Annotated in this window: 54 protein-coding genes and 1 tRNA gene; 25 read left to right on the top strand and 30 right to left on the bottom strand. The window is 66.7% G+C overall.

Going from position 1 to position 55,769, the window contains the following annotated elements; all coding sequences use genetic code 11:
* Positions 1 to 565 precede the first annotated feature (565 nt).
* Positions 566 to 850, bottom strand: coding sequence for a hypothetical protein (locus J7024_RS19255; protein ID WP_124828023.1), 285 nt, complete (start codon positions 848 to 850; stop codon positions 566 to 568).
* A 510-nt stretch (positions 851 to 1,360) separates the two neighbouring features.
* On the opposite strand from J7024_RS19255, the gene J7024_RS19250 reads away from it, so the two are divergent.
* Positions 1,361 to 2,521, top strand: coding sequence for an enolase C-terminal domain-like protein (locus J7024_RS19250; RefSeq protein WP_124828022.1), 1,161 nt, complete (start codon positions 1,361 to 1,363; stop codon positions 2,519 to 2,521).
* A 108-nt stretch (positions 2,522 to 2,629) separates the two neighbouring features.
* Here the strand turns inward: J7024_RS19250 and J7024_RS19245 are convergent, their stop codons facing one another.
* The 3 genes from J7024_RS19245 to J7024_RS19235 all read right to left on the bottom strand — a co-directional run bounded on the left by J7024_RS19245 (position 2,630) and on the right by J7024_RS19235 (position 4,434).
* Complete coding sequence (locus J7024_RS19245; RefSeq protein WP_233409952.1) at positions 2,630 to 2,863, bottom strand: hypothetical protein; 234 nt, start codon at positions 2,861 to 2,863, stop codon at positions 2,630 to 2,632.
* Between the two features lie 162 nt (positions 2,864 to 3,025).
* Positions 3,026 to 3,367, bottom strand: coding sequence for a DMT family transporter (locus J7024_RS19240; RefSeq protein WP_124828021.1), 342 nt, complete (start codon positions 3,365 to 3,367; stop codon positions 3,026 to 3,028).
* 137 nt (positions 3,368 to 3,504) lie between these two features.
* Entirely contained in the window at positions 3,505 to 4,434 is a 930-nt protein-coding gene (locus tag J7024_RS19235; protein WP_124828020.1) for a LysR substrate-binding domain-containing protein, read from the bottom strand.
* A 170-nt stretch (positions 4,435 to 4,604) separates the two neighbouring features.
* On the opposite strand from J7024_RS19235, the gene J7024_RS19230 reads away from it, so the two are divergent.
* From J7024_RS19230 to scpB, 3 genes are all read left to right on the top strand, one after another.
* A complete protein-coding gene (locus J7024_RS19230) occupies positions 4,605 to 5,927 on the top strand; it encodes an MFS transporter (protein WP_124828019.1) in 1,323 nt (440 codons plus the stop codon).
* Positions 5,928 to 5,988: 61 nt separating this feature from the next.
* Positions 5,989 to 7,212: a CaiB/BaiF CoA transferase family protein gene (locus J7024_RS19225; RefSeq protein WP_124828018.1), complete on the top strand. Its 1,224-nt coding sequence runs from the start codon at positions 5,989 to 5,991 to the stop codon at positions 7,210 to 7,212.
* Positions 7,209 to 8,018, top strand: a complete 810-nt coding sequence (scpB, locus tag J7024_RS19220; RefSeq protein ID WP_175761230.1) for a methylmalonyl-CoA decarboxylase — start codon at positions 7,209 to 7,211, stop codon at positions 8,016 to 8,018. Before J7024_RS19225 ends, scpB begins: the two co-directional genes overlap by 4 nt.
* 61 nt (positions 8,019 to 8,079) lie before the next feature.
* Here the strand turns inward: scpB and J7024_RS19215 are convergent, their stop codons facing one another.
* The 3 genes from J7024_RS19215 to J7024_RS19205 form a co-directional block, all read right to left on the bottom strand.
* On the bottom strand, positions 8,080 to 8,616 hold the full coding sequence (locus J7024_RS19215; protein ID WP_124828016.1) for a chromate transporter: 537 nt from the start codon (positions 8,614 to 8,616) through the stop codon (positions 8,080 to 8,082).
* Positions 8,613 to 9,224: a chromate transporter gene (locus tag J7024_RS19210; protein WP_124828015.1), complete on the bottom strand. Its 612-nt coding sequence runs from the start codon at positions 9,222 to 9,224 to the stop codon at positions 8,613 to 8,615. Before J7024_RS19210 ends, J7024_RS19215 begins: the two co-directional genes overlap by 4 nt.
* A gap of 167 nt (positions 9,225 to 9,391) precedes the next feature.
* Positions 9,392 to 10,147, bottom strand: coding sequence for a DeoR/GlpR family DNA-binding transcription regulator (locus J7024_RS19205; protein ID WP_124828014.1), 756 nt, complete (start codon positions 10,145 to 10,147; stop codon positions 9,392 to 9,394).
* An 81-nt stretch (positions 10,148 to 10,228) separates the two neighbouring features.
* On the opposite strand from J7024_RS19205, the gene J7024_RS19200 reads away from it, so the two are divergent.
* The 4 genes from J7024_RS19200 (at position 10,229) to J7024_RS19185 (ending at position 12,744) form a co-directional block, all read left to right on the top strand.
* Positions 10,229 to 10,834, top strand: a complete 606-nt coding sequence (locus J7024_RS19200) for an NUDIX domain-containing protein (protein ID WP_124828013.1) — start codon at positions 10,229 to 10,231, stop codon at positions 10,832 to 10,834.
* A gap of 83 nt (positions 10,835 to 10,917) precedes the next feature.
* Positions 10,918 to 11,799 carry an SIR2 family NAD-dependent protein deacylase gene (locus J7024_RS19195; protein ID WP_124828012.1) on the top strand — a complete coding sequence of 294 codons (882 nt, stop codon included), beginning with the start codon at positions 10,918 to 10,920 and terminating at the stop codon, positions 11,797 to 11,799.
* 184 nt (positions 11,800 to 11,983) lie between these two features.
* A complete protein-coding gene (crcB, locus tag J7024_RS19190; RefSeq protein ID WP_096503549.1) occupies positions 11,984 to 12,370 on the top strand; it encodes a fluoride efflux transporter CrcB in 387 nt (128 codons plus the stop codon).
* Between the two features lie 23 nt (positions 12,371 to 12,393).
* On the top strand, positions 12,394 to 12,744 hold the full coding sequence (locus tag J7024_RS19185; RefSeq protein WP_124828011.1) for a DUF190 domain-containing protein: 351 nt from the start codon (positions 12,394 to 12,396) through the stop codon (positions 12,742 to 12,744).
* 6 nt (positions 12,745 to 12,750) lie between these two features.
* On the opposite strand, the gene J7024_RS19180 is transcribed toward J7024_RS19185, so the two are convergent.
* Together J7024_RS19180 and J7024_RS19175 are read right to left on the bottom strand one after the other, a co-directional pair.
* On the bottom strand, positions 12,751 to 13,314 hold the full coding sequence (locus J7024_RS19180; RefSeq protein ID WP_124828010.1) for a YggT family protein: 564 nt from the start codon (positions 13,312 to 13,314) through the stop codon (positions 12,751 to 12,753).
* Positions 13,315 to 13,390: 76 nt separating this feature from the next.
* The gene (locus tag J7024_RS19175; RefSeq protein ID WP_124828009.1) at positions 13,391 to 14,320 is read right to left on the bottom strand and encodes a Rossmann-like and DUF2520 domain-containing protein; all 930 of its coding nucleotides are present in this window, start codon (positions 14,318 to 14,320) and stop codon (positions 13,391 to 13,393) included.
* Between the two features lie 516 nt (positions 14,321 to 14,836).
* Between J7024_RS19175 and J7024_RS19170 the strand changes: the two genes are divergently transcribed.
* On the top strand, positions 14,837 to 15,121 hold the full coding sequence (locus tag J7024_RS19170) for a hypothetical protein (RefSeq protein WP_124828008.1): 285 nt from the start codon (positions 14,837 to 14,839) through the stop codon (positions 15,119 to 15,121).
* 119 nt (positions 15,122 to 15,240) lie between these two features.
* Here the strand turns inward: J7024_RS19170 and J7024_RS19165 are convergent, their stop codons facing one another.
* The gene (locus J7024_RS19165) at positions 15,241 to 15,912 is read right to left on the bottom strand and encodes a LysE family translocator (protein ID WP_124828007.1); all 672 of its coding nucleotides are present in this window, start codon (positions 15,910 to 15,912) and stop codon (positions 15,241 to 15,243) included.
* Positions 15,913 to 15,967: 55 nt separating this feature from the next.
* Positions 15,968 to 17,524, bottom strand: coding sequence for a UbiD family decarboxylase (locus tag J7024_RS19160; RefSeq protein WP_098549496.1), 1,557 nt, complete (start codon positions 17,522 to 17,524; stop codon positions 15,968 to 15,970).
* 596 nt (positions 17,525 to 18,120) lie between these two features.
* Here J7024_RS19160 and J7024_RS19155 point away from each other — a divergent pair.
* Complete coding sequence (locus J7024_RS19155; RefSeq protein WP_124828006.1) at positions 18,121 to 19,248, top strand: lytic transglycosylase domain-containing protein; 1,128 nt, start codon at positions 18,121 to 18,123, stop codon at positions 19,246 to 19,248.
* 119 nt (positions 19,249 to 19,367) lie between these two features.
* Here the strand turns inward: J7024_RS19155 and J7024_RS19150 are convergent, their stop codons facing one another.
* From J7024_RS19150 to J7024_RS19110, 9 genes are all read right to left on the bottom strand, one after another.
* Positions 19,368 to 20,564 (bottom strand): pyridoxal phosphate-dependent aminotransferase, encoded by a 1,197-nt coding sequence (locus J7024_RS19150; protein ID WP_124828005.1) that lies wholly within the window; start codon positions 20,562 to 20,564, stop codon positions 19,368 to 19,370.
* Positions 20,565 to 20,633: 69 nt separating this feature from the next.
* Positions 20,634 to 21,071, bottom strand: coding sequence for a transcription antitermination factor NusB (gene nusB / locus J7024_RS19145; RefSeq protein WP_014897817.1), 438 nt, complete (start codon positions 21,069 to 21,071; stop codon positions 20,634 to 20,636).
* Positions 21,068 to 21,583 (bottom strand): 6,7-dimethyl-8-ribityllumazine synthase, encoded by a 516-nt coding sequence (gene ribH, locus J7024_RS19140; protein ID WP_040143614.1) that lies wholly within the window; start codon positions 21,581 to 21,583, stop codon positions 21,068 to 21,070. Before ribH ends, nusB begins: the two co-directional genes overlap by 4 nt.
* Positions 21,584 to 21,636: 53 nt before the next feature.
* The gene (ribBA, locus tag J7024_RS19135) at positions 21,637 to 22,779 is read right to left on the bottom strand and encodes a bifunctional 3,4-dihydroxy-2-butanone-4-phosphate synthase/GTP cyclohydrolase II (RefSeq protein ID WP_014897815.1); all 1,143 of its coding nucleotides are present in this window, start codon (positions 22,777 to 22,779) and stop codon (positions 21,637 to 21,639) included.
* A gap of 184 nt (positions 22,780 to 22,963) precedes the next feature.
* Positions 22,964 to 23,482, bottom strand: a complete 519-nt coding sequence (locus J7024_RS19130; RefSeq protein WP_124828004.1) for a DUF1993 domain-containing protein — start codon at positions 23,480 to 23,482, stop codon at positions 22,964 to 22,966.
* Positions 23,483 to 23,823: 341 nt separating this feature from the next.
* Positions 23,824 to 24,453 carry a riboflavin synthase gene (locus J7024_RS19125; RefSeq protein WP_124828003.1) on the bottom strand — a complete coding sequence of 210 codons (630 nt, stop codon included), beginning with the start codon at positions 24,451 to 24,453 and terminating at the stop codon, positions 23,824 to 23,826.
* 14 nt (positions 24,454 to 24,467) lie between these two features.
* The gene (gene ribD / locus J7024_RS19120; protein WP_124828002.1) at positions 24,468 to 25,589 is read right to left on the bottom strand and encodes a bifunctional diaminohydroxyphosphoribosylaminopyrimidine deaminase/5-amino-6-(5-phosphoribosylamino)uracil reductase RibD; all 1,122 of its coding nucleotides are present in this window, start codon (positions 25,587 to 25,589) and stop codon (positions 24,468 to 24,470) included.
* A gap of 15 nt (positions 25,590 to 25,604) precedes the next feature.
* Positions 25,605 to 26,888 (bottom strand): glutamate-1-semialdehyde 2,1-aminomutase, encoded by a 1,284-nt coding sequence (gene hemL / locus J7024_RS19115; RefSeq protein WP_124828001.1) that lies wholly within the window; start codon positions 26,886 to 26,888, stop codon positions 25,605 to 25,607.
* Positions 26,889 to 27,051: 163 nt separating this feature from the next.
* A complete protein-coding gene (locus J7024_RS19110; RefSeq protein WP_124828000.1) occupies positions 27,052 to 27,504 on the bottom strand; it encodes a hypothetical protein in 453 nt (150 codons plus the stop codon).
* A 247-nt stretch (positions 27,505 to 27,751) separates the two neighbouring features.
* Here J7024_RS19110 and J7024_RS19105 point away from each other — a divergent pair, with 247 nt between their 5' ends.
* Positions 27,752 to 28,969 carry a Bcr/CflA family multidrug efflux MFS transporter gene (locus J7024_RS19105; protein ID WP_175751443.1) on the top strand — a complete coding sequence of 406 codons (1,218 nt, stop codon included), beginning with the start codon at positions 27,752 to 27,754 and terminating at the stop codon, positions 28,967 to 28,969.
* Between the two features lie 296 nt (positions 28,970 to 29,265).
* Here the strand turns inward: J7024_RS19105 and J7024_RS19100 are convergent, their stop codons facing one another.
* The 3 genes from J7024_RS19100 to zwf form a co-directional block, all read right to left on the bottom strand.
* On the bottom strand, positions 29,266 to 31,194 hold the full coding sequence (locus tag J7024_RS19100; protein WP_124827998.1) for a bifunctional transcriptional regulator/glucokinase: 1,929 nt from the start codon (positions 31,192 to 31,194) through the stop codon (positions 29,266 to 29,268).
* The gene (gene pgl, locus J7024_RS19095; RefSeq protein WP_124827997.1) at positions 31,172 to 31,852 is read right to left on the bottom strand and encodes a 6-phosphogluconolactonase; all 681 of its coding nucleotides are present in this window, start codon (positions 31,850 to 31,852) and stop codon (positions 31,172 to 31,174) included. Before pgl ends, J7024_RS19100 begins: the two co-directional genes overlap by 23 nt.
* 88 nt (positions 31,853 to 31,940) lie before the next feature.
* Positions 31,941 to 33,410 (bottom strand): glucose-6-phosphate dehydrogenase, encoded by a 1,470-nt coding sequence (gene zwf, locus J7024_RS19090; protein ID WP_124827996.1) that lies wholly within the window; start codon positions 33,408 to 33,410, stop codon positions 31,941 to 31,943.
* Between the two features lie 430 nt (positions 33,411 to 33,840).
* On the opposite strand from zwf, the gene J7024_RS19085 reads away from it, so the two are divergent.
* The 4 genes from J7024_RS19085 to J7024_RS19070 all read left to right on the top strand — a co-directional run bounded on the left by J7024_RS19085 (position 33,841) and on the right by J7024_RS19070 (position 38,241).
* A complete protein-coding gene (locus tag J7024_RS19085; protein ID WP_124827995.1) occupies positions 33,841 to 35,088 on the top strand; it encodes an ABC transporter substrate-binding protein in 1,248 nt (415 codons plus the stop codon).
* A gap of 136 nt (positions 35,089 to 35,224) precedes the next feature.
* The gene (locus J7024_RS19080) at positions 35,225 to 36,163 is read left to right on the top strand and encodes a carbohydrate ABC transporter permease (RefSeq protein WP_124827994.1); all 939 of its coding nucleotides are present in this window, start codon (positions 35,225 to 35,227) and stop codon (positions 36,161 to 36,163) included.
* Positions 36,153 to 37,010: a carbohydrate ABC transporter permease gene (locus J7024_RS19075; protein WP_096503601.1), complete on the top strand. Its 858-nt coding sequence runs from the start codon at positions 36,153 to 36,155 to the stop codon at positions 37,008 to 37,010. The genes J7024_RS19080 and J7024_RS19075 overlap by 11 nt, the downstream gene beginning before the upstream one ends.
* Before the next feature lie 112 nt (positions 37,011 to 37,122).
* Positions 37,123 to 38,241, top strand: coding sequence for an ABC transporter ATP-binding protein (locus J7024_RS19070; RefSeq protein WP_124827993.1), 1,119 nt, complete (start codon positions 37,123 to 37,125; stop codon positions 38,239 to 38,241).
* 414 nt (positions 38,242 to 38,655) lie between these two features.
* Here the strand turns inward: J7024_RS19070 and J7024_RS19065 are convergent, their stop codons facing one another.
* The 4 genes from J7024_RS19065 to trxB all read right to left on the bottom strand — a co-directional run bounded on the left by J7024_RS19065 (position 38,656) and on the right by trxB (position 42,267).
* Positions 38,656 to 39,252, bottom strand: a complete 597-nt coding sequence (locus J7024_RS19065) for a hypothetical protein (protein ID WP_175796313.1) — start codon at positions 39,250 to 39,252, stop codon at positions 38,656 to 38,658.
* 526 nt (positions 39,253 to 39,778) lie between these two features.
* Positions 39,779 to 40,402, bottom strand: coding sequence for a trimeric intracellular cation channel family protein (locus J7024_RS19060; RefSeq protein ID WP_124827990.1), 624 nt, complete (start codon positions 40,400 to 40,402; stop codon positions 39,779 to 39,781).
* Complete coding sequence (locus J7024_RS19055) at positions 40,389 to 41,168, bottom strand: Smr/MutS family protein (RefSeq protein WP_124827989.1); 780 nt, start codon at positions 41,166 to 41,168, stop codon at positions 40,389 to 40,391. Before J7024_RS19055 ends, J7024_RS19060 begins: the two co-directional genes overlap by 14 nt.
* A 136-nt stretch (positions 41,169 to 41,304) precedes the next feature.
* Positions 41,305 to 42,267 (bottom strand): thioredoxin-disulfide reductase, encoded by a 963-nt coding sequence (trxB, locus tag J7024_RS19050; protein WP_096503613.1) that lies wholly within the window; start codon positions 42,265 to 42,267, stop codon positions 41,305 to 41,307.
* Positions 42,268 to 42,612: 345 nt separating this feature from the next.
* Here trxB and J7024_RS19045 point away from each other — a divergent pair, with 345 nt between their 5' ends.
* The 3 genes from J7024_RS19045 to J7024_RS19035 all read left to right on the top strand — a co-directional run bounded on the left by J7024_RS19045 (position 42,613) and on the right by J7024_RS19035 (position 47,126).
* Positions 42,613 to 44,922, top strand: coding sequence for a DNA translocase FtsK (locus J7024_RS19045; protein WP_124827988.1), 2,310 nt, complete (start codon positions 42,613 to 42,615; stop codon positions 44,920 to 44,922).
* Positions 44,923 to 44,968: 46 nt separating this feature from the next.
* Positions 44,969 to 45,667: an outer membrane lipoprotein chaperone LolA gene (gene lolA / locus J7024_RS19040; protein ID WP_124827987.1), complete on the top strand. Its 699-nt coding sequence runs from the start codon at positions 44,969 to 44,971 to the stop codon at positions 45,665 to 45,667.
* 148 nt (positions 45,668 to 45,815) lie between these two features.
* Entirely contained in the window at positions 45,816 to 47,126 is a 1,311-nt protein-coding gene (locus J7024_RS19035; RefSeq protein ID WP_124827986.1) for a replication-associated recombination protein A, read from the top strand.
* A 41-nt stretch (positions 47,127 to 47,167) separates the two neighbouring features.
* Here the strand turns inward: J7024_RS19035 and J7024_RS19030 are convergent, their stop codons facing one another.
* Complete coding sequence (locus J7024_RS19030) at positions 47,168 to 47,434, bottom strand: DUF2164 domain-containing protein (protein ID WP_124827985.1); 267 nt, start codon at positions 47,432 to 47,434, stop codon at positions 47,168 to 47,170.
* Between the two features lie 250 nt (positions 47,435 to 47,684).
* On the opposite strand from J7024_RS19030, the gene serS reads away from it, so the two are divergent.
* Positions 47,685 to 48,986, top strand: coding sequence for a serine--tRNA ligase (serS, locus tag J7024_RS19025; protein WP_124827984.1), 1,302 nt, complete (start codon positions 47,685 to 47,687; stop codon positions 48,984 to 48,986).
* 131 nt (positions 48,987 to 49,117) lie between these two features.
* Positions 49,118 to 49,208, top strand: a tRNA-Ser gene (locus tag J7024_RS19020).
* Positions 49,209 to 49,292: 84 nt separating this feature from the next.
* Here the strand turns inward: J7024_RS19020 and J7024_RS19015 are convergent.
* A complete protein-coding gene (locus J7024_RS19015) occupies positions 49,293 to 50,453 on the bottom strand; it encodes an alkane 1-monooxygenase (RefSeq protein WP_124827983.1) in 1,161 nt (386 codons plus the stop codon).
* Positions 50,454 to 50,980: 527 nt separating this feature from the next.
* Here J7024_RS19015 and J7024_RS19010 point away from each other — a divergent pair.
* From J7024_RS19010 to J7024_RS18990, 5 genes are all read left to right on the top strand, one after another.
* Positions 50,981 to 51,643, top strand: coding sequence for a GNAT family N-acetyltransferase (locus J7024_RS19010; protein ID WP_390678992.1), 663 nt, complete (start codon positions 50,981 to 50,983; stop codon positions 51,641 to 51,643).
* A gap of 153 nt (positions 51,644 to 51,796) precedes the next feature.
* Complete coding sequence (minC, locus tag J7024_RS19005; RefSeq protein ID WP_124827982.1) at positions 51,797 to 52,567, top strand: septum site-determining protein MinC; 771 nt, start codon at positions 51,797 to 51,799, stop codon at positions 52,565 to 52,567.
* Between the two features lie 59 nt (positions 52,568 to 52,626).
* A complete protein-coding gene (minD, locus tag J7024_RS19000) occupies positions 52,627 to 53,442 on the top strand; it encodes a septum site-determining protein MinD (protein ID WP_124827981.1) in 816 nt (271 codons plus the stop codon).
* Between the two features lie 12 nt (positions 53,443 to 53,454).
* A complete protein-coding gene (minE, locus tag J7024_RS18995; protein WP_006486661.1) occupies positions 53,455 to 53,709 on the top strand; it encodes a cell division topological specificity factor MinE in 255 nt (84 codons plus the stop codon).
* A 162-nt stretch (positions 53,710 to 53,871) separates the two neighbouring features.
* Entirely contained in the window at positions 53,872 to 54,273 is a 402-nt protein-coding gene (locus tag J7024_RS18990; protein ID WP_124827980.1) for a YXWGXW repeat-containing protein, read from the top strand.
* A gap of 116 nt (positions 54,274 to 54,389) precedes the next feature.
* Here J7024_RS18990 and J7024_RS18985 read toward each other — a convergent pair.
* Positions 54,390 to 55,769, bottom strand: a 1,380-nt coding sequence (locus J7024_RS18985; RefSeq protein ID WP_234745361.1) for a chloride channel protein, incomplete at its 5' end; no start/stop codon positions are given.

Below are 55,769 nucleotides of genomic sequence, written 5' to 3'. Positions count from 1 at the left end.
CCGTTCATGTCATCCTCCAATCCATATTTCTATTGTCTGGCCTGCGTTCCTATGAACTGCGCTTTTCCAGGATGGCGACGCGGCGCGTCGGAACGCTGTTGCCAGCCTGGCGACATGTATCTTGTCGGCACAAAACCGCGCGATCTAGAAAATATCCGACCGCCATCAATAACAAATGCGACGCACTTTTGGTCGACGACGACATCTTGCGTGACCGCGGGCCCTGGCGGGCAAACGACGGGGTAAAGGCAAATCGACGCGCACCCGGATATCTGCGCTCTGCGGCCTTTGCCGAATCCGCGAGTCGGTGGCGTGGATGCATGCGCGGCCGGCGCGTCGACTCGCTGCGGCGGCGGTTGGCGGCCGATGCAGGTCGAGCATGCGCTGGAAGGGAAGAGAGCGACCGGACTTCGCTCCGGAACGTCAGTCGTTCCGCAACGATGCGCGAGGCGTGCGGTTCACGACGCGTACGACGCTCACGAGAGCGGGGCAGCCGGAAGGCCGCGTCGGCCGGCGTCGTGGAATACGCGCTCGCGTGCCGCCTGGATAGCGTTGACTCGCAGCGTCAGTGCGTGTCGGCGAAGAGCGGTTGCTTGCCGTGATTGCCGTCGATGATTTCTTCCGCATAGCGGATGGAAGCCCGGCGCGCTTCACCTGCCGAATCGAACGGTGCGTTGTCGAGCAGCCGGAACGTCTCGCTGCGGGCCAATGTGTCGGCGGTGTCGCGCAGGCAAATCTTTACGGCTGCGTCGAAGCCGCCGTCGTAGTTGTGCGCGTTGCCGTTGGTGGCCGTAACGTGCGGGTAGATCAGCGGATAGATTTCGAAGCCGCGATAGAGATGCATGCTCATGACGAACTCCTCGGTTCGGCCGTGACGAATCGCGCGGACGAACGCATCCGACCGGTATCGCCGCTGCGCGGCGCGACAGGTGGGGGGTGAAGGGGCAACAGTGCGTGCGGATGAAGGCGCGACGCTGCAAGGGGGCAAACGGCGGGGCGAGCGGTGGGTGCAATGACACATGCTCGGACGAATTCATCATACGCGCTTCGTATCGGATGTCCATCGGGATGTCGATCGCATCCGCGGTCGTGTCGGCGCCGCGCATCGAACGGCTTCGATGAACTCTCCCGCGCGCCGCGCACGATGAAAATCGGATCCGGACGCCATTGACGTGCGATGCGATTCGGACGACGTCGAACGAGCGCCACGACGCCACGACGCCACGACGCCACGAAATCGCGCCGGCCGCACGTCTGCGAGAGATCGCGCAAGCGCCTATGATGCAGCGATCCGCTCGCCGCGCCGGCCGCATTGCGTGGACGGCATGCGACAGCCGAACGTTTTCCCGGAACCCCGACCATGCGCATCACCGACATCCGCGAGCAAGCGATCCCGGTTTCCCGCTATGCCGATCCGGCGATTCCGTCGGGCGGCCTGACGACGAGCGTCGTCGCGGTCGTCACCGATGTCGTGCGCGATGGTCGCCCGGTGACAGGGTACGGCTATGCATCGGTCGGCCGCTACGCGCAGGGCGGGCTGATCCGCGAACGATTCGCGCCGCGCCTGCTGAACGCCGCGGACGCGCTTGCCGACGAGGCCGGCACGAACCTCGATCCGTTTCGCGCATGGCGCGCGATGATGACGGGCGAAAAGCCCGGCGGACACGGCGAGCGATGCGTGGCGGTCGGCACGCTCGACATGGCGATCTGGGATGCCGCCGCGAAGATCGCGGGCCTGCCGCTGCATTGCTTTCTCGCAGATCGGCTCGCGCGCACGTCGACGCCGCGTGTGCGCGTCTACGCAGGCGGCGGCTATCGCTATCCGCACGACGATCTCGCGCGCCTGACCGACGAGATGCGCCGCATCGCCGATCTCGGCTACACGCACGCGAAGATCAAGATCGGCGGCGCGGATCCCGATCGCGACCGGCGACGTATCGAAGCCGCTGCCGGCTGTCTTGCCGACAGCGCGCATCTCGCGGTCGATGCGATGAACACGTACGACGCGGCAAGCGGCCGCGCGGCCGCCGCGATGCTGGCGCCGTTCGGTCTCTGGTGGTTCGAGGACATCTGCGATCCGCTGGACTTGCCGCTTCATGCAGGCCTGACCGCGCAATACGCGCCGCCCGTCGCGGCCGGCGAAGCGTTGTTCTCGCTTGCGGAAGCGAAGCTGCTCGAGCGCTACGGCGGCTTGCGCAAGGAGCGCGATTTCCTCGTGTTCGATCCGGTTCATTGCTACGGGCTGCCGGGTTACCTGCAGATCGTCGACCACTTCGTGTCGAACGGCTGGCAGCGCGATGCGTTCTGGCCGCACGGCGGCCACCTGTTCTCGTTGCAGGTGGTGGCCGCGCTCGGGCTCGGCGGTGCGGAAGTCAATCCGTTCTCGTTTCATCCGTTCAGCGGACTCGCTCACGGCGAAACGGTCGACGCCGGGTATGCGCATGCGCCGCAGGTGCCGGGTATCGGCTTCGAGCTGCATGCGCACGCGTATCGCGCGTTTCGCGCGGTGGCGGGCGGCTGAGCGGCATGGCCGGTTTCAACGCGCGTCGATCGCGAAGCGCACGGCAAAGCCGAGCATCATCACCGCGACGAACAGGTCGAGCACGCGCCACGCCAGCACGCGGGCGAATCACGCGCGGCAGGTGCGCGCGCCGTACGCGAGCATCAGGAACCACGCGAGCGATGCCGTCCTCGCGCCGAGCTCGATCAGCAGCGCGCCACTGCCCGCGCAGACGAGCGAAATGGAGAGCAGATGGGAGCGCGAAATCGAGCGCTCGATGACGAAGGCGTCCTTGGGGCCGACCGACGTGAACAGGCCGGCGCCAAGCAGCAGACCTTCCAGGAAGGCAGAGGTGTCGAGCACGAGCGGGCCGACAACCTCTTGAGCTGAACCGGTGATGGTTACGATGCGACCAACATCAAGGGGCGGCGGGGGGCGTTGTCAATGTTCGGCGCACCATGCCGCACGGCGCGCGCACGGTTCGCTCGCCCACCGCCCACCGCCCACCGTCTACCGCGCATGCCATCAGCCGGCGGCGGCGTCGCCGAGATTGAGCGCGACGAGGGCGCAGACGGTCAACGCGATGCCGACGAGCTTCAGCGACGATACCGACTCATCGAAGCAGACGATGCCGATGACGGCGGTGGCCGCCGTGCTGGCGGCGGCCCAGCTCGCATAGGCGAGCCCCATTTCGAGGCGCTTCGTCGCGAGCGCCATTAGCCAGACGGCACTTGCATAGCAGACTATCGTGATGGCGGACGGTAGCGGGCGGGACAGGCCGGCGGAGAATTTCAGGCCGACGGAGCCGAGTACTTCGGCGACAACGCTGATACCCAGCAGAAGCCAGGCGGACTGGAACGGGGACACGAACGGACTCCTTCCCCCGACGCTTATACCGAGCGGCGAGGAGAAGAGCAGGTGTCAGCGGTACCCAGGATGAAAGGAGCTTAGTGCGTGCGGCAGCGTTGCGCAAGGCACGGGCGATGCGCGATGTGCGTCGCGGGTCACACGTGCCCGGCGTTTCCTGCCGCCCATTCCGGCCGGCGCCCGAGCGTGTCGAACAGCGCGACGATCTCCGCCTTCACCTTCTGCACCGCATTGCTGACGAGCGCCGTGTCGTGCCAGCACAGCGACAGGTCGCGCACGAACAGCCGGTGCGCGACCGTCGACAGCTTGAGCTTGCGTTCCTCGATCTCGACATGCGCGGCCGTCCACGGCAGGATCGTCACACCGAGCTGCGCCATCACGGCTGCGAACAGGAGCCCGGTCGAACTCGCCTCGAAACCGATCTGGTACGACAGCCCGGCTTCGCGCATCGCCCAGTCGACGCGGTTGCGGATCGTGTTCGGTGCGCTCGGCAGCACGAGCGGCAGCCGAGCGATCGCGTCGAGCGGAACGGGATCGTCCGGCACCGGAAAACCGGGCCACGTGATCAGGTACAGCGTTTCGGTCAGCAGCCGGTGAATCGCGATGCCGCGCGTGTCGACCGCATCGACGACGATCGCGAGGTCGAGCCGCGCGCGTTCGAGCAGCGTGTCGAGATCGGCGCTCGGTGCCTCGATCAATTCCAGCATGATCCCCGGATAGCGCTCGCGCACGGCGCGCGCGAGCGGGATCGCCAGCACGCGCGCGGTGCTCGACGGCATCCCGACCGTCACGCGGCCCTGCGGCGTATCGGCGTCGCGGCGCAGCAGCTCGCGCGTGCCGTCGGCCTGGCGCAGCAGTTCGAGCGCATGCCGGTACAGCGTGCGGCCCGCGGCAGTCGGCGCGACGCCGCGCACGCTGCGCTCGAGCAGCTGCATCCCGAGATCCTGCTCGAGATTGCGCATCTGCTGGCTGACCGCCGGTTGTGCGACGTGCAGCGCCTCGCTCGCATGCGTGACGTTGCCGCATTCGACGACCTTCACGAAATAGCGCAATTGCCTCAGGTCCATTGTCGCCGCCTCCCGATTCGAGCCATAAGCCAATCCGATCGAGCAAGATGAATATCATATTTTTCGACGATCGCTGACATTTCTATACTCGTCTCACAAAAGAGTCCGCAGACCGGCCATCCCGGACCGGACGCGGCACCGGAGCCGGCTGGGCCGGCAAGGAGACGAAGATGTTCAAGGCGATCGACGCGCCGGCGGCCGGCGCGAAGCCGCGGCGCACGCCGCTCACGCGCGAGCAGGTCAAGGGCTTCTGGGCCGTGTACGCGGGCTGGGTGCTCGACGGCGTGGACTCGGTGATCTATGCGCTCGTGCTGATTCCCGCACTGACCGAACTGCTGCCGGCGTCCGGCATCGCGGCGACGCCCGCGAATCTCGGGATGTACGGCTCGATCCTGTTCGCGTTGTTTCTGATCGGCTGGGGACTGTCGTTCATCTGGGGGCCGCTCGCCGACCGCTTCGGCCGCGTGCGCACGCTCGCCGCGAGCATCCTGATCTATTCGGTGTTCACCGGTGCAGCTGCGTTCGTGCACGACGTATGGGTGCTGGCCGCGTGCCGGCTGATCGCCGGGATCGGCGTCGGCGGCGAATGGGCGCTCGCGGGCACCTACGTCGCCGAGAGCTGGCCGGAGGATCGCCGCAAGATGGGCGCCGGCTACCTGCAGACGGGCTACTACTTCGGTTTCTTCATCGCGGCTTGCCTGAACTACACGATCGGCGCGACCTATGGCTGGCGCGCGATGTTCCTGTGCGGGCTCGCGCCCGCGCTGCTCGCGGTCTTCACCGTGATGCGCGTGAAGGAGCCGGGGCAGTGGCGCCGGCACGACGTGCGCGACGGCGACGCGACGCACGCGAAGCGCGTGCACCCGCTGCGCGAGATCTTCGCGCCGGCGTTCCTGCGCCGCACGTTGACGAGCGCGAGTCTGGTCGGCGTCGCGATCGTCGGGCTGTGGGCCGGTTCGGTTTACGAGGCGAGCGCGGTCAGCGCGCTTGCGGCGCGCGCCGGCATCGACCATATCGGCGCGATGCGGCTCGCATCGGTCGGCGCGGCGATCCTGTCGTGCACGACGATCGTCGGCTGCCTCGTCGCGCCGTGGCTTGCGGAACGGGTCGGCCGGCGCACCGCGCTCGGCGTGTATTTCGCGGGCATGGCCGCGGCGATCGTGTTCGCGTTCGGCTGGGCGTTCTATCAGCCGAACGGGCTCGGTGCATTCATGGTTTCGCTCGCGTTCCTCGGCTTCTTCGGCGGCAATTTCGCGATCTTCTCGTTGTGGCTTCCGGAGCAGTATCCGACCCGCGTACGGGCGACCGCATTCGCGTTCAACGCATCGGTCGGCCGCTTCATCGGCGCCGGCGTGAACTTCGTGCTCGGCGCAGCGATTCACGGCTACGGTTCGCTCGGCGTACCGGTCGCGTGGACCGCGGCCGTGTTCGGCCTCGGCATCCTGATCCTGCCGTTCGCCATCGAAACGCGTCACCAGCCACTACCGGAATGAACGGCTGGCCGGCATCGTCCGGCTGTCAGCAACATCTCGTCATCAATATCAGGAGTCCGCAATGCAGGCATTACAAGGAATCAGGGTCGTCGATCTGAGTCGCGCGCTGTCGGGGCCGTTCTGCTCGATGGTGCTCGCCGATCTCGGCGCCGACGTGGTCAAGGTCGAGTCGGGTCCGAACGGCGACATGAGCCGCGCATGGGGGCCGTTCGATCGCGGTGTGAGCACGTACTACCTGTCCTGCAATCGCAACAAGCGCGGCATCTGCGTGGATTTCCGGCAGCCGGCCGGCATCGATGTCGTGCGCCGGCTGATCGCGCAGGCCGACGTCGTGATCGAGAACTTCAAGGCCGGCACGATGGACGCGATGGGGCTCGGCTACGACGCGCTGAGCGCGCGCGATCCGCGGCTCGTGATGGGCAGCGTGACCGCGTTCGGTCCGCGTGGCCCGCTGCGCGACTGGCCGGGTTTCGACCAGATCGCGCAGGGTTACGCGGGGCTGATGAGCCTCACCGGCTTTCCAGACGGCGAACCGACCCGCACGGGTACCGCGATCGGGGATCTCAGCTCGGGGATGTGGGTCGCGACGGGCGTCATCGCCGCGCTGTACGAGCGCGAGCGAACCGGGCGCGGACAGCACGTCGGCACGTCGCTGCTCGAAAGCCTCGTTGCGCTGCTGAGCGTGCACGGACAGCGCTACCTGAGCCTCGGCGACGTACCGCGCCGCACCGGCAACGCGCATGCGGTGATCGCGCCGTATGGCGTGTTCGAGACGGCCGACGGGCCGCTGAACCTCGCGCCGATCACGACCGACATGTGGCTGCGGCTGTGCCAGTTGCTCGAACTGTCCGAATTGCCGAACGATCCGCGCTTCGCGACCAACGATGCGCGCGTCGCGAACCGCGATGCGTTGAAGGTGTTGCTGGAGAGCCGGTTGCGTACGCGCGGCAAGCGCGAATGGACGCAGCGTTTCGTCGAGGCAGGGCTGCCGGCCGGGCCGATTCATACGCTCGACGAGGTGTTCGCCGATCCGCAGCTCGCGCATTGCGGGCTCGTCGAACCGGTCGCGCATCCGACGCTCGGGACGGTGCGTCAGGTCGTGACGCCGCTCGGCGCGATGGGCGACACCGGGCCGGCGCCGCGCACGCGCCATGCGCCGCCGCTGCTCGGCGAGCATACGGTCGACGTGTTGCGCGAAGCCGGCTACGACGACGATGCGATCGATGCGTTGCGGGGCGAGCGCGCGATTTTCCAGGCCGAAGCCGCAGCGGAGGCCGTGCAATGACGGACGTGACGAAACAGGCGGCGCCGTCGGGCGTGACGGTCGACATGATCGGCGAGCGCATCGCGCGCGTGCGGTTTTCCAATCCCGCGCGGCGCCATGCGCTCGACGCACCGCTGCTCGATCGGCTCGTGACGTGCATCGATGCGCTCGCCGCGCAACATCCGGCGCCGATCGTGATTCTGTCGAACGACGGCAACGGCGACGTGTGGAGCGCAGGCCACGACCTTCGCGAACTCGCCGACGACCGCGATCCGCTTGCCTACGGCAAGCCGCTCGAACGTGCGCTGCGGCGGATCCGGACCTATCCGGGCGCGGTCGTCGCAGCGGTCGCGGGCTCCGCATGGGGCGGGGCGGTCGATCTCGTGATGAGCTGCGACCTCGTCATCGCGGAGCGCGGTGCGCGTTTCGCGATGACGCCCGCGAACATCGGCCTGCCGTATTCGACGAGCGGCCTGCTGCGCTTTTACGACAACCTGCCGATTCACGTCCTGAAGGAGATGTTTTTTTGCGCGCAGCCGCTCGATGCCGAGCGCGCCGCCCATCACGGGCTCGTGAACCGGCTCGCGGAAGCCGGCGGCGTGGACGACGTTGCGCTCGATATCGCCCGCACGATTGCCGCGAAGGCGCCGCTCGCGGTGCACGCGGTGAAGGAGCAGTTGCGCGTGCTGCAGGACGCGCGGCCGATGCCGGTGGACGCATTCGAACGGATTGCCGAGTTGCGCCGGCAGGCGTGCGACGGTGCGGATTTCGATGAAGGGTTACGCGCGTTCGCGGAGCGGCGTGCGCCGGTGTTTCGCGGCATCTAGGTCACGGGCGGAGAAGGAGCGTTGCGTCATTGCTCGCATGCCGATGCTCGGCCTCTTTCGGTCAGCCGAGCGCGTGTACGCCGATCAGCAGCAACGCGCCGAGGACGATCAGCAGCAGTGCGTGAAGGCGCGTGACCATCACGCACACCGTCGACGCAACCGCGATCGCCCGCGCGGGCCAGCCGCCATCGAGCGCCTGCAGCAGCACCCAGACCGACGCGAGGATCATGCCGGCTGCAACCGGGCGCAGGCCGGTTTCGAGTGCGATCTGCCAGCGCGCGCCCTGATGCCGTCGCCACAGGTGCGCGACGCCGTAGATCAGGAACGCGGTCGGCCCGAACAGCGCGAGCGTCGCGATCACTGCGCCCCAGAAGCCCGCGACCTGCCAGCCGATCAGCGTCGCGAGCAGCGAGCCGGGGCCCGGCGCCATCCGCGCGATCGCGAAGTCGTTCACGAACTGCGTTGCCGTCATCCAGTGATGGACGTCGACGACCTGGCGCTGGATGTCGGCGATGATCGCCTGCCCGCCGCCGATCGTCGCGATCGACAGCGGCGCGAACACGCCGAAGAGGGCGGCGTAGCGCGACATCGCATTCATCGGTCGTCGCGCCCCGCGGAGGAAGGCGCCGCGCGGCGGTATTCGAGCGCAACGCTCAGCGTGCCGCCGATCAGTACGGTCCACACGAGCGGCCAGTGCAGCACGGCCACCGACACGAAGGTGAGCGTCATCACCGCGAACGGCAGCACGTGACGCGGCAGCCGGCGCACCGCGGTGATCGCCATCGAGATCGACAGCCCGATCGCCGCGGCGGCTGCGCCGGCAAGCGCGACATGCGTGAGCGTAAAGCGCGTGAGGGTCGAGAACGCGATGCCGAACAGCACGATCAGCACGGCCGGCGGCGCGATGATGCCGGTGAAGCCGGCCACCGCGCCGCGCCATCCGGCCAGCCGGTAGCCGATCCAGATCGCGAGGTTCTTTACGTTGACGCCCGGCAGCGCCTGCGACAGCGCAAGCCCGTTGAGGAACGCTTCCTCGTCGATCCAGCGCCGCTCGTCCACGAAGTCACGCATCATGCGCCCGCTCAGCCCGCCGCCGAAGCTGGTCAGGCCGATCTGCGCGAATGCGATGAACAGCGCGAGGACGCCGGGCGACGGCGGATCGCCGTCGGGCGGCGCGGGCGGAGTCGGGGTGGCGGGCGGAAGCATCGGACGGACTGGCGTGACGGTTGGGCAGTCGCCCATGGTAGCAAGCGGTGCCTGTCAGCACGCTGACATCGGCGCCGCGAGGATGTCGGCGCAACGATCGGGGGGCGGGGCCGTCGACGCGGCCGTGTCGACGGCGCGAGTCCGTTATCGGCGCAAGCAGGCAGGCGCTAGGCGCGCACGACCGTCACGCCGGCGGCCTCGATCGGCTCGGTCAGCGCCGCGTCGGTTTCCCGTTCGACCACGACGGTCTGCGCGAGCGCAAGCTCGCCGATCACGAACTGCGATGCTGCACGCAGTTTGGATTGCGAGGCCAGCACGACCGTCTCGCCCGCGCGCTCGGCGAGCGCACGCTTGATCGCCGCTTCCTCGAAATCGCCGGTGCTCAGCCCCGCGACCGGATGAACGCCGGTGACACCCATGAAATACAGGTCCGCGTGGATGCGCGCGATGCCTTCCATCGCCGCGGCGCCGACCGACACGATCGAATGCTTGTACAGCCGGCCGCCGATCAGGATCACGTCGATCGACGGGTGCGCGGCCAGCGCGACGGCTACGCTCGGGCTGTGCGTGACGATCGTCGCGCGCAGGTCGGGCGGCAACTGACTGACGAGCAGCGCCGACGTCGTGCCGCCGTCGACGATCGCGACCTGCCCGGGCGAGATCATCTGCGCGGCCCGGCGCGCGATGCGCCGCTTTTCCTCCGGTTCGAGCGCCTCGCGCTGCGCGAACGGCGCGACGGCCGGCGACGCCGGCAGCGCACCGCCGTGCACGCGCTGCAGCAGGCCTTCGGCTGCCAGCTCGCGCAGGTCGCGGCGGATCGTGTCTTCGGACACGCCGAATTGCACGCTCAGTTCGGTGGCCAGCACCTGGCCGTCGCGCGCGAGCGCATCGAGGATCGCCTTTTTGCGTTGGGTCGTCAGCATCGGGGTTGCACGAAAATTCTTGAAATTGCACGAATATGCACGTTACCATGCGGTCCGTCTCTTGTCGAATGGGAGGCCGCCATGGCCGCAACGCGGGACCGCGTCCGCATCGTCGATACGACGGTGCTGTCCGATGACTGGTATGTGCTGAAGAAGGTGACGTTCGATTTCCTGCGCCGCGACGGCACGTGGCAGCGTCTGAGCCGCGAAACCTACGATCGCGGCAACGGCGCGACCATCCTGCTGCGCAACGCCGCGACGGGTGACGTGCTGCTCACGCGGCAGTTCCGGATGCCGGCGTTCGTCAACGGGCACGACGGGATGCTGCTCGAAGCCGCCGCCGGCCTGCTCGACAATGCGACGCCCGACGCGCGCATTCGCGCGGAAGCCGAAGAGGAAACCGGCTATCGCGTGCGCGGCGTGCGCAAGGTGTTCGAGGCGTTCATGAGCCCGGGTTCGGTCACGGAGAAGCTGCACTTCTTCGTCGGCGAATACGATGCGTCGTTGCGCACGGGCGACGGGGGCGGCATCGCGGAGGAGGGCGAGGATCTCGAGGTCGTCGAGATGCCGCTGCAAGCGGCGCTGGATGCCGTCGAGCGCGGCGAGATCGTCGACGCGAAGACGATCATGCTGCTGCAGTACGTCGCGCTGCGGGAGTCCGCGGGCGGGCGCGCCACGACCGCGTGACGAAGCCTCGGCACGATGCCCGAACGGGCGTATGATCGCGCGACGCCATTCGCGCGCCCGTTCGACGCTACCGCAGCTCCCTCATGCCGCCTTCCGATTCCACCCGTTCCATTGCTTCCACCGACGGCAGCGCCGCCACGCAATTGCCTGCGGAATGCGTCGCGTCAGCCGTCCACGCGCTCGCGCGCGCCGAGGCACTGCTCGTGACGGCCGGAGCTGGCATCGGCGTCGATTCCGGACTGCCGGACTTCCGCGGCACGGACGGCTTCTGGCGTGCGTATCCGGCGCTGCGTCACGAGCGTTTCGAGTTTCACGAGATCGCGTCGCCGCAGGCGTTCCGCGCACATCCGCAACTCGCGTGGGGATTCTACGGGCATCGTCTCGGCCTTTACCGGGACACCGTGCCGCACGCGGGCTTCGCGATCCTGCGGCGCTGGATGGATGCGATGCCCAATGGTGGCTTCGTGTTGACGAGCAACGTCGACGGTCAGTTCCAGAAGGCCGGTTTCGATCCGGCGCGAATCGTCGAAATCCACGGTTCGATTCATGCGATGCAGTGCCTGCGCCCGTGCTCGGACGACACGTGGAGCGCAGCGCCATTTACGCCGGACGTCGACACGGCCACGTGCCGGCTGGTCGGCGAGCTGCCGCGCTGCCCGCGTTGCGGCGGCCTTGCCCGGCCGAACATCCTGATGTTCGGCGACCGGGGCTGGCTCGGCGCCCACCATGAAGTACAGGAGCGCGCGCTCGATCGCTGGGTCGCGCAGGCGGGGCGGGTGGCCGTCGTCGAGATCGGCGCGGGCACCGCGATTCCGACGGTGCGCATGCTGAGCGAACGCCTCGGCGCCGACGTGATCCGGATCAACGCACGCGAGGCCCATGCGCGCCGCGCGGACGTGATCGGGCTGGAGGGCGGCGCGCTCGCGACGCTCGCCGCGCTCGACGCGGCCTGGCAGCGCGAATGAGCTGGCCCGCGACGCAACCTGGCGGGCGCGCTTGCGCGCGTCGTCGTTGCAGGCGCGCCGCGAATCCGCATACAGTTCAGCCAGTGCCAGCCGTGCGTGCGCCGTGCGCGCCCGGAAACCGGCATGGCCCCGGGCGACCGGGGCCGGCGGCGGAACCCAGCCGCATGACCGACCGGGAGCGTCCGTGTTCTATTCGATCGTCGCGATCTTCGTCGGCGCCGGGCTCGGCGCGTTGCTGCGCTGGTTTCTGAGCCTTGCGCTCAACGCGTTCTTTCCTGCCGTGCCGCTCGGCACGCTCGCCGCGAACCTGATCGGCGGCTACGTGATCGGCGTCGCTGCCGTCGTTTTCACGACCCGCGTCGGGCTGCCGCCCGAGTGGCGGCTGTTCGTGATCACGGGTTTCCTCGGCGGGCTCACGACGTTCTCGACCTATTCGGTCGAAGTGATGACGCACGCGGTGCAGGGCGAATTCGGATGGGCGTTTGCGGTGGCTGCCCTACACTTGACTGGATCGTTCACGCTGACGGCGCTCGGCATGTGGACCGCGCGTGCGTGGTTCGCGGCCGCCTGAGCGCGCCGGCATCGGAGGAGGCGATGGACAGGGTCTTCTTGCGCTTCTACGTGCATGAGCACCATCGGTTGCACTGGAAGCCGCTGTGGGAATATTTGCTCGAGGAAGCGAACCGGATGGGTGTCGCGGGCGGTTCCGCGTTTCGTGCGATGGCCGGCTTCGGCCGGCATCGCGTGCTGCACGAAGACCGTTTTTTCGAACTGCAGGGGTCACTCGCGATCGAGGTCGAATTCATCGTCACTGAAGACGAAGCGCAGCAGTTGATCGAGCGGTTGTCGCGGGAGAAGGTGCGCGTGTGCTACGCGGTGATTCCGGCACGCTTCGGCGTGATCGACACGCTCGACGCGCCGCCGGCGCAGGGGCCGGCGACGTAATCCGTCTCAGATGCCGAACATCGTCAGCGACACGGCGGCGCGCGTGACGATCATCAGCAGCACCTGCACGATCACGAACAGCAGGATCGGCGACAGGTCGATGCCGCCGAGGTTCGGGATGACGCGGCGCAGCGGGTTCAGGAACGGTGCGGTGAGCTGATAGAGGATCGGCATCGCCGGCGAGCGCGGATTGAGCCACGACAGCAGCGCCATCAGGATCGTCATCCAGATCACGAGATTGAGCGCCCACTTCACGACGGTGAGCAGTGCGACCACGACGAGCGTCGCGATCACCGAGGCCGGATCGAAGCCGGCCATCAGGACCATCAGCACCACGTACACGATCGCGGTGAGCAGCGCGGCGACGACGCTCGCCCAGTCGATGCCGCGCACGCCCGCGATCACGCGGCGCAGCGGCAGCACGAGCCAGTTGGTCGCCTGCAGCACGGCCTGCGTGACGGGGTTGTACGGCGGGACGCGGACGGCCTGCATCCAGACGCGCAGGATCAGCGCGGCGCCGAACAGCGTGAAGATGGTATTGAGCAGAAAACGGGCGATCTCGCCGAACATCGTTGGCATCCTTTTTATACAGTCGAGTAGCGTGCTGCCGCCAACGCCGGATGGCGGCGCATCGGCCGACACCTTATCACGCCTCGTCTCGGGACGGGGAGGGGTGCCCGGTCGTGCGCGCGAGCGACGTTTCGACGGCTTCGGCGAGCGCCGGCAGCGAGGCCGGCGGCGCGGCGCGCTTCGCCGCGAGCGCGACCGCGCGGCGGGTCATCAGCGCATACAGCGCCGCATGATCGCCGCCGCGCGCCTCGAGCAGCGCGAGCTGGCGCTCGACGATGCCCGTGTCGCCGCGCGAGACGGGGCCGGCGAGTGCATCCGCGAGGCCCTTGTCGCGTGCGGTCTCGATCGTGCCGGCGAGCATCGGCAGCAGCGCGCGCAGCGCGGCCTGTTCGTCGAAGCCGACGCCGCGCCATAGCTCGACCGCTTCCGACAGCCCGCACAGCGCGAAGCTCGCCGCATAGTGCGCGGCCGCGTGATAGAGCATCCGGCCGCCGGCCGGAATCGACAGCGGATGGCAGCCGAGTGCGGCAGCAAGTCGCATCAGCGTTGCGTGCAGCGCGCCGTCGGCTTCGATCGTGACCGAACAGCCATCGATGCGGGCGAGATCGGCGTCCGTGCCGCCGAACAGGTAGAGCGGATGGAAGCCGCCGGTGGCCGCGCCTTGCCGTTTCGCCGGATCGAGCAGGTCGACCGCCGATGCGCCGCTGCAGTGGACGAGCGCCTGGCCGGCCGCGCGCGACGCGTCGAAATGCAGCGCCGCGGCGGTCGACGCCAGATGGTCGTCGGGAACGGTCAGGAAGATCAGGTCGGTGGCGTCGACGACCTGCTGCGGCGTGTCGACTGCCTGGCAGCCGTCGATATCCGCGGCGAGCACCGCAGCCGGTCCGGCCGTGCGGCTCGCGATCGCGACGACCGGAAAGCCTGCTTGCGCGAAACGTCGCGCGACGCAGCGCGCGAGGCGGCCGGCGCCGATGAAACCGAGGCGGGGTGTGTCGGGGAGAGACATGGCGGGTCAGCAAGAAGAAACGGGGCAGCCGCCAGTATCGCAGGAATGGTGAGGTGGTCACGAAAGACGCTTCGGGGCCGGCGCGCGGCGATCGAGGCCGACGCGCACGAGGCGTTCCGGTGCGGTTCGCACGCCGGTAGCGCGGCTGAATGTGAAGACCCTTTCATCCGGCCCCGAATCGTGTGGAGTCCGTGTCCCCCTTGAATTGTCGGCGTCTTGTCTCAAATTTGTAATCGTTCATTACTGAAGCGCTCCCGCCACACGCATCGGTTCCGGTAAGACTGACCGTCCGGCGTGTCGCGATCTTGCCGGTCGGACGGAATCGCGCGACCGGCAAGGGTTGCAGCGGATGTGCGGGTCCGCGCCGCAGCGCCGATGCGACCGCGTGCAATTGCAATTTGCAACAAATGCGCGACACGCGAGGGGCGGGTTTTCGCTACATTGCATCCATGCGACGTGCATGCCCGCCGTTGCCGACAGGAGCGCATAAATGACCGCTCCAGCAGGAGAATCGAAGTGAAAAAGCTCATTCCGTTCATTGCCGCCGCCGCGCTGGGCCTGGGTGCCGCAAGCGCCGCGCAGGCCCACGTGTCGATCGGGGTCGGCATCGGTATCCCGGTCGCACCCGCTTATCCGGTGTACGCACCGCCGCCGCCGGTGTATTACGCGCCGCCGCCTCCGCCTGTCTATTACGCACCGGCACCGGCCTACTATCCGCCGCCCGCGGTCGTGGTCGGCGGCTACTACGGCCATCCGTACTGGCGTCACGGCTGGGGCCACCACGGCTACTGGCGTCGTTGACGTGTCCCGCGCGGCCTGAGCGGCGCGACAAAACGGCGCAACGTCCTGCGAGGACGTTGCGCCGTTTTTCATTGGGCCGCGGACCGGCGGTCGGCCGGGGCAGCGCATTCAGACCGGGTTCACACCGCGTGGGCGATCAGGTCGCGATAACCGCCGACGATCACGCTGTACGAGAAATACGCGAACAGCAATGCCGACGCGACGTGGCACGCGCGCATCAGCCCCGCGCCCGCGCGCTTGCGGCCCTGGCTCGCGAGCGTGCACATGAAGAGCGTCCACGCGAGACCGCCGAGGAAGAAGCCGGACAGGAATACCGACGCCGTCGCCGGCGTGGTCGCACCCGCTTTCGCGATCAGCGCGCCGCCGACCGCCGCGAACCACAGGATCGCGCTCGGCGACGACATCGCGAGCAGCATGCCGCGCATGAAGCTGCGCCGGGCGCTGGCGCGCGGCTGCGGCGCGTCGTCCGCATCGCCGTCGTTGGCTGCGCCAGCCGGCGCGAGCGCTTCGCGCGCCATCTTCCACGTGAGGAACAGCAGCACCGCGCCGCCGCCGATCCACACGATCCAGCGCACCGCCTCGAACTGCAGCAGCACGGCCATCCCGGCGAGCGCGAGCGCCGCATAGACGAGATCGCCGACGCACGAGCCGACGCCGAGCCAGAAGCCCGGCCGGAAGCCGTGCGACAGGGTCAGCGACAGCATCGCGACGTTGACGAGACCGATGTCGAGACACAGCGACAGCGACAGGAAAAAACCGTCGGACAGCATCGAGGCGGGGGGGAAGCTCATCGTCGTTCTTGTTGAGGCGTTCAATGCGCGGGGCGGCGAGCGCCGGCCCGCGGGCTTACAGTCCGATCTCTTGCCAGAGCCGGTCGACGCGCGCCTTCACGGCTGCGTCCATCTCGATCGGGCGGCCCCATTCGCGGTTCGTCTCGCCGGGCCACTTGTTGGTCGCGTCGAGCCCCATCTTCGAGCCGAGGCCCGCGACGGGCGACGCGAAGTCGAGATAGTCGATCGGCGTGCTGTCGACCATCACGGTGTCGCGCACCGGGTCGACACGCGTCGTGATCGCCCAGATCACTTCGTTCCAGTCGCGGATATTCACGTCCTCGTCGACCACCACGATGAACTTCGTATACATGAATTGCCGCAGGAAGCTCCACACGCCGAACATCACGCGCTTCGCGTGGCCTGCGTAGCTCTTCTTCATCTGGACGATGGCCATCCGGTAGCTGCAGCCTTCCGGTGGCAGGTAGAAGTCGGTGATCTCCGCGAACTGCTTCTGCAGCAGCGGCACGAACACCTCATTGAGCGCGACGCCGAGCACGGCCGGCTCGTCGGGTGGCTTGCCCGTATAGGTCGAGTGATAGATCGCGTCGCGGCGCATCGTGATGCGCTCGACGGTGAACACGGGAAACCACTCCTGCTCGTTGTAATAGCCGGTGTGGTCGCCGTATGGGCCTTCGAGCGCGTGCTCGTACGCGGCGGACGCGTTGCCGGCCGGGCGCGGCGGCGCGCCGGCCGGGGCAGGGGCGGGCGTGCCTTCCTGTGGATGGATGAAGCCTTCGAGCACGATCTCCGCGCGTGCGGGCACCTGCAGCGTGTCGACGCCGGGCGTCAGGCACTTCGCGAGCTCGGTGCGGCTGCCGCGCAGCAGGCCGGCGAACTGATACTCGGACAGCGAATCGGGCACGGGCGTCACGGCGCCCAGCGTCGTGGCCGGATCCGCGCCGAGCACGACCGCGACTGGATACGGCTTGCCCGGGTTCTTCAGCGCGAATTCGCGGAAGTCGAGCGCGCCGCCGCGATGCGCGAGCCAGCGCATGATCAGCTTGTTTCGGCCGATCAGCTGCTGGCGGTAGATGCCGAGGTTCTGGCGGGACTTGTTCGGTCCGCGCGTGACGGTGAGCCCCCACGTGACGAGCGGCCCCGCATCGCCCGGCCAGCAGGTCTGGATCGGCAGCTTGTTCAGGTCGACGTCGGCGCCTTCCCAGACGATCTCCTGGCACGGCGGCGACGACACCGATTTCGGCGCCATGTCCCATACCGCCTTCGCGAGCGACAGCAGCTTGCCGGCGTCCTTCAGGCTCTTGGGCGGATCCGGCTCCTTCAGTGCGGACAGCAGTCGCCCGAGATCGCGCAGCGAGCCCAGCGCGGCATCGTCGCCCGCATCGACGCCCATCCCGAGTGCGACGCGGCGCGGCGTGCCGAACAGGTTGCCGAGCACCGGAAATGCGTTTCCGGGCGGCGCGTTGAACAGTAGCGCCGGGCCACCGGCGCGCAGTACGCGGTCGCACAGCTCGGTCATTTCGAGCACGGGCGACACGGGTTGCGTGACGCGCCGCAGTTCTCCGAGTGCCTCGAGGCGCTGGATGAAATCGCGTAAGTCTTTGTATTTCATGAAGAAGGTCCGGGCCACCCGCATGACGGGCAGCGATGGGCGGGCGCAGCGGCCGGCTGCGGCCCCGAATCGACCGATGATTTTACCCGGGGCGCCGCGCACACGCCCGGCGGAGAAAAAAGTTGACCGCGCGCAAAGCCGCCACGGCAGGGGGACTGACGTTCTGAAGGGCGATTCAAAATTACTTTTTGTTATAATTTTGAGGTTTTATAGTGTTGACGATCTATAAAACCCTGCTAGAATCCGCTCACATTGGTTGCAGGGTAAAAGGCTTCGAGCCGCCAATCACCGATCTTTGACGCAGCGCGTCACCGTCCGCCGAAACCTGCACGGCGTATCGACGGCCTTGAGTTGTAGTCCCAGCCAGCGCCACCAGACGCTGGTTTTTTGCGTGAGTGCCATCGCGTATGCCCGCCTCGCCCATTGTGCGAAGGTGCCGGCCCTCTTATACCGTGGCCTCGAACGGTCTTATACCGTTTCTCCGATGCCTGCACGTCCCAACCAAGGCGTGCGGCGTCGTGATTCCGCGGCGCGTATTCTGTCTCGCCACCGAGCTGAGCGAGCCGCACGAGTCATGTTCATGGGAGATGATCTGAATGAACGCTTGGTTATCGTGGCGTCCCAGTGAGCAGCATGCGCAGTTCGTGCGCGGTGTGCTGCGTCGCGGGACGCGTGTCAGTCACCATCTATTCAGCGTCGTCGGCTGTTTCGCTGTCGCGGTTGCGCTTGCCCTGTGGCTGCTGCCGACCGTACGCGGTTCGCTCGCGGCGAAGCTGATGCCGGTCGTATCCGCGGCCGTGCAGGCCGGTCCGGCCCGTCTGCTGACCGGCCATCCGCTGCCGAACTTCGCGCCCGCCGGCGCACAGCCGCAGCAGGACGATCCGCCCGAAACGGATGCGCTTGCCGTCGGCCTCGACGTCGCACCGGAACCCGCCGCGCAGAACGATGCGTCCGATCCGGCCCGCAATGGCCCGTCGCCCGTCGCGCTCGCGAAGCTGATTCCGGCCCAGCGGGTGCCGGTCGATGCGCGCGACGATCGTGCGCTCGCATCGAACCGCGAACAGGCACTCGTCGCAACCTACCTGTCGCGCCGTTATCGCGTCGCCCAGGAGCCGCTCGGCCAGCTCGTCAAGGCTGCGTTCCAGACCGGTCACGACGTCGGCCTCGATCCGTTGTTGCTGCTGTCCGTGATGGCGATCGAATCGGGCTTCAACCCGTACGCGGAGAGCGGCGTCGGCGCACAAGGCCTGATGCAGGTGATGTCGAAGGTCCATTCCGACAAGTTCGAATATTTCGGCGGTACCGACACCGCCCTGCAACCGCTCGCGAATCTGCAGGTCGGCGCGCTCGTGCTGAAGGACTGCATCGCACGCGGCGGCTCGCTCGCGACTGGCCTGCGTCTGTACAACGGTTCTACGAACCCGGACGACACCGCATACGGCGCGAAGGTCATGGCCGAGCGCGGTCGCCTGCGCGACGTCGCGCACGGCCGCAGCGTGCCGATCAATGCGCCGCAGGCGCCGGCCCAGACGTCAAAGCCGATCGTGACCGCGGCCGTGACGGCAGCGGCAGGCGGCGCGAAGCGCGTGCATGCGACGCTCGACAGCGCCCAGCCGCTCGCCGTGAAGGGCACCGTTGTCCCGAAGGGCACGTCGCAGCAGGACGACGCCAGCGTCGACACCGTGAAGCAGGCGCACGGTGACCATTCGGAGCTGGGTGCGTAACGCCAGGCAGTTCCGGCTGGACGACCCAAGGAAAAAGGCACCCGAATCGGGTGCCTTTTCTTTTTTACGCGTGTCGCAGCAGGGTGTGCCAGCCGCGACGGCCGGACCCCGGCCTTGCGTCAGCGCTGACCGAACAGCGTCGCGAGCCGCTCGACGGCCTCTTCGAGGCGCGAGTATGCGGTCGCATAGGACAGCCGGATATAGTCGCGCGGCGCATGCACGCCGAAATCCATGCCAGGGACCAGCACGACGCCCGCGTCGTGCAGCATCGCCTGCGTGAGCGCCGCGCTGTCGCCGGCCGCCGGGTGGGCGACGCCGCAGCAGTTCGCATACACGTAGAACGCGCCGTCCGGCATCACGGGCACCGTGAAGCCGAGCCGTTCCAGCGCCGGCGCGATGAAGTCGCGGCGACGCTTGAATTCGAGCCGGCGCGCCTCGTAGATCTCTAGCGTCGACGGTTCAAAGCAGGCGAGCGCCGCGTGCTGTGCGAGTGAGGAAGGGCAGATGAACAGGTTCTGCGACAGTTTTTCGAAGATGCCGACGAGCGCTGGCGGCACGACCAGCCAGCCGAGCCGCCAGCCGGTCATGCTGAAGTATTTCGAGAAGCTGTTCACGGTGACGACGTCGTCGCCGTACGACAGCGCCGACACGGGCGCCGCGTCGTAGCTTAGCCCCTGGTAGATCTCGTCGACGATCGTGAAGCCGCCGCGCGCGCGCACGGCTTCGACGATCCGCTTCAACTCGTCCGGTTCGAGCGACGTGCCGGTCGGATTCGACGGCGACGCGAGCAGCACGCCGCGCGTGCGGCTGCCCCAGCGCGTGCGGACGTCGTCCGCGGTGAGCTGGAAGCGCGCTTCCGGGCCGCTCGGCACGAGCACCGGACGGCCTTCGGCTGCCGCGACGAAGTGCCGGTTGCACGGATACGACGGGTCGGGCATCAGCACCTCGTCGTCGCGGCCAACGAGCGCGAGGCACGCGAGCAGCAGCGCGGCTGACGCGCCGGCCGTCACGACGATCCGCTCTGGGCTGATCGTGAGGCCGTAGGCGCGCGCATAGTGTGCGGCGATCGCTTCGCGCAGCGGCGCGATGCCGAGCGCGCTCGTGTACTGCGTGACGCCGCGGCGCAGCGCGGCCGCGGCCGCCTCGACGACGGGTTCCGGTGCGGTGAAGTCCGGTTCGCCGATACCCATGTGGATAACATCGCGCCCGGAGGACTCGAGTTGCTGTGCCTCCTTCATCAGTTCCATCACGTAGAAGGGCTGGATCGCGTCGACGCGCGCGGCGAGCGTGATGAGCGAATCGGCGGTGGTATTCATGGGTCGGGCGGGGCGTGGAGCGGGGGGGGAACGAAAAACGGGCGCTTGCGCGCCCGTCCAGCTACGGAATCAGCCGTTGCGGCGTGCCTGCGTTTCAGCAGGGCGCAGCTTCGCGGCGAGCTTGTCGAGCACGCCGTTGACGTACTTGTAGCCGTCGGAGCCGCCGAACGTCTTCGCGAGTTCGACTGCTTCGTTGATGATCACGCGGTACGGCGTTTCGACATGGTGCGTGAGCTCGAACGTTGCGATCAGCAGCACGGCGCGTTCGACCGGCGACAACTGGTCGACCGGACGGTCGAGCGACGGCGTGAGGGCTTCGACGAGTGTTGCATGCTCGCGAATCACGCCGTGCAGGATCGCGTCGAGCAGCTCCTTGTCGGCCTTGTCGTAACCGAGCGCGCCGCGCAGTTGCGCGTCGATCTCGCCGGAGGACGCGTTCGACAGCAGCCACTGATACAGCCCCTGCGTCGCCAGCTCGCGCGATTGTCGGCGGGCGCTCTTCTTCATGCGCGCTCCTCTTCGTCGTCTTCGTCTTCTTCTTCGTCCTCGTCGTCGCCGAGCTGGTCGAGGGCCATCGTCAGGTTGGCCATCTCGACGGCGACGCGTGCGGCGTCACGACCCTTTTCGGTCATGCGCGCGACGGCCTGCTCGTCGTTTTCGGTCGTCAGGACCGCGTTCGCGATCGGCAGGTTGAAGTCGAGGCCGATGCGGGTGATGCCCGCGCCGCTTTCGTTCGACACGAGTTCGAAGTGGTACGTCTCGCCGCGGATCACCGCGCCGAGCGCGATCAGTGCGTCGAACTGGCCGCTTTCGGCGAGCTTTTGCAGCGCGAGCGGGATTTCCAGCGCGCCGGGCACCGACACGAGCAGCACGTCTTCACCGGAGACGCCGAGGCGCTCGAGTTCTTCGACGCATGCATCGGCGAGGCCGTTGCAGACGGGTTCGTTGAAGCGGGATTGCACGATGCCGATACGCAGGCCGTCGCCTTCGAGATTCGGTTGGTATTGTCCGATTTCCATGATCTGGTCCGTGGTGTGGATGAACGGTTATAGGGCGAAAGCGTCGTGGCGGGTTACGCGTTGGACGCCGGGCAGGACTTGGCTTCGCCGCCGGGCATCGGAATGAAGCCCGTGACTTCGAGGCCGTAGCCGGACATGCTGCCCAGCTTGCGCGGATTCGACAGCACCTGCATCTTGCCGACGCCGACATCGCGCAGGATCTGCGCGCCGATGCCGAACGTCTTGAAATCCACCGGCCGGCGCTTGAGCGCGGCGGCCTTTTCTTCCTCGTCGAACGCCTTGAAGACGTCGATCAGATGTTCCTTCGTATCGCCGCAGTTGAGCAGCACGATCACGCCGAGGTCGCGCTGCGCGATGTCGCGCATCGCCGCGTCGAGCGTCCACGAGTGGGTCGAGATGCTCGTCTCGAGCAGATCGAGCACCGACAGCGGCTCGTGCACGCGCACCGGCGTGTCGACGTCCGGCGACGGCGTGCCGCGCACCAGCGCGATATGCGGCGAGCCGCTCGGCTGGTCGCGATACAGCACCGCGCGGAACGTGCCGTGCGCGGTCTGCATCGTGCGCTCGGCGATTCGCTCGATGATCGATTCGGTGCGGCTGCGGTACTGGATCAGGTCGGCGATCGTGCCGATCTTCAGATCGTGCTCCTTCGCGAACTCGAGCAGGTCGGGCAGGCGCGCCATCGTGCCGTCGTCCTTGATGACCTCGCAGATCACCGCGGCCGGCGTGAGGCCGGCGAGCGCGGTGAAGTCGCAGCCGGCCTCGGTGTGGCCGGCGCGCACGAGCACGCCGCCCGGCTGCGCCATGATCGGGAACACGTGGCCCGGCTGCACGATGTGCTCGGGGCGCACGTCGTGCGCGACCGCCGTGGCGATCGTGTGCGCGCGGTCGGCGGCCGAGATGCCGGTCGTCACGCCTTCGGCCGCTTCGATGCTGACCGTGAAGGCGGTGCCGTACTGGGTGCCGTTGCGATAGGTCATCAGCGGCAGGTGCAGCTGCTTGCAGCGTTCCTGCGTCAACGTCAGACAAATCAGGCCGCGGCCGTACTTGGCCATGAAGTTGATCGCTTCCGGCGTGACGAATTCGGCGGCGATCACGAGATCGCCTTCGTTTTCGCGGTCTTCTTCGTCGACCAGGATCACCATCCGGCCGGCTTTCAACTCCGCGATGATGTCGAGCGTGGAGGCGAGCGTCATAAAGGGGCGAGAAAGAGGAAAGTGCGTATTTTACGCCAGCCGGACCGCGTTTCGGCTGGCGCCGGCTGCGCGCGGCCGGCGAGTGCGCCGCAAAGCGGTGCAACCGGCCTCCGGCGCGGGGCCGTTCGTGCTGCCGCAGCTTGCCCGCGCAAGCGGGCAAGCCGCGCCGGGCCGCGGCGGTGCGTCACGCGTGCTCGTTGCGGCCGCCGAGATAGTCCAGCTTGCCGAGTTCGACGCCGCTGTGACGCAGGATGTCGTACGCGGTCGTCACGTGGAAGAAGAAGTTGGGCAGCACGAAGTTCAGCAGGTACGACTGGCCGGTGAATTCGATCGGGCCGACGCGCATCTTGAGCACGATCTGGCGCGTTTCGCTGCCGTCGATCCGCGCGGCGTCGAAACCTTTCAGATAGTCGATCGTCTTCTGGATGCGGGTGTGCAGCTCGTCGAACGTCTGCTCGACATCCGGGTAGCTCGGGATCTCGGTGCCGGCGAGCCGCGCGGCGCAGCCCTTGGCCGTGTCGGTCGCGATATAGACCTGACGGACGAGCGGCAGCATGTCCGGATAGAGGCGCGCACCGATGAACACCGACGGGTCGATCTGCTTTTCGGCCGCATGCGCCTGCGCCTTGCCGAGGATGTGCTGCAGGTTGGTGAGACCGCGGATCAGGACCGGCAGCGAAGCCTGGTACATCGAGATGGACATGGGGACGACTCCTTGTGGAAGAGGGGCAGCCGGTGTACGGCGCGCCGTGTGTCGCGGCGCCGAAACCGCTGCCGTTGCATCTTAGCGCGACGCGATGGCCCGTGCTTGTCGTTGGCCGTTCGGCCAGGTGTCGGGACGGGCCGGCGGCACGGGCGCCGAGCGATCGGTGCGGAGCGAGGCTGGGGAGCCGAGGGCGAGAATCAGGATAGCCGGGCACACCCGACGCAGACGGCCGGCGAATAGCCCAACGTGCTCAGAGCACAGCGGCTTCCGCTCGCGTTCCGGGCAACGTCGGGCCGAACCGCCCGCCGCCGCTCTGCTTGCCGGCGGGAACCGGTCGGTTAATCCTGGTGCACACCCTGCGACGCCGACATCATCCGCTCCACATACCGCGCAATTATGTCGACCTCGAGATTGACCTTGTCGCCGGTCTTCACGTGCCGCAGCGTCGTGACTTCGACCGTATGCGGAATCAGGTTGATCGAGAATTCGCAGCCGTCCGCGCGGTCGTCGACCGTGTTGACGGTCAGGCTCACGCCATTGACCGTGATCGAACCCTTGTACGCGAGATAGCGGCCGAGCTCGCGCGGCGCGACGATCCGCAACTCGTGCGATTCGCCGACCGGCGCGAAGCGCGTCACGGTGCCGAGCCCGTCGACGTGACCCGACACGATGTGCCCGCCGAGCCGGTCGTGCGCGCGCAGCGCCTTCTCGAGGTTCACGTCGCCCGGTTGCGCGAGGCCGACCGTGCGGTTCAGGCTTTCGCGCGACACGTCGACGTCGAAGCCGGTTTCGGTCTTTTCGATCACGGTCATGCACGCGCCCTGGATCGCGATGCTGTCGCCGAGTGCGACATCGGCGAGGTCGAGGCCACCGGCCTGCACGGTCAGGCGCACGCCCGCGTCGGGCGACGCGCCCAGCGGGTTGATCGACTCGATGCGGCCGACGGCCGCGACAATTCCCGTAAACATCGTGGCGATCCCGTTTAGTGAGTGGCGGGGGGCGGCGCGATACGCGCCAGGATCCGCAGATCGTCACCGATCCGCTCGACGCTGTGGAACGCGAGTCGCATACGGGTATCGAGGCTCGCCGGCGCGGCGAGGTCGAACATGCCGGCCGCGTCGCTGCCGAGCAGGCTCGGCGCGAGATAGACGAGCAACTCGTCGACGCACTGTTCGCGCAGCAGCGAGCCGTTCAGCTTGTGGCCTGCCTCGACGTGCAGCTCGTTGACGCCGCGCGCGCCGAGCGCCGCCAGCATCGCGGGCAGGTCGACCTTGCCGTGCGCGTTCGCCAGCGGCACGATTTCCGCGCCGCGCGACTTCAGCACGTTCGCGCGGACTTCGCCGGCCGCATCGAGCCGGCCGCAGAAAATCAGCAGCGGCGCGCCTTCGAGCAGGCGTGCATCGAGCGGCAGGTCGAGGCGGCTGTCGACCAGCACGCGTTGCGGCTGGCGCGGCGTGTCGATGCCGCGCACGGTCAGGAGCGGGTTGTCCTCGCGCACGGTGCCGATGCCGGTGAGGATCGCGCATGCGCGTGCGCGCCACGCATGACCGTCGAGGCGCGCGGCCTCGCCGGTGATCCACTGGCTTTCGCCGGACGGTAGCGCGGTGCGGGCGTCGAGCGACGCGGCCGTCTTCATCCGTACCCACGGCCGGCCGCGCGTCATCCGCGATACGAAACCGATGTTCAGTTCGCCCGCTTCGCTCGCAAGCAGCCCGCAGCGCACGTCGATGCCCGCATCGCGCAGCATGCCGAGGCCGCGCCCCGACACCTGCGGGTTCGGGTCTTCCATCGCCGCGACGACCTTCGCGACGCGCGCTTCGATCAGCGCGTTCGCGCAGGGCGGCGTGCGGCCGAAGTGGCTGCACGGCTCGAGTGTCACGTAGACGGTCGAGCCCGCGACGTCGTGGCCGCGCGAGCGTGCATCCTTCAGCGCCTGCACTTCCGCGTGGTCCTGGCCGGCCGGCTGCGTGAAGCCTTCGCCGATAACGTCACCGTCCCTGACGATTACGCAGCCGACGCGCGGGTTCGGCGCCGTCGTGTACATGCCGCGCGCCGCGAGTGCGAGCGCGCGCTGCATGTGGGCGAAGTCGATATCCGAGAACATGTGCGCGGACCCGGGTCAGGCGGCCAGCGCCGCGAACGCGCGGCGTGCGGCCGCGAGCGTCGCGTCGATCACCGCGTCGTCGTGCGTGCTCGACACGAAGCCGGCCTCGTACGCGGACGGCGCGAAGTACACGCCTTCGTCGAGCATCAGGTGGAAGAAGCGGTTGAAGCGCTCGATGTCGCTCTTCGTGACTTCCGCGAAGCTGGTCGGCACGCGCTCGGCGAAGTACAGGCCGAACATCGCGCCGATCGAGTCGGCCGCGAACGGCACGCCGGCCGCGCGCGCTTCGGCCGCGAGGCCGTCGGCGAGGCGCTTCGTCTGCGCGGTGAGCGCCTCGTAGAAACCCGGTGCCTGGATCAGTTGCAGCGTCTTCAGGCCCGCGGCGACCGCGATCGGGTTGCCCGACAGCGTGCCGGCCTGGTACACGCCGCCGAGCGGCGCGAGGTGGGCCATGATGTCGCGGCGACCGCCGAACGCGGCAGCCGGCATCCCGCCGCCGATGACCTTGCCGAGGCAGGTGAGGTCGGCCGTGATCCCGTAGTACGCCTGCGCGCCGCCGAGCGCGACGCGGAAGCCGCACATCACTTCGTCGAAGATCAGCACCGCGCCGTGCTTCGTGCACAGCGCGCGCAGCGCGTTCAGGAATTCCGGCGTGCCGCGCACGAGGTTCATGTTGCCGGCGACCGGTTCGACGATCACCGCGGCGATCTCGTCGCCGAACGCACCGAACGCTTCTTCCAGCGCGGCGACGTTGTTGTATTCGAGGACGGTCGTGTGCTTCGCGATGTCGGCGGGCACGCCGGCCGACGTCGGGTTGCCGAACGTCAGCAGGCCCGAGCCGGCCTTCACCAGCAGGCTGTCCGCATGGCCGTGGTAGCAGCCCTCGAACTTCACGATGCGGCTGCGGCCGGTGAAGCCGCGCGCGAGACGCAGCGCGCTCATCGTGGCTTCCGTGCCGCTCGACACCATCCGCACCTGTTCGATCGACGGCACGAGCTTGCAGATTTCCTCGGCGATCTCGATCTCGGCCTCGGTTGGCGCGCCGAACGAGAAGCCGTCGGCGAGCACGTTCTGCACGGCCGACAGCACTTCCGGATGGACGTGGCCGACGATCATCGGGCCCCACGAGCCGATGTAGTCGATGTACTGCTTGCCGTCGGCATCCCAGAAGTACGGGCCTTGCGCGCGCGACACGAAGCGCGGCGTGCCGCCGACTGAACGGAAGGCGCGCACCGGCGAGTTGACGCCGCCCGGAATGGTCTTCTGGGCGCGTTCGAAGAGGATCTGATTGTTGGACATGAGCGAAACCTGCGAGAGAAGGGCGCGGGGGCCTGTGCTCGGGCCGCGGCGCCTGGGCGGAACGATCGTCCGATTGTACCGGAGACGCGCGCGGCGGGCCCTCGGCGGGGTCTGCGGCCTTTCGGCGCGTGGGGAAACGGGCCAGCGTATCGATCCGGCCCGTTTATCGTGGCGGCTTGCGCTTGCCGGTCAGCTCGGCCCAGCGCTTCTCGAGCGGACCTTCGACCATGGGCTTGATCACCGTGCCGGAACTCTGCGCGTCCCAGGTCTGCACCGAGTACGGATGCACGCGCAGCGCGTCGCGCGGGATCACGACGTCCTGATGGGCGTCGACCAGCCAGTCGTAGACGAAGTCGATGCACAGCCGGTAGCCGCGCTTGGTCGCCGGATCGGGCACTTCATAGGGGGCGCGCGTCACGTAGCCCGAACCGAACACGCCCTTCGGCTCCTTCGCGACGCGATGCAGGAACACGCGGTCGCCCGGCAGGATGCCGCGCGCGAAGCCGCAGCCCCAGACGTCGTGCACGGCCGCGCCGGCCTTCACGCGCGCGGCGACGTCGGGCAGTTCGGGCCACGGCCATTTCTTGGGGCTCCAGATCAGCAGGAAAGCGGTCATCGGTTCGGTCGCACGTCGAATGGGTCAGACAATAAAGGCAGGCTGCGGCAAGCTTAATCGAATCCGCCCGTGCGCTCGTACGACGCACGGAGCGCGTGGGAGATTTCCGGCTCGCCGCCGCACGTGGCCGAGGCAGGCAAAAAAGTTGCGCGTACAATCATGGACCGGTACACGCCGCCCGCGGCGCGGCCTCCCGTCTTCACCGCCACGCGCGCCCCGATGCGCGCGGGCTCCATTCCGGATACCCATGTCTCACGTCGTCCGGCGCCGGCCCGATGCCCGGCTGATCCTGTTGCTCGGCGCGCTCGCGGCCTGCGGGCCGATTGCCACCGACATGTACCTGCCAAGCCTGCCGTCGATCGCCGACGGCTTTTCCGTCAGTGCCGGCGCCGCGCAGCGCACGCTGACGAGCTTCATGGCCGGCTTCTCGGTCGGCATGCTGCTGTACGGCCCGCTGTCCGACACCTGGGGCCGCCGACCCGTGCTGCTCGGCGGGATCGCGCTGTTTACGCTCGCGAGCATCGGCTGCTTCGTGTCGGGCTCGATCGACATGTTGATCTTCGTGCGCTTCCTGCAGGCGCTCGGCGCGGGCGCCGCGTCGGTGCTCGCCCGCGCGATCGCGCGCGACGCGCACGAGCCGACCGATGCGGCAAAGGTGCTGTCGATGGTCGCGATCGTCACCGCGGTCGGGCCATTGCTCGCGCCGCTGATAGGCGGCCAGATCCTGCGCTTTGCCGGCTGGCGCGGCGTGTTCGTCGTGCTGGCCGCATTCGGCGCACTGTGCGCGGCGACCGCGTACCTGCGCGTGCCCGAAACCTGGCCGAAGGAGCGCCGCAAGAGCGCGGCCGTGCTCGCGTCGTTCGCATCGTACGGGCGCATCCTGTCCGACCCGGTCGCATGGGGGCACATGCTGTGCGGCGGGATGGCGTTCGCATCGATGTTCTCGTACATCACCGCGACGCCGTTCGTATATATCGAGTATTTCCACGTGTCGCCGCAGCACTACGGGCTGCTGTTCGGCCTGAACGTCGTCGGGATCATGATCGGCAACTTCGCGAACACGCGGCTCGTCGGCCGCATCGGTTCGCTGCGCATCATCGCGGCCGCGTCGCTCGTGAGCTGCATCGCGTCGCTCGCGGTCGCACTCGTCGCGCTGACGGGGTGGGGCGGGCTGTGGTCGATCGTCGTGTGCCTGTTCTTCGTGGTCGGCGTGGTCGGGATCCTGTCCGCGAACTGCACGACCGACCTGATGCACCGCTATCCGCACAACGCGGGCGCGTCGGCGGCCGTGTTCGGCGCGATGCAGCTCGCGCTCGGCGCGCTCGCGAGCGGCGCGATCGGCGCACTGGCCGACGGCACGCCGTTCGCGATGGGCGTGACGATCGGTATCGCCGGCATGCTGTGCTTCGTTGGCCGCTATCTGGTGCTGCGCTGGCATGGGCGGCCGGTGCCGGCCGGGGCTTGATTCACGTCCGCATCACTTGGATCGGGCAACCGCGGATGCTCCTGCCGCTTTCCAGGAGCTGGTTTAAAGGGACTTTGCTAGAAGCCCATTGGCCCTATTGAAGGGGGCAGGTCACTTGTTCGAAAATGGACGTGTGTCCGAACGTATGGCGTCACGCGCAGCCATCGGCAGAAGGCTCGTCGATGATTGCCGAGCCGCTATGGTTTGCGGCAGTGCTGTTCATGCGAAACACCCCGAACGCCGGGCCTGAATCCAGCGTTCGGGGTGTCGTGTAGCGACGGCGTTCCGCCGAAGCATCAGTCCCGTGCGACGTCCTTCGCCCCCGGCGACGCGCCGTGGCTCAACCAGTCGAGCACGTCGGCCGTTTCGTCGTCGCTCGCCCGCGCCCGCGCCTGCGCGACGGCCTCGGGCAGTTCGCCGTTCGTCGACGCGCGGCGGATCGCGACGCCCACCGCGAGGATGTCGATCATCAGCAGATGCAGGATCCGCGAGATCATCGACAACTGCGATTCGCGCATCTCGATGTGGTCGGTTTCGAGCGCGACGGTCGCGCGCTTCGCGAGCGGCGTGTTGCTCGACGTGATCGCGATCACCTTCGCGCCGGCCTGCATCGCGACGTCGAGCACGCGCAGCAGCTCGGGCGCGCGTCCCGACTTCGACACCGCAACGATCACGTCGCCCTTGCCGAGCAGCGCGGCCGACGCGGCCTGCATGTACAGGTCGCCGTACGCGATCGTCGGAATCCCGAACCGGAAGAACTTGTAGTGCGCGTCCTGCGCGACGATGTTCGAGTTGCCGAGCCCGTAGAACTCGATGCGGCGCGCACTGTTCAGGATCTCGATCGCGTTCTCGACGTGCTCGAAATTCAGGTGCTCGCGCAGTTGCAGGATCGCGGACACCGTGTTGTCGAGCACTTTCGCGCCGAAGTCGGTGGCCGTATCGCCGAGATGCACCTGGCTGTGGCTCATCGGGATCGTGCCCGTGAGGCCGGTCGCGAGCTTCAGCTTGAAGTCCGACAGCCCCTGGCAGCCGAGTGAGCGGCAGAAGCGGATCACCGTCGGCTGGCTCACGTCCGCCTTGCGCGCGATGTCGACGATCGGATCGTTGATGATCGAGCGCGGATGGTTCAGCGCGAGATCGGCGACGCGGCGCTCGGCCGGCGTCAGCGCGTCGCGCATCTGCCGGATCCGCTCGAACACGGCCGACGATGCACCGCCCGAACGGTTCGACAACTGCTCGGCGAGAATCGCCGACACGCCGAGGAACGCCGGATATTCGGCGGTGATCAGGTAGGTCGGAATGTTCTCGAGATAGTGCGTGAAGCGGCCCTTCGCCTCGAAGCGCTCGCGGAACGACGAGCGCGTGAACAGTTCGCCGAGCTTCAGTGCGACGCCGCCACCGATATAGACGCCGCCGAGCGCGCCGAGCGTGAGCGCGACGCTGCCCGCGAACGAGCCGAGGATCCCGCAGAAGCATTCGACCGTCTCGAGCGCGAGCGCGTCGCCGGTATGCGCGCGCTCGACGATCTCGACCGTGTCGACGGTCGCGGCGACGCGCTTCTTGTCGCGCGCGGCGAGCGCGCGATAGATGATCTCCATGCCGGGGCCGGCGCACACACGCTCGAACGACACGTGCGGAAACTTCTTGCGCGCGTACTGCAGCACGAGATCCTCGCGCTCGTCCTGCGGCGCGAACGACGCGTGGCCGCCTTCGCTGCCGAGCGCGATCCAGCGGTCGTCGGCCGGAATCAGCCCCGATACGCCGAGTCCGGTGCCGGGCCCAAGCAGCCCGATCACGCTGTTCTGGCGGCGCGCGCCGCCGCCGATCTGCACGCGCTGTGCATCGGTGAGGCCGGGCAGTGCCATCGCGAGCGCGGTGAAGTCGTTGACGACGAGCAGCGTGTCGAAGCCGAGCGCGCGGCGCGTCGCCTCGATCGAGAAGCTCCAGTCGTGATTGGTCATCGTGACCTGGTCGCCGTCGACCGGGTTGGCGATCGCGATCGCCGCGTGATTCACGCGGCTGATCTTCACGTCCTTCAGATATTTGCGGATCGCGTCGGTGAGCGTCGGGTAGTCGGCGCCGGGATAAACGCGGATCTGCGTGATCTCGCCCGGAGCGGTTTCCAGCGCGAAGCGCGCGTTGGTGCCGCCGACGTCCGCGAGCAGGCGCGGGCCGTCGGCATGCTGGCCCGCGACGACGGCCTTACTTTGCGCACCAGTAGACATCGAGCTTGGTCCCCTTGTCGTTGGCCAGTTGGGAAATCGCATTCTTTTGCAGCGACGCGGCCGCGGCGTCGAGCACGTCGCGTTTGCGGCTGCCCGCGATCAGCAGGAAGAGCCGGTCGACGCGCTTCAGCGCATCGAGCGAAAAGCTCACGCGCGCATGCGGCGCAGCGCCGGGATGCACGGCGACGAAGCGTTCGGGCGTGGCGATCGCGTGGTCCCATTCGGGCGCGTCCGCGAAGATCGACGCGGTATGGCCGTCTTCACCCATGCCGAGCACCGCGACGTTCGGCACGCGATAGTCGGCATTCGCGTTGAGCGCGGCGACGTGCGCGTCGAGCGACACGCGCGTGTCGACGAGCGGCAGGAAGCGGGCACGGGCCGCGGCGTGCTGCAGCAGCGTGTCGCGCACGAGGTGCGCATTGCTGGCCGCGTCGTCCTCCGGTACCCAGCGGTCGTCGACCAGCGTGACATCGACACCGGCCCAGTCGAGTGCCGCGTGCGACAGCGTTTGCAGGAACGGGCGCGGGCTCGTACCGCCGGACACCGCGAGCGTGGGGCGCGCGGGGCCGGCGAGCGCGGCGCGCAGCGCATCGCCGACGGCGTGCGCGAGCGCTTCGCTTTGCGCTTCCTGGGTGTCGAAAGCGTGGATCTCGATCACATCTCCTCCGGACTGCTTTGTCTGTTCAATTCGTGCGAATCGTGGGGCGCGTTGCAGCGCGCGTTCGCGCACGCGGCAACGGTTTACGTCAGTTTTCTTCTTCGAGCCAGCAGGTGTCGTGCTGCGCGAGCATCGCGCTCGCCGCGGCCGGCCCCCACGTGCCTGCCGCGTACGGCTTCGGCGGCTTCAGCGAGCGCGCCCATTCGTTCAGGATCGGCTCGACCCAGCGCCATGCGGCTTCCTGTTCGTCGCGACGCACGAACAACGCAAGACGGCCGTTGATCACGTCGAGCAGCAGGCGCTGGTACGCCTCCATCTGTCCTTCCTTGAAGAACCGGTCGAACGCGAGGTCGAGGTGCACGCTCGCGAGGTTCATCCCTTCGCCGGGCTGCTTCGCGAGGCAGTACAGGCGAATCGTCTCGTTCGGCTGCAGCCGGATCACGAGGCGGTTCGAGCCGGCGCGCAGCGCGGTCGGCCCCAGCGCCGAGTGCGGCACCGGGCGGAAGTTGACGACGATCTCCGCGACGCGGTCGGCCAGACGCTTGCCGGTGCGCAGGAAGAACGGCACGCCCGCCCAGCGCCAGTTTTCGATCTCGACCTTCAGCGCGACGAAGGTTTCGGTCTGGCTGTCGGGTTTCACGCCCGGCTCGGTTGCATAGGCCGGCACCTGTGCGCCCTTGATCACGCCCGCATGATACTGGCCGCGCACCGCGACCTTGCCGATGTCGCGCGGATCGACGGGCTTGAGCGCCCGCAGCACGCGCAGCTTCTCGTCACGCACCGAGTCGGAATCCATCGAGTGCGGCGGCTCCATCGCGACGATCGACAGCAACTGCAGCAGGTGGTTTTGCACCATGTCGCGCAGCGCGCCCGTATTGTCGTAGAAATCGCCGCGCGCCTCGACGCCGAGCTCTTCCGCGATGGTGATCTGGATGCTCTCGACCCATTCGCGGCGCCAGAGCGGCTCGAACAGCGCGTTGCCGAAGCGCAGCGCGAGCAGGTTCTGTACCGGCTCTTTCCCGAGGTAGTGGTCGATCCGGTAGATCTGGCCTTCCGCGAAGATCTCGCCGACCGCGTCGTTGATCGCATTCGACGACTTCAGGTCGTAGCCGAGCGGCTTCTCGAGCACGATGCGCGCGCCTTCGTTCAGGCCGACCGACGCGAGCGCCTTGCAGATCGGCACGAACAGCGACGGCCCCGTCGCGAGATAGAACACGCGGATGCCGGGCAACTGCGCGACCGCATCGCGCAGCACGACGTAGTCTTCCGCGCGGCCGAGGTCGAGCTTCACGTATTCGATGCGCTCGAGGAAGGATTTCCACGCGCTTTCGTCGAATGCGTTGCCGGCCGCCTTCGCCGCGTGCGGCTTCACATGCGTGTCGACCCATTCGAGATAGCCGGCCCGATCCGATTCGTGCCGTGCGACGGCAACGATCCGGCCGCTTTCCGCGAGCATGTTGCCTCGATGCGCTTCGAACAGCGCGGGCAGGATCTTGCGCATCGACAGGTCGCCGGTGCCGCCGAAAAGTACGAAGGTAAAGCTGGAATCGGTATGCATGTGTCTCCGCCGGTTGGGGTGCAGGGAAGCGATCCGTAGTGCGATAAAAATTTTTTTGACACTGAATTGTAGTTTAACTACAATCCGCCGCAAGGGGTAGCACCTGGGTGAAGAAAAAAAGAGGTGCGGTCGATGAACTGCGCGAGCTTCGCCTTCGGAAACGCCTTGTGCCGAATGTTATCGGACATTGACGGAGCGCATCGTCCGCGCGCCGTCGACCCCGGGCTCGCGCCGCGGCATCGCGGCGGGCCAGAAACACAAAGAGGAGACACGCCGTTGAATTTCGATTCACGCTTTCTGTAAGAGCCCGGCCGGTCATCGGCCCCGTACGCTGCATGCGTCCCGCGGCTCGATTTCCCCGTCGTTTATCAAGAAGCCGGTTCCCGTTCAGGGAACTTCACGAGTTGATTCAGTCTGGAGGAGACAAGTAATGAAAGTTCGCTCGATCATGGGCGCGCTCTGCGCCGCAGGTCTGATGGCTGGCGCCATGGCGGCGCAGGCAGCCGAGAACGTCACGGTGCTGCACTGGTGGACCTCGGGCGGCGAGTCGAAAGCCGTCGGCGTGCTGAAGGACGACATCCAGAAGCAGGGCTACGTGTGGAAGGACTTCGCGGTCGCAGGCGGCGCGGGCGCGGCGGCCATGACCGCATTGAAGACCAAGGTGATCAGCGGCGACGCACCGTCGGCTGCGCAGATCAAGGGTCCGCTGATCCAGGAGTGGGCCGACCAGGGCGTGCTCGTCAACATCGATTCCGTCGCCGGCGACTGGAAGAAGAACCTGCCGCCGGAAATCGACAGGATCATGCAGTACAAGGGCCACTACGTCGCCGCGCCGTTCTCGGTGCACCGCGTGAACTGGCTCTATATCAACAAGGCCGCGCTCGACAAGGTCGGCGCGAAGGTGCCGACCACCTGGCCCGAATTCTTCGCGGTCGCCGACAAGCTGAAAGCCGCCGGCATCCAGCCGGTCGCGATGGGCGGCCAGCCGTGGCAGGATCTGACGTTGTGGGAAGACGTCGTGCTGTCGCAAGGCCCGGCGTTCTACAAGAAGGCGCTGGTCGATCTCGACCAGGCCACGCTGACGTCGCCGCAGATGCTGTCGGTGTTCGATACCGTGCGCAAGATCCAGGGCTACTTCGACGCCGGTCGTAACGGCCGCGACTGGAACCTCGCGACCGCGATGGTGATCAACGGCAAGGCCGGCATGCAGTTCATGGGCGACTGGGCGAAGGGCGAGTTCGAGAACGCCGGCAAGAAGTCGGGCAAGGACTACATCTGCGCGCCGGTGCCGGGCACCGCGAACTCGTACACGTTCAACGTCGACTCGTTCGTGTTCTTCCAGCAGAAGGGCCAGAAGGCCGCGACGCCGGGCCAGCTCGCACTCGCGAAGACGATCATGACGCCGGACTTCCAGGAGCAGTTCAGCCTGCTGAAGGGCTCGATCCCGGTGCGCCTCGGCGTGAAGATGGACAAGTTCGACGACTGTGCGAAGAAGTCGTACGCCGACGAGCAGGTCGCGATCAAGTCGGGCGGCTACGTGCCGTCGCTCGCGCACGGGATGGCGCAGAACGACGCGACGGCCGGCGCGATCACCGACGTCGTGACGAAGTTCATGAACTCGCAGCAGGATTCGAAGAGCGCGGTCGCCGCGCTCGCGAAAGCCGCGAAGGTGAAGTAAAGCGCGACAGGCGCCCGGCCGGGCACGCACGATCGGCCGGGCGTTTTGCATGTGCAGCAAACGGGCTCGCGCGCGGGCCCGCGCCGTACCGGCGCCGGCCCGGCCTGCGTCGCCCTCGTTCCAGGAGTCGAATCAAGTGGCTGCCCCTCTTAGCGGAAACGGATCCGGCGCTGCCGTCGCACGGCGCACGTCGCCGATGTCGGCCTTCGCCGATCGCTGGATTCCGAAGCTCGTGCTCGCGCCGAGCATCGCGATCGCCGTGGTGTTCATCTACGGCTTCATCCTGATTACCGGCTATCTGTCGCTGACCAACTCGCGGCTGTTGCCGAACTACGAATTCGACGGCTTCGGCCGTTACGCGGACCTGTTCCAGAACGACGTGTGGTGGACCTCCGCCGCGAACCTCGGCTGGTTCGGGATTCCGTTCATCGTGATCTGCGTCGCGCTCGGACTGTTCCTCGCGATCCTGCTCGACCAGAAGATCCGCACCGAAGGCGCGCTGCGCGCGATCTTCCTGTACCCGATGGCGCTGTCGTTTATCGTGACCGGCACCGCGTGGCAGTGGATCCTGAACCCGGGCCTCGGGCTCGAGAAGGTGATGCACGACTGGGGCTGGACGAGCTTCTCGTTCGGCTGGCTCGACGATCCGGACAAGGCGATCTTCTGTATCGTGATCGCCGCCGTGTGGCAGTCCACCGGCTTCGTGATGGCGCTGTTCCTCGCGGGGCTGCGCGGGGTCGACGGCGAGATCTTCAAGGCTGCGCAGGTGGACGGCGCGACGCTGCCGACCATCTACCGCAAGATCGTGATTCCGAGCATGCGCCCGGTATTCTTCTCGGTGCTGCTGATCCTCTGCCACATCACGATCAAGACCTTCGACCTCGTCGTCGCGCTGACGGCGGGCGGCCCCGGCACGTCGTCGTCGCTGCCGGCCATGTTCATGTACACGTTTTCGTTCAACCGCGGCCAGCTCGGGCTGGGTGCCGCGTCGTCGGTGATGATGCTCGCGACCGTGGTCGCGGTGCTGGTGCCGCTGATGTATATGGAATCGAGGAGCACCCGCAATGCAGCCTAAGATGACGATCAGCCGGGCAGTGATCTATGCGGCGTTGATCCTGTTCGCGCTGTATTTCCTGTTCCCGATCTACGTGATGCTGTCGACGTCGTTCAAGGATCTCGACCAGCTGCGCACCGGCAACCTGTTGACGCCGCCGACGCACTGGACCTTCGATCCGTGGATCAAGGCGTGGAGCGGCGCGTGCACCGGCGTGCGCTGCGACGGGATGAAGCCGTTCTTCCTGAACTCGCTGCAGATGGTGATTCCGGCCGTGCTGATCTCGTCGCTGATCGGCGCGTTCAACGGCTACGTGCTCACGCACTGGCGCTTTCGCGGCGCGGATGCGCTGTTCACGATGATGCTGGTCGGCTGCTTCATTCCGTTCCAGGTGATCCTGCTGCCGATGGCGCGCCTGCAGGGGATGCTCGGCCTCGCCAACACGATTCCGGGTCTCGTGTTCGTGCACGTCGTGTACGGCATCGCGTTCACGACGATGTTCTTCCGCAACTTCTACGTGAGCGTGCCGGCCGAACTCGTGAAGGCCGCGCGCATCGACGGCGCGGGCTTCTTCACGATCTTCACGAAGATCCTGCTGCCGGTGTCGCTGCCGATCTTCATGGTGTGCCTGATCTGGCAATTCACGCAGATCTGGAACGACTTCCTGTTCGGGATCGTGTTCTCCGGCGTCGATTCGATGCCGATCACGGTCGCGCTGAACAACCTCGTCAACACGTCGACCGGCGTGAAGGAATACAACGTCGACATGGCCGGCGCGATCATCGCCGCGCTGCCGACGCTGCTGGTCTACGTAGTCGCCGGCCGCTATTTCGTGCGCGGCCTGACGGCGGGCGCGGTGAAGGGGTAAGCGCGGCTTCATCCGATACGACGAACCGGCCGCGCACCACGCGCGGCGCATCGAAACGAACCCGACGCGGTGCCAGCGTGCGCCGCGCGAGACGAGACAGAGGATTCACAGCATGGCAAGCCTTTCCATCCGTGACGTGTACAAGACCTACCCGAACGGGGTGCCGGTCCTGAAGGGTGTCGACATCGAGATCGAGGACGGACAGTTCCTGATCCTGGTCGGCGGGTCGGGCTGCGGGAAGTCGACGCTGCTCAACATGATCGCCGGGCTCGAGACCGTCACGAGCGGCGAGATCTGCATCGATGGCAAGGTCGTCAACGACCTGTCGCCGAAGGATCGCGACATCGCGATGGTGTTCCAGTCGTACGCGCTGTATCCGTCGATGACGGTGCGCGAGAACATCTCGTTCGGCCTGAACATCCGCAAGGTGCCGAAGAGCGAACAGCAGCAGATCGTCGACCGCGTGTCGTCGATGCTGCAGATCCAGCATCTGCTCGACCGCAAGCCCGGCCAGCTGTCGGGCGGCCAGCGCCAGCGCGTCGCGATGGGCCGTGCGCTCGCGCGCGATCCGTCGCTGTTCCTGTTCGACGAGCCGCTGTCCAACCTCGATGCGAAGCTGCGTATCGAGATGCGCGCGGAAATCAAGCTGCTGCACCAGCGCCTCGGCACGACGATCGTCTACGTGACGCACGACCAGATCGAGGCGATGACGCTCGGCGATCGCATCGCGGTGATGAAGGACGGCGTCGTCCAGCAGTTCGGCGCGCCGCAGGAGATCTACGATTCGCCGTCGAACCTGTTCGTCGCGGGCTTCATCGGCGCGCCGCCGATGAACTTCATCAACGGCAAGCTGGTGGAGCAGGGCAGCGGGATCGCACTGGAGATCGACACGGGGCTCGCACGCAGCGCGCTGAACCTGCCGTTCGACGCGGCGAAGCTGAAGTCGCACGTCGGTCGCGAGGTGATTCTCGGCCTGCGTCCGGAGCGCATCACCGATGCGCGCAACGCACACAACGGCGAGGCGTCGAACCTGCAGCCGATCGACGTGCGCGTCGACGTGACCGAGCCGACCGGGCCGGACACGCACGTGTTCGCGCAGGTGAACGGCAAGCGGATCGTGAGCCGCGTGCATCCGGCCGCGAATCCGCAGCCGGGGCAGACGCAGTCGCTGCTGTTCGACGTGTCGAAGGCAGTGCTGTTCGATCCGGCATCGGAAGAGCGGATCGCGTGAGGTAAGCGGAATCAGGGCATCGAAGGCGCGTCCGGATCCATCGTGCGATCCGGATACCGTCGATTGCCGCGATTCATGGGGTAGCGGATTGGCTGGAACAGATGCCGGGCCCGCGCACTTCGTGATAGACGGTGGAGGCAATCACGGATTCGGCAGTGACAAGAAGTACGAACCGATCGCGTGCATGATGGGCATGAACAGAACGCACGCGAAGACGGCCGGGAAATAAAATCTCGAGCGGCTGACGGTGGAGAACAACCCGGTCACTGCGACGGCCAGACAAACCGTCGCGAGTGCGCCGAACAGGTCGCTATCCGCGATTGCCGAAAAGAACGCACGCATGTTTGCCCCGGCATTACTGATCGAATGCGGCGAAATTCCAGCGATACAGCTGGAATTGCTTCAGAAAGTCTTTCACTTCGGCACCGGTCGTCTCGTTCTCGAAGTCCCACCCTTCCTCACCGGGTGTGTAGTACCCGATTCAACGCCCATGCCCGCATAACTGGCGCTTTGCGGATTTGCACGATTGCGGCCGAATATCCTCATGATTGTCGTGAACGGACGCACGATCACACCACTGGAATTCCCCTGCAAGATCGAAATGGATGCAGGCGATGTGCCCGTGACCAATTGAACATGATGCCCGATGCCGGCGCGATCATTGGCCTGTACCAGCATGTCCTCTGGGAGGAGCGGCCTGGTCGTCGAAAGGCATACGGTGTTCGAATCGGTGCGTTGTGTGTCCGGTGCACCGAAAGTCAACGACACCATCTCGGCGAAACCGTACATCGTCGAATCGTATCGTGAGTGTTCCGACTCACCGTCGATGTCCACGTTTCGATAGCTGCGCACACCGGTCGTCAATTTGATCGGCAACCCGCGCAGGGCGGCGAACTGCACAAGCAACCGTAACGCAAAGCCTTCGCATGTAAATCGGTTCGTGCGCGTGCTGCCGTTGCGGTCCCAATACGTTTCCGTCTGCAGTTGTCTTGCCCGTTGCGGAACCGCCATCTGGTAGCCGGCGGCGTCAGTGTTGGTCCATGCGCGTCCGTTCGTTCGTATTCAAACGCTCCGGTGTCTCGCTGCAGTGCATAAGCGATGTCGCTCAGCGTGGCACCCGTGGCGCCCTGAAGAATGAGGCGATCGTTATCGGAGAGCGCAGCCGTTGCCGTGGCAGCCTCTGTCGTGACGAGCACGAACTCTATGCCGATGTCGCAATTCGACGCTTCTATTTTCCATCGGCGGCCATAGTGGGCAATGATGCGAGGAGGGCGCTCACAAGCGACATCGGCCCCGATCGTTGCTCAAGGCCTGGACTCTTCCCGCGGAAGTGAAGTCGCGGAGTCGCCTTGTGCCGGGCGCGCCACGCGCGGCTTCAATTGTTCCGATGCTCTCGTAACTGCTGCACCACGTGCGTTGCCCGACGAACGTGATTCTGCGGCGTTTGCCGTCGTCACCCCCGATCGTTCAACACTCACCGACGTGTAGTGACGAGGGTCTTTTCAATGGCCCCTCGCGATTCGGGCGATGTCTGGATTCAGTGCGGCAGTCGCACGTCGAACTTGAACGTCGCGAGCCGCGCGACGAGGATGAAGCCGGTCGCGAGCAGCACGCTGTACACCGAGTCGAACTGCAGCCACACGAGCAGCAGGTAGAACCAGCAGCCGACGAACGCGCAGGTCGCGTACGGCCGCGAATCGCGCAGGATCAGCGGAATGTCGTTGCACAGCACGTCGCGGACGATCCCGCCGACCACGCCGGTGATCACGCCCATCATGACCGCGATGAAGCGCGGCATCTCGGCGTCGAGCGCGATCGCCGTGCCGGAGATGCTGAAGATGCCGAGCCCGATCGCATCGGCGATCAGCAGCATCCGTTCGGCCGACAGCCGCGACAGCATCCGCAGCACGAAGGGCGCGAACAGCGCGAGCACGAAGATCGCGATCACGTAGTCGTCGTGCACGACCCAGTAGAACGGCCGGCGTTCGAGCAGGATGTCGCGCAGCGTGCCGCCGCCGAACGCGGTGGCGATCGCGACGACGAACGTGCCGACCGAGTCGAGACGGTTCTTGCGCGCCTCGATGAAACCCGAGATCGCGAAGGCCAGCGTCGCGATCGCCTCCAGTATCGAGATCGCGAGCGTCAGCCTAGGATGCGGCACGCGGCCCCCGATCGGCGCCTGCCGCCAGCGGCTGCAGCAGCACGAGCACCGCGCCCGCGCCGCCGTCGTGGCCGCGCGCCTCGCAGAACGCGATCACTTCTTCCTTCTGCACGAGCCACGCGCGCACCTTGCCTTTCAGCACGGGTTCCTTGCCGATCGAGCCGAGCCCCTTGCCGTGGATCACGCGCAGGCAGCGCAGCCCTTTCTTGCTGGCCTCGCGGATGAATTCCGCGAGCGCGTCGCGCGCCTCGTCGCGCCGCATCCCGTGCAGGTCGAGCTGCGCCTGCACGATCCACGCGCCGCTTCGCAGCTTGCGCACGACGTCGCGGCTGATGCCGGGACGGTGGTAGTACAGCGATTCGTCGCTGTCGAGTAGCGTCTCGGGATCGAATTCGTCGGACAGCGTCGCGTTCAGCACGTCTTCCTCGTCGCGCTGCGTCTGCTTCGGCACCGGATCGGGCGGCGTGCGGCCGGACGACGCGCGCGGCGGCGCATTCAGCGGCCGGATCGAGCCGATTTCGTTGCGGAACAGGTTCGCGTCGGCCTCCGCCTGACGGGTGGCCTTCGCGGTTTCGACGCGCTCGCGCTCGCGGCGGTCGGCTTCGCCTTGCAGCGACTTGCGCAACGCGCCGAGGCCGGCGAGCCCCTGGCCACGCAATGCGGCGGGATCGGGCGCGCTCGGCGGCGCGACGGGCGCGGGATTCGCGGGACGGGCGGCGATCTGCCGCTTCGCGGGATCGCTCGGATGGGGCTGGTTCTTCGCCATGATTCGGTAACGGGGCAGGCGCGCTCGGGCGCGCGGGCACAAAAAAGCCGCTGCGTGGCGGCAGCGGCTTGTCCGGCAAGGCCCGCTTCGCGGCAGCGGACGCCATTGTAGCGCCCGGCGCCGGAAGGCTCGCGGCTTACTTCTTGTCGTGCAGGCTTTCGAGGTAGCGCTGCGCGTCGAGCGCGGCCATGCAGCCCGTGCCGGCGCTGGTGATCGCCTGGCGGTACACGTTGTCCTGCACGTCGCCGGCGGCGAACACGCCCGGCACGCTCGTCGACGTCGCGTTGCCGTGCAGGCCGCTCTTCGTCAGGATGTAGCCGTCCTTCATCTCGAGCTGGCCCTGGAACAGGTCGGTGTTCGGCTTGTGGCCGATCGCGACGAACACGCCCTGCACGGTGAGGTCCTGCTTCTCGCCGGTCTTCACGTTCTTGATGCGCAGGCCCGTGACGCCCGAATCCTCGCCCGTCACTTCGTCGAGCACGTGATCCCACTTGATGTCGACCACGCCTTCCTTTTCCTTCTCCAGCAGGCGGTCGATCAGGATCGGCTCGGCGCGGAACTTGTCGCGGCGATGGATCACCGTGACCTTCTTCGCGATGCCCGTCAGGTAGAGCGCTTCCTCGACGGCCGTGTTGCCGCCGCCGATCACCGCGACTTCCTGGTTGCGATAGAAGAAGCCGTCGCAGGTCGCGCAGGCCGACACGCCCTTGCCCATGAACGCTTCTTCGGACGGCAGGCCGAGATACTGCGCGGACGCGCCGGTCGCGATGATCAGCGAGTCGCACGTGTATTCGCCCGAGTCGCCGATCAGCCGGATCGGCGTTTCGTGCAGTTTCGCGGTGTGGATGTGGTCGAATACGATTTCGGTGTTGAAGCGCTCCGCGTGCTCCTGGAAGCGCGCCATCAGTTCCGGGCCTTGCACGCCCTTTGCATCCGCCGGCCAGTTTTCGACGTCGGTCGTCGTCATCAGCTGGCCGCCCTGCGCGATGCCGGTGATCAGTACCGGGGACAGGTTGGCGCGTGCCGCGTAGACGGCAGCCGTGTAGCCGGCGGGGCCGGAACCGAGAATCAGGACTTTGGCGTGTTTGGGCGTGGACATGTGCGAATCCGTAAAAGGCGGCCGCGGCGGGCGGGGTAAGGCGCGCCGGACGGTCTGGGTTGACCGGGATGCCGTCATAGATGGGTATCAGACGCGCATTATAAAGGCCTCGTTGCTGCGCTGCCGAACGAGAGTTTCAATCGTGACGATAGCGTTGTCCCGCCGGGCTGCGGGGCGGGCAGGCCGGAAGGCGCCGCGGCCGTTCGTCCGGCGTGCGCGGCCCCTGCTTCGGCACCCGGCCCCGCGATGTAACCGTCATTTACACTTGACGCACCGGTGCAGCGTTTACAATAAGCGGGATCGAACGACAGGCGGGCACGCAGCCCGTCCTCTTTATACGGATTCATGGCAAAAGCTCCTTATTCCGCCCAGGCACAGGCGTTGCCGCACCGGATGTCGAAGCTCCTCACGGAGATCCGCTGGATTCTCCAGGTCGCGCTCTGCGCCTTTCTGGTAATGGCCCTGTTGAGCTACAGCCGGCGCGATCCAAGCTGGACGCACGCAGCACAGGTGGACCACATCTCGAACTGGGCCGGGCGCGTCGGCGCGTGGACGGCCGACATCATCCTGCTGCTGTTCGGCCTGTCGGCCTACTGGCTGATCGTGCCGCTCGGGCGGCGCATCGCCGTCAACTACCGGCGCATCACGCGTCACGAGGCAGCCGCCGACGAGCCCGAGCGGCCGATCGGCTGGCTCACCGAAATCCTGTCGTTTGTGCTCGTCGTGCTCGCGTGCGACGGCATCGAGGCGATGCGGATGTGGTCGCTGAAGGTGCAACTGCCGCGCGCGCCGGGCGGCGTGATCGGCGAGGCCGTCGCGGGTGCGATGTCGCATGCGTTCGGGTTCACCGGCGGCACGCTGCTGCTGCTGATCCTGCTCGCGGTCGGCCTGTCACTGTATTTCCGCTTCTCGTGGCTGTCGGTCTCCGAGCGTGTCGGCGGCGCGATCCTGTCCGCCGTTACCGTCGCGAAGCTGCGCCGTGAGGCCGAGCGCGATCGCAAGCTGGGCGAAGCCGCGGCCGTGCGCCGTGAAGGCAAGGTCGAGGAAGAGCGCGTGCGCATCGAGGATCACGAACCGGTGACCATCGTGCCGCCGGTTGTCACGCCGGCGAAGTCCGAGCGCGTCGAGCGCGAGCGCCAGGTGCCGCTGTTTACCGACCTGCCGGGCGACTCGACGCTGCCGCCGGTGTCGCTGCTCGATCCCGCTCCGAAGACGCAGGAGGCGATTTCCGCCGACACGCTCGAATTCACGTCGCGCCTGATCGAGAAGAAGCTGAAGGACTTCGGTGTCGAGGCGAGCGTCGTGGCCGCATATCCGGGCCCGGTCGTCACGCGTTACGAGATCGAGCCGGCCACCGGCGTGAAGGGCAGCCAGATCGTGAACCTCGCGAAGGATCTCGCGCGGTCGCTGTCGCTCGTGTCGATTCGCGTGGTCGAGACGATCCCCGGCAAGAACTACATGGCGCTCGAGTTGCCGAACCAGCGTCGCCAGACGGTGCACCTGTCCGAGATCATCGGCTCGGAGGTCTATGCAGCGGCGGCGTCGGCGCTCACGCTGAGTCTCGGCAAGGACATCGGCGGCAAGCCGGTGTGCGCGGATCTCGCGAAGATGCCCCACCTGCTGGTGGCCGGCACGACCGGCTCGGGCAAGTCCGTCGGGATCAACGCGATGATCCTGTCGCTGCTGTACAAGGCGACCGCCGAGCAGGTGCGCCTGATCCTGATCGACCCGAAGATGCTCGAAATGAGCGTCTACGAAGGCATTCCGCACCTGCTGTGCCCGGTCGTCACCGACATGCGCCAGGCCGGCCATGCGCTGAACTGGACGGTCGCGGAGATGGAGCGCCGCTACAAGCTGATGAGCAAGCTCGGCGTGCGCAACCTCGCGGGCTACAACAACAAGATCGACGACGCGGCGAAGCGCGAGGAAAAGATTCCGAATCCGTTCAGCCTGACGCCGGACGACCCGGAACCGCTCGGCCGCCTGCCGAACATCGTCGTCGTGATCGACGAGCTGGCCGACCTGATGATGGTCGTCGGCAAGAAGGTCGAGGAGCTGATCGCGCGGATCGCGCAGAAGGCGCGTGCGGCCGGCATCCACCTGATCCTCGCGACCCAGCGTCCGTCGGTCGACGTGATCACGGGCCTGATCAAGGCGAACGTGCCGACGCGGATCGCGTTCCAGGTGTCGTCGAAGATCGACTCGCGCACGATCCTCGACCAGATGGGCGCCGAATCGCTGCTCGGGATGGGCGACATGCTGTTCCTGCCGCCCGGCTCGGGGCTGCCCGTGCGCGTGCACGGCGCGTTCGTTGCGGACGACGAAGTGCATCGCGTCGTCGAGAAGCTCAAGGAGCAGGGCGAGCCGAACTACGTCGAAGGTCTGCTGGAAGGCGGCACCGTCGACGGCGACGAGGGCTCGGCCGGCGCGGGAACCGGCGAAGGCGGCGACGAGTCTGATCCGCTGTACGACCAGGCGGTCGAGATCGTCATCAAGAATCGCCGCGCGTCGATATCGCTCGTGCAGCGCCATTTGCGGATCGGCTACAACCGCGCGGCTCGGCTGCTCGAGCAGATGGAACAGTCGGGGCTCGTGTCGGCGATGTCGTCGAGCGGCAACCGCGAAATTCTTGTGCCGGCGCGCGACGCGGAATGAGTCCGCGGCGCCTGCAGCGCCGGCCACCCACGGAGAAAACCGCATCATGCAGCAACTTTCGTTCGCCCCTTCCCTTCGTTCGACGCGGCGCTGGCTCGGCGCGGCGTTCGCCGGCGCATCGCTGATGCTTGCGGCGACGCACGCGTTCGCGGGCGGCACCGAGCAGCTGAAGGCCTTCGTGTCGCAGGTGCGTTCGGCAAAGGGCGATTTCACGCAGCAGATCGTCAAGGCGCCGAGCAAGGCCATGAGTGCCGCAAGCGCCGCGCAGGCCATGCCGAAGCCGACCGACAATTCGAGCGGCACGTTCGTGTTCTCGCGTCCGGGCAAGTTCATCTGGACGTACCAGAAGCCGTACCAGCAAGTACTGCAGGCCGACGGCGACAAGCTCTACGTGTACGACCGCGACCTGAACCAGGTCACCGAGCGCAAGCTGAACGGCGCACTGGGCGCGAGCCCGGCCGCGATCCTGTTCGGCAGCAACGATCTCGACAAGAACTACACGCTGCGCGATGCCGGCGAGAAGGGGGGCATCGAGTGGCTCGAGATGTTGCCGAAGGCGCAGGACACGCAGTTCCAGCGGATCGGCATCGGTTTTCGCAACGGCACGCTCGCCGCGATGGAACTGCACGACGTGTTCGGCAACGTCACGCTGCTGACGTTCACCAACATCCAGACGAATCCGCCGCTGAAGAGCGATACGTTCAAGTTCGTCGTGCCGAAGGGCGCCGACGTGATCACCGGCTGACCGGCACCGCGCCGTTCTGCTGACAAGGGCCTGCCGGCGACGGCAGGCCCTTGTCGCTTTCAGGCGCGGCGGCGGGTTCGCACGGCTGTCATAATGTCGGGTCCGGCGGCCCGTTCGGCCGCCATTGTTTGATGTGGAGCGAGGGTTCATGTCCGACCTGTTTCAAGTCGAGCCGCGCCGGCCGCTCGCCGAGGCGCTGCGGCCGAAGACGCTCGCCGAGGTGATCGGCCAGACGCATCTGCTGGGCGAAGGCAAGCCGCTGCGGCTCGCGTTCGAATCCGGCAAGCCGCATTCGATGATCCTGTGGGGGCCGCCCGGCGTCGGCAAGACGACGCTCGCGCGCCTCACCGCGCTCGCGTTCGACTGCGAGTTCATCGCGCTGTCCGCGGTGCTCGGCGGCGTGAAGGACATCCGCGAGGCGATGGAGCAGGCGAAGGACACGCTGAACCGCACCGGCCGCCATACGATCCTGTTCGTCGACGAAATCCACCGTTTCAACAAGGGGCAGCAGGATGCGTTGCTGCCGTTCGTCGAATCGGGGCTCGTGACCTTCATCGGCGCGACGACCGAGAACCCGAGCTTCGAGGTCAACTCGGCGCTGTTGTCGCGGGCGCAGGTCTATGTGCTGCGTTCGCTGAACGACGACGAGATGCGTCAGCTGCTCACGCGCGCGCAGGAAATCGCACTCGACGGCCTCGCGTTCGACGACAAGGCGATCGACACGCTCATCGGCTACGCGGACGGCGACGCACGCCGCTTCCTGAATCTGCTCGAGCAGGCGCAGACCGCCGCATCGTCCGCCCGCGTCACGACGATCGATGCCGAGTTCGTCAGCAGCGCGATGACGTTGAACGCGCGGCGCTTCGACAAGGGCGGCGACAATTTCTACGACCAGATCTCGGCGCTGCACAAGTCGGTGCGCGGGTCGAGCCCGGACGGCGCGCTGTACTGGTTCTGCCGGATGATCGACGGCGGAGCGGATCCGAAATATCTCGCGCGGCGGATCGTGCGGATGGCGTGGGAAGACATCGGTCTCGCCGACCCGCGCGCGCTGCAGATGGCGAACGACGCGGCCGCGACCTACGAGCGGCTGGGATCGCCCGAAGGCGAGCTGGCGCTCGGACAGGCAGTGATCTATCTCGCGTGTGCGGCAAAGAGCAACGCGGGCTACAACGCATTCAACCAGGCGATGGCGTTCGTGAAGCAGGACAAGTCGCGCGAGGTGCCCGTACATCTGCGCAATGCGCCGACCAAGCTGATGAAGGAGCTTGGCTACGGCCACGCGTACCGCTACGCGCACGACGAGCCGAACGCGTATGCGGCCGGCGAGACATATCTGCCGGAAGGCATGCGCGAGCCGCACTGGTACAAGCCGGTGCCGCGCGGGCTCGAGTCGAAGATCGCCGAGAAGCTCGCGTGGCTGCGCGAGCTCGACCGCGAGGCCGGCAAGAAGGGCTGACCGGCAGCGCAGGCCTGCGGCCGGCGCTGCCCGGGGTGCGTCTAGCGCTTGCGGCCCGGTTGTTTCTTCCAGTACTCGAACGGCTCCTCGTGGCATTCGATGTCCAGTTCCGCGACTCGTGCGTGCAGGCGCTCCTGCGCATCGGCGATCGCGAGGTTGTAGATCGCCGGTGCGATTTCCTCGACGAAGAAGTGCAGCAGTGCGCCGGCCTGGATGTTGCCGATCGGCTCGTCCATGTTTTCCGTGAAATAGCGTTGCAGCGACGCGATTGCGCGCTCGCGAACATCCTTGTCCAGTTCGATGGCCATCGTATTCCTCGGGTGACGGTGATACGAAAGCGGATGCGTTGCCCGCCGCACTGCGCCGGACCGGCGCGGCTGGTGCGCGCTTCGCGGTGGCGCCGCGCGATGCGATCCGCCGGCTGCCGACGCACAGGCCGACCACGCGATACTGCCACGCCGGTCGCCTGTTTGCGGCATTGTCCGTCCGGCCAGTGCCGTGGCAGCCCCGCGGTGCGTTAGAATTCCCGTCCTACACAACGATTTTCCAAGTCCTCCCATGCTCGACATCCAGTTGCTGCGCAAAGACCTCGACGGCGTCGCCAAGCGCCTCGCCGATCGCGGCTACACCCTCGACGTCGCCGCGTTCTCCGCTCTCGAAGCGGAACGCCGCGCGATCCAGACCCGTACCGAAGAGCTCCAGGCGCGCCGCAACAGCCTGTCGAAGCAGATCGGCGCGATGAAGGGGAAGGGCGAGGACACGTCGGCCGTGATGGCCGAAGTCGGCGGGATCGGCGACGAGATGAAGGCGGGCGAAGCCAAGCTCGGCGAAATCCAGACGCGCCTGTCCGACCTGATGCTGGGCATGCCGAACATCGCGCACGACAGCGTGCCGGTCGGCAAGGACGAGGCCGACAACGTCGAGGTGCGTCGCTGGGGCACGCCGCGCCAGTTCGACTTCGCGGTGAAGGATCACGTCGACGTCGGCACGCCGCTCGGCCTCGATTTCGAAACCGGCGCGAAGCTGGCCGGCGCGCGCTTCACGATGCTGCGCGGTGCGATCGCGCGTCTGCATCGCGCGCTCGCGCAGTTCATGATCGATACGCATACGCAGCAGCACGGCTACAGCGAGACGTATACGCCGTACATCGTGAATCCCGAGATCCTGTACGGCACGGGCCAGTTGCCGAAGTTCGCGGACGACATGTTCCGTGTCGAGAAGGGCGGCGCCGAGAACACGATCACGCAATACCTGATCTCCACGTCGGAAATTTCGCTGACGAACACCGTTCGCGAATCCATCGTCGAAGGCTCCGCGCTGCCGATCAAGCTCACCGCGCATTCGCCGTGCTTCCGCTCGGAAGCGGGCTCGTACGGCCGCGACACGCGCGGGATGATTCGCCAGCACCAGTTCGACAAGGTCGAAATGGTTCAGGTCGTCGCGCCGGACGCATCGTATGCAGCGCTCGACGAGATGGTCGGCCACGCGGAAGCGATCCTGCAGAAGCTCGGCCTGCCGTACCGCGTGATCACGCTGTGCACGGGCGACATGGGTTTTTCCGCCGCGAAGACGTTCGACCTCGAAGTGTGGCTGCCCGCGCAGAACACCTATCGCGAGATCTCGAGCTGCTCGAACACCGAGGCGTTCCAGGCGCGCCGGATGCAGGCGCGTTTCCGCAATGCGCAGGGCAAGCCGGAACTCGTGCACACGCTGAACGGTTCGGGCCTCGCGGTCGGCCGCACGCTCGTCGCGGTGCTGGAGAACTACCAGAACGCGGACGGTTCGGTCACGGTGCCGGAGGCGCTGCGTCCGTATATGGGCGGCATGGAGCGCATCGACGCGCCTGCACAGACGTCGTGAGATTGTCGAACGATCGGCTTTCGAGGGTCCGGCAAAAAAAATTGCAAAAAGGGCTTGTGAGTTTCAAAGAGATCGTTCTATAATCTTTTCTTTCCCGGACACGACCAGCCGGGAATTGAAGCAGCAAGGAAGGAGAGGTGGCAGAGTGGTCGAATGTACCTGACTCGAAATCAGGCGTACGGTTTCCCCGTACCGTGGGTTCGAATCCCACCCTCTCCGCCAAAATACGAAGCCCCGTGATTCGAAAGGATCACGGGGTTTTTCGTTTTGGTCGACCGGTGGAGCTGCGGCGCGTCGCAATTGTTCCTATGCCGCGGCCGGATACTGCGCGAGCACGCGCTCGCGGATCGACGGCTTGATGTTCGACTGTGCCATGTTGCCGCCGTAGTGCGCGACGACGCGCGGATTCATCACGCGATACCAGAGCGGCGGCACGTACGCGAACAGGATCATCGTCGCGTACCCGGCCGGCAGTTGCGGCGAATCGTCGAAGTGGCGCAACGCCTGGTACGAGCGCGTCGGATTCGCATGATGGTCGGCGTGCCGCTGCAACTGGTACAGGAACAGATTCGTGACGACGTGATTGCTGTTCCACGAATGCTGCGGCGTGCAGCGCTCGTAACGGCCGTTCGGCAGCTTGCGGCGGCCGAGGCCATAGTGCTCGACGTAATTGACGACTTCGAGCAGCGACGCGCCGTAGACGGCCTGGATCACGAGGAACGGGATCACGATCCTGCCGGCCATTGCGATCGCGACGGCCCACACGACGACGGTCATCGCCCAGGCGTGCAGTACCTCGTTGCGCCAGCTCCACGGCGAATGCCCGAGCCGCTCGAGTCGCGCCTTTTCGAGTTGCCACGCCGAGCGGATGCTGCCGGTCACCGTGCGCGGCAGGAACGCCCAGAACGATTCGCCGTAGCGCGCGCTTGCCGGATCCTCGGCCGTCGCGACGCGCACGTGATGGCCGCGGTTGTGTTCGACGAAGAAGTGCCCGTACGCGACGGGCGCGAGCGTGACCTTCGCGAGCCAGCGCTCGAAGCGGTTGGTCTTGTGGCCGAGTTCGTGCGCGGTATTGATCGAGATGCCCGTCGCGGCGCCGAGCGACAGCGCGAAGCCGACGTAGTCGTACCACGTGAGCGCATGCGTGCCGACGATCCACATGCACGTGAAAAACGCGACGTATTCGACGAGCGTCGCGAGGTAGACGATGAAGCGGTAGTAGCGTTCCCGCTCGAGCTGCGGAACGACGGTTTCGGGCGGGTTGTCCCGATCGTCGCCGATCAGCGTGTCGAGGACCGGAATCACGCCAAATGCGAACAGCGGCCCGAACCACCAGAACACGTGAAGTCCCGTCGCAAGCGCGAGCTGGGCCGCGAGGATCGGCAGCGTGATCGTCAGCGCGCCGAGGAGCCACAGGTAACGTTTGCCATCCGACCAGCTCAAGGCCGGTCCGTCCGTCATTGCCATTGTCTCCCTCCTTTGGACTGCCTCCGGCACGCAGGGGCGCCGGGCGGCCGCATCCATTTAGTCGTTCGAATCGTCGTCGGTGCGCGACGCTGCGCGCGGCCCCGGATCGGAAGTCCGGTTGTGCCAGTTATACGACCGTCACGCACGCTTTCCAAACTCCGACGCTAGGCGTGAAACTCCAAACGGCGGTCTGTGCGGGACGCAGGTGGGGAGGGGCCGACAGGGGGTGATTGAAACAGCCTGATACGAGCCGTATCGGCTCGCACGGCCTCGGCTCTGGTCTGATGAATGCGCGAGCCGGGTGCGCGAGTTTTCAGGCTTCGCGTATCGCAACGAATGTTGCAATGCAATAATCGACGCGCAGCAGCGCGTTGCGGAACCTCGCTACCCGATACATATATTACGAACCATTACGAGCCGCACGGCGAAATACCGGACGCTCGCCGCGAGAATGTCATGCACGACAAAGGCGAGCGAGGGGCATGTCCGGCATCGCACTTCGGACGCGCGCGCGTTGCAGCCGATCGATGTGCGAATGCTGCACCTGCACACCCGCGCATGCAGCGTTGCCTGCCGCCTTTCGATCCGCGCTGCCATTTGAAAATAACGATTTGACTCATGCCCCGCTTTCGGTTGAAGCTAATAACTTGCTGTCCGAAGGGGGCTGTGCCTGCATGAGTTCGACCTTGACCGTTCGTCGTATCGCTGCCGACCAGGGTGGCGTGTATCGCGAACTCCGCGCCGCATCGCTTCGTGAGCCCTATGCGCCCAGTGAAGCGCCGGAGGCCGAATTGCTGAACGTCGATTCCGACGCGGCGGCGGCCATCGCCGCGCTGCGCGCCGCATCCGACGAATCGACGACTTTCCTGCTTTACACCGAAGGCCATCCGGCCGGTATGATCGGCGCGTATTTCGACAATACGCCTGAGCGCCGCGCGTTCGTCAGCGAGCTGTGGGTCGCGCACGCAGTCCGCCACCTGCGCGGCGGCGTGCTGCTGCTCGAAACGGCTACTGGGTGGCTGGCCGAACGCGGTGCGCAGGACGTCTACGCATGGATCGCCGACGCGAACCGCAACGCGGTCCGCTTCTACGAGCGCGCGGGTTTCGGCAATACCGGCGAGCACGCGCCGATCGCGCGGATGCCCGGCGCGATGAAGTCGCTGTTCGTGTCGCGGGTCAACACACCCTGATGGATGAACATTCGGGCCGCCCGGCGCGATGAACGCCTCGCCGCGCGCCGGTCCGCCACGCCGGTGGTGTGCTCGCCCCCACCCAAGTCCCAAAAATAATGGCTGCACGCGTGGACGCCTGTAAAATACGCAAAAATTTTTTGCAGAGTGTCCATGTCGTTTAAAAAATCGCCATTCTTCGAGCTGCGCAGCGGATCGGTCGATACGTTGCTGTTCACCGTGAAGACGACCGATCTCGATGCGTTGCGTACCGAACTGGTCAAGCGCTTCGAAGCGACTCCAGAGTTTTTCGCCGATGATGTCGTCGCGATCGACGTCCGTCGCCTCGCGGACGGTGAACGCGTCGCGCTCGCCGACATCCGCAAGATGCTGAACGACGTGCGGATGCGCCCGGTGGGCGTCGTCGCACTGCCGACGCAAGGCTGGGCGGCAACTGCGGGCCTGCCGTTGCTCGAAGCGCGCGATCGCCGCGTGTCGGCCGCGAAACCGGCCGAGGAAGCGGAGCCGGTGCCCGTCGTCGAGGCGCCTGCTGCTGCGGCCGCAGCCGAAGCGACGTCCGAGCCTGCTCCGACGCCGATTCAGACCGGCGGCCAGACGCTGGTGATCGACCGGCCGCTGCGTTCGGGACAGCAGATTTACGCGAAAGGAGACCTCGTGGTGCTCGCGCCGGTCAGTCACGGCGCAGAGATCATCGCGGAAGGCAATATCCACATCTACGCGCCGTTGCGCGGCCGCGCACTCGCGGGCGTGCACGGCAATCACGACGCGCGCATTTTCTGCACGTGTCTCGAACCGGAACTGATTTCGATCGCGGGTATCTATCGAACAACCGAGAACCCGCTGCCCGCCGACGTACTGGGCAAATCGGTGCAGATCCGGCTCGAAGAGGAAAAACTGATGATCGAACCGCTGCGCCTGACGTGATTCACGCCGCACGCTCCGGATCGATCGGCTCTCATTGACGAACACAGGGTATTGGGTAAATGGCAAAAATCATCGTGGTGACTTCGGGCAAGGGCGGCGTGGGCAAGACGACGACGAGCGCGAGCTTCGCGTCCGGCCTTGCGCTGCGCGGCCACAAGACGGCCGTGATCGACTTCGACGTCGGCCTGCGCAACCTCGATCTCATCATGGGCTGCGAGCGCCGCGTCGTGTATGACCTCGTGAACGTGATCCAGGGCGAAGCGAACCTGAACCAGGCGCTGATCAAGGACAAGAAGTGCGAGAACCTGTTCATCCTGCCGGCGTCGCAGACGCGCGACAAAGATGCGCTCACGCGTGACGGCGTCGAGAAGGTGCTGAACGACCTGGTCGCGATGGACTTCGAATACATCATCTGCGACTCGCCGGCCGGTATCGAGGCAGGCGCGCTGCACGCGATGTACTTCGCGGACGAAGCGCTGATCGTGACGAACCCGGAAGTGTCGTCGGTGCGCGACTCGGACCGTATTCTCGGTATCCTGTCGTCGAAGACCAAGCGCGCGACCGAAGGCAAGGATCCGATCAAGGAACACTTGCTGATCACGCGTTACAGCCCGAAGCGCGTGAGCGAAGGCGAGATGCTGTCGCTCGAGGACATCAGCGAGATCCTGCGTATCAAGCTGATCGGCGTGGTGCCGGAATCGGAAGCCGTGCTGCATGCTTCGAATCAGGGTCTGCCGGCCGTGCATCTCGACGGCACCGATGTCGCCGAGGCGTACAAGGACATCGTTGCGCGCTTCGTCGGCGAAGACAAGCCGCTGCGTTTCACCGAATACCAGAAGCCGGGCCTGCTGCAGCGCCTCTTCGGCAGCAAGTAACGGAGGTCGCTCATGTCCATCCTTTCGTTTCTCCTTGGCGAGAAGAAGAAGTCCGCGTCGGTCGCGAAGGAGCGCCTGCAGCTCATCATCGCGCACGAGCGGGTCGGCGGCCGGCCGCCGGCCGATTACCTGCCCGCGCTGCAGAAGGAGCTGGTCGCGGTCATCTCGAAGTACGTCCATATTTCGAACGATGACATCCGCGTGAGCCTCGAGCGCCAGGACGATCTCGAAGTGCTCGAAGTCAAGATCGAGATCCCGCAAGCCTGACCCTTGCAGGTGTCCCACCGCACGGCGGCATGTGTGCCGTCGTGCGCGTCTTACGCCCTGTTGCACTTTCGGGCACGCCGTAACACGGCCCTTGTCGGCCGTCAGCCGTCCTCCCGCATTGAACGAATACGCTCGCGTCAATTGTTCAATCAGGAGGTTGTGATGGCTGTCTCTACTGTTCAACGTCGTATCGTTTCGCTCGCGCTGTTCGCCGCAGGCCTGTCAGCCGTCGCCGCACCGCTCGCCGCACGCGCGGACGAGATCATCGTCGGCGCGCCCGTGCGGGTGCAGTCGGCCCGGATGGTCGTCGCCGAGCCCGTGGCCCTGCGTACCGAGGAAGTCGTCGTCGTCGGGCCGAATGCGCCGCCGCCCGTGCGCTACGAGGTTGTGCCGGCTGCACGCGTCGGCTACGTGTGGGAGCGCGGCCACTGGCGCTGGGATCATGGCCGCTACGTATGGATCGGCGGCCACTGGGAAGCCGAGCGCGTCGGCATGCACTGGGTGCCGGGCCATTGGGATCAGCGCGGCCCGAACTGGTTCTGGACGCGTGGTCACTGGGCCTGACGGAGGCGTGCGATGAAACGAACCGCAATCGCCATCGCGCTCGTCGCGATCACGCTGGCCGGCTGCATCGTCGTGCCGGCTCGACCCGTCTACTATCGGCCGGCGCCGGTGGTGATCTACTGAGCGTCGCGCGGGCCCGGCTGTGCCGGGCCGTTCGCGGCGGACGCGGCCGGCTCGTCGACACTCTCGTCGCGCAACGTATCGAGCGGGTCGGCGGGCGCGGCGTCCGCATCCTGCGGCTCGGTGACGTTGCTCGCCGTCGCCGGCGCAGCAGCAGCGGTTGGCGCAGCGGCCGCTGGCGGTGCGAGATAGCGCTGCGCGAGCGTTTCGTAGAGCGGCGGCGCGAAGAAGCGCGCCACGCGGCTCGATACGAGCGCGGTTGCCATCAACGAAATCACGAGCGCGTGGCCGTTGATCATTTCCATTACGATCACGAACGACGTGATCGGCGACTGCGTGACCGCCGCGAGGTAGCCGACCATCGCGAGCGCGATCAACATCGGCAGGCCCATGTCGCCGAACACGAGGTGCAACAGGTTGCCGAAGCCGGCGCCGATCGACAGCGACGGTGCGAAGATCCCGCCCGGGATGCCCGGCAGGTACGACGCGACCATCGATACCATCTTCAGGAACGGATAGAACGCCGAAAGCTGTTCATGGCCGTCGAGCAGGCCGCGCGCTTCGGCATAGCCGCTGCCGAACGTCGTGCCGCCCGACACGAGGCCGACGACGGCGATCACGAAGCCGCACAGCGCCGCGAATGCGATCGGGCGCTCGCGGTACAGGTCTAGCAGGCGTGGGGGCAGCCAGCGTCCCGTATTGAGCAGCAGCCAGCTGAAGAGGCCGCCCGCGATTCCCGTGACGATCGCGGTGACGAGCACGGCGACGGCGAGCATCTTCGGAAAATGCTGGCCGGCGTCGATCGTGCCGAAGTACGTGTAGTTGCCGTTCAGGCCGAGCGCAACGACACCTGCGAGGATGATCGCGGTGATCAGCACGCCGCTTGCGCGCGCGGAGAAGCTGCGGGTCAGCTCTTCGATCGCGAACACGATCCCGGCCAGCGGCGTATTGAATGCCGCCGACAGGCCGGCGGCGGCGCCGGCGAGCACGAGCTGACGCTCGATCTGCGCATTGGAGCGCGGGTAGAAGCGCCTCAGGTTGAACATCAGCGCGGCACCGACCTGCACGGTCGGCCCTTCACGGCCGATCGTGAAGCCGCCGAGAATGCCCATGAACGAGATCAGCACCTTGCCGAACAGGATGCGCAACGTCAGCAGGCGTGCGCCGAACGCGCTGGGGCGCGCATGCAGCGTCGCGATGACCTGCGGGATGCCGCTGCCCTCTGCACCGCGAAAGAAGCGGCGCGTGAGCCATGCCGACGCAGCGGCGATCGATGGCGTCAATACCAGCGGCAGCCATGTGGCGTGGTCGCGCATCGTGCGGAACGTGTCGTAGCCCCAGTCGATCAGCCGCGCGTAGAGCACGGCCGCGAGACC

The sequence above is a fragment of the Burkholderia sp. WTPI3 genome, from assembly GCF_021483755.1.
Taxonomy (GTDB): Bacteria; Pseudomonadota; Gammaproteobacteria; order Burkholderiales; family Burkholderiaceae; genus Burkholderia.
The sequence above is the reverse complement of the archived record's forward strand: the minus strand, read 5'-3'. Positions and strand labels throughout refer to the sequence as shown.

Coding starts and splice junctions, on each gene's coding strand:
- J7024_RS19255 (WP_124828023.1), bottom strand. CDS start 850: ATGAGCATGCATCTCTATCGCGGCTTCGAAATCTATCCGCTGATCTAC.
- J7024_RS19250 (WP_124828022.1), top strand. CDS start 1,361: ATGCGCATCACCGACATCCGCGAGCAAGCGATCCCGGTTTCCCGCTAT.
- J7024_RS19235 (WP_124828020.1), bottom strand. CDS start 4,434: ATGGACCTGAGGCAATTGCGCTATTTCGTGAAGGTCGTCGAATGCGGC.
- J7024_RS19230 (WP_124828019.1), top strand. CDS start 4,605: ATGTTCAAGGCGATCGACGCGCCGGCGGCCGGCGCGAAGCCGCGGCGC.
- J7024_RS19225 (WP_124828018.1), top strand. CDS start 5,989: ATGCAGGCATTACAAGGAATCAGGGTCGTCGATCTGAGTCGCGCGCTG.
- scpB (WP_175761230.1), top strand. CDS start 7,209: ATGACGGACGTGACGAAACAGGCGGCGCCGTCGGGCGTGACGGTCGAC.
- J7024_RS19215 (WP_124828016.1), bottom strand. CDS start 8,616: ATGAATGCGATGTCGCGCTACGCCGCCCTCTTCGGCGTGTTCGCGCCG.
- J7024_RS19210 (WP_124828015.1), bottom strand. CDS start 9,224: ATGCTTCCGCCCGCCACCCCGACTCCGCCCGCGCCGCCCGACGGCGAT.
- J7024_RS19205 (WP_124828014.1), bottom strand. CDS start 10,147: ATGCTGACGACCCAACGCAAAAAGGCGATCCTCGATGCGCTCGCGCGC.
- J7024_RS19200 (WP_124828013.1), top strand. CDS start 10,229: ATGGCCGCAACGCGGGACCGCGTCCGCATCGTCGATACGACGGTGCTG.
- J7024_RS19195 (WP_124828012.1), top strand. CDS start 10,918: ATGCCGCCTTCCGATTCCACCCGTTCCATTGCTTCCACCGACGGCAGC.
- J7024_RS19185 (WP_124828011.1), top strand. CDS start 12,394: ATGGACAGGGTCTTCTTGCGCTTCTACGTGCATGAGCACCATCGGTTG.
- J7024_RS19180 (WP_124828010.1), bottom strand. CDS start 13,314: ATGTTCGGCGAGATCGCCCGTTTTCTGCTCAATACCATCTTCACGCTG.
- J7024_RS19175 (WP_124828009.1), bottom strand. CDS start 14,320: ATGTCTCTCCCCGACACACCCCGCCTCGGTTTCATCGGCGCCGGCCGC.
- J7024_RS19165 (WP_124828007.1), bottom strand. CDS start 15,912: ATGAGCTTCCCCCCCGCCTCGATGCTGTCCGACGGTTTTTTCCTGTCG.
- J7024_RS19160 (WP_098549496.1), bottom strand. CDS start 17,524: ATGAAATACAAAGACTTACGCGATTTCATCCAGCGCCTCGAGGCACTC.
- J7024_RS19155 (WP_124828006.1), top strand. CDS start 18,121: ATGAACGCTTGGTTATCGTGGCGTCCCAGTGAGCAGCATGCGCAGTTC.
- J7024_RS19150 (WP_124828005.1), bottom strand. CDS start 20,564: ATGAATACCACCGCCGATTCGCTCATCACGCTCGCCGCGCGCGTCGAC.
- nusB (WP_014897817.1), bottom strand. CDS start 21,071: ATGAAGAAGAGCGCCCGCCGACAATCGCGCGAGCTGGCGACGCAGGGG.
- ribH (WP_040143614.1), bottom strand. CDS start 21,583: ATGGAAATCGGACAATACCAACCGAATCTCGAAGGCGACGGCCTGCGT.
- ribBA (WP_014897815.1), bottom strand. CDS start 22,779: ATGACGCTCGCCTCCACGCTCGACATCATCGCGGAGTTGAAAGCCGGC.
- J7024_RS19130 (WP_124828004.1), bottom strand. CDS start 23,482: ATGTCCATCTCGATGTACCAGGCTTCGCTGCCGGTCCTGATCCGCGGT.
- J7024_RS19125 (WP_124828003.1), bottom strand. CDS start 24,453: ATGTTTACGGGAATTGTCGCGGCCGTCGGCCGCATCGAGTCGATCAAC.
- ribD (WP_124828002.1), bottom strand. CDS start 25,589: ATGTTCTCGGATATCGACTTCGCCCACATGCAGCGCGCGCTCGCACTC.
- hemL (WP_124828001.1), bottom strand. CDS start 26,888: ATGTCCAACAATCAGATCCTCTTCGAACGCGCCCAGAAGACCATTCCG.
- J7024_RS19110 (WP_124828000.1), bottom strand. CDS start 27,504: ATGACCGCTTTCCTGCTGATCTGGAGCCCCAAGAAATGGCCGTGGCCC.
- J7024_RS19105 (WP_175751443.1), top strand. CDS start 27,752: ATGTCTCACGTCGTCCGGCGCCGGCCCGATGCCCGGCTGATCCTGTTG.
- J7024_RS19100 (WP_124827998.1), bottom strand. CDS start 31,194: ATGTCTACTGGTGCGCAAAGTAAGGCCGTCGTCGCGGGCCAGCATGCC.
- zwf (WP_124827996.1), bottom strand. CDS start 33,410: ATGCATACCGATTCCAGCTTTACCTTCGTACTTTTCGGCGGCACCGGC.
- J7024_RS19085 (WP_124827995.1), top strand. CDS start 33,841: ATGAAAGTTCGCTCGATCATGGGCGCGCTCTGCGCCGCAGGTCTGATG.
- J7024_RS19075 (WP_096503601.1), top strand. CDS start 36,153: ATGCAGCCTAAGATGACGATCAGCCGGGCAGTGATCTATGCGGCGTTG.
- J7024_RS19070 (WP_124827993.1), top strand. CDS start 37,123: ATGGCAAGCCTTTCCATCCGTGACGTGTACAAGACCTACCCGAACGGG.
- J7024_RS19065 (WP_175796313.1), bottom strand. CDS start 39,252: ATGGCGGTTCCGCAACGGGCAAGACAACTGCAGACGGAAACGTATTGG.
- J7024_RS19055 (WP_124827989.1), bottom strand. CDS start 41,168: ATGGCGAAGAACCAGCCCCATCCGAGCGATCCCGCGAAGCGGCAGATC.
- trxB (WP_096503613.1), bottom strand. CDS start 42,267: ATGTCCACGCCCAAACACGCCAAAGTCCTGATTCTCGGTTCCGGCCCC.
- J7024_RS19045 (WP_124827988.1), top strand. CDS start 42,613: ATGGCAAAAGCTCCTTATTCCGCCCAGGCACAGGCGTTGCCGCACCGG.
- lolA (WP_124827987.1), top strand. CDS start 44,969: ATGCAGCAACTTTCGTTCGCCCCTTCCCTTCGTTCGACGCGGCGCTGG.
- J7024_RS19035 (WP_124827986.1), top strand. CDS start 45,816: ATGTCCGACCTGTTTCAAGTCGAGCCGCGCCGGCCGCTCGCCGAGGCG.
- J7024_RS19030 (WP_124827985.1), bottom strand. CDS start 47,434: ATGGCCATCGAACTGGACAAGGATGTTCGCGAGCGCGCAATCGCGTCG.
- serS (WP_124827984.1), top strand. CDS start 47,685: ATGCTCGACATCCAGTTGCTGCGCAAAGACCTCGACGGCGTCGCCAAG.
- J7024_RS19015 (WP_124827983.1), bottom strand. CDS start 50,453: ATGGCAATGACGGACGGACCGGCCTTGAGCTGGTCGGATGGCAAACGT.
- J7024_RS19010 (WP_390678992.1), top strand. CDS start 50,981: ATGTGCGAATGCTGCACCTGCACACCCGCGCATGCAGCGTTGCCTGCC.
- minC (WP_124827982.1), top strand. CDS start 51,797: ATGTCGTTTAAAAAATCGCCATTCTTCGAGCTGCGCAGCGGATCGGTC.
- minD (WP_124827981.1), top strand. CDS start 52,627: ATGGCAAAAATCATCGTGGTGACTTCGGGCAAGGGCGGCGTGGGCAAG.
- minE (WP_006486661.1), top strand. CDS start 53,455: ATGTCCATCCTTTCGTTTCTCCTTGGCGAGAAGAAGAAGTCCGCGTCG.
- J7024_RS18990 (WP_124827980.1), top strand. CDS start 53,872: ATGGCTGTCTCTACTGTTCAACGTCGTATCGTTTCGCTCGCGCTGTTC.